This is a genomic window from Pseudomonas sp. 6D_7.1_Bac1, from assembly GCF_025465945.1.
Taxonomy (GTDB): Bacteria; Pseudomonadota; Gammaproteobacteria; order Pseudomonadales; family Pseudomonadaceae; genus Aquipseudomonas.
The window spans coordinates 113,619-160,159 of record NZ_JANLNW010000060.1; the positions used below are offsets into that span (position 1 = coordinate 113,619).

Consider the following 46,541-nt stretch of genomic DNA (forward strand, 5'->3'; position numbering starts at 1 on the left):
CTTCAACGATGCCGTGCTGCGCAGCCGGGAAATGTTCCCGCTGTCGTCGATCGGTATCGAGTCCATGCCCAACGGGCAGACCGTCTACAACATGTTCGGTGCACTCAGTTCCGAGTCCAGCCTGACCAACGTCGTGACCGAAATCAAAACCCTCGTCGACAACGTTCAGCGCGCCAGCGAAGCCTTCGAAGGCTTCTTCAACTAATTTCCGGGAGTACCGACGCATGCAAAACCAATCGATCTGGAGCAAGTTGTTCACCGCCCTGCGCGGCGGCGCCAACGAAGTCGGCGAAGCCATCGCCGACCAACAGGCCCTGCGCATCCTCGACCAGGAAATCCGCGACGCCGACAACGCCCTGGCAAACGCCAAACGCGAGCTGGTCACCATCATGGCCAAGCACAAACTCTCGACCGATCGCGTGGCGCAGTACAACGCCAAGATCAAGGACCTGGAATCCAAGGCGATGGCCGCGATCCAGGCCAACCGTGAAGACCTGGCACTGGAAGTGGCCGAAGCCATTTCGACCCTGACCAACGAACTCGACGCCGAACAGAAGCAAACCACCGAGTTCGGCGCCTACGCCGACAAAATGCGCAAGGACATCACCAAGGCCGAAAGCCGCATCAAGAGCCTGCGCCAGCAAGTGGACATGGCCAAGGCCCGTGAAAGCGTACAGAAAGCGCAGGTCAGCGCCTCTATTGCCAGCGGTGGCGCCAACGGCAAGCTGGAAACCGCGGTCAGTACCTTGAACCGTCTGCAAGCCAAGCAGGAACAACGGGCTGCCGAGCTGGAAGCGAGTGACGAGCTGGCGGACGCGTCCACCGGTAACGACCTGGAGCGCAAGCTGCGCGAAGCCGGTATTACCCCGGACCAGGGCAGCGCAAACGCGATTCTGGATCGTCTGAAAAAGCAATCGGCCGAGTAACCGGCTTACGCACGCACTCAAGAAGAAGGGCACCGGTGTGCCTAATGCCGATCAGTTAAGGCACAAACCTGTGGGAGCGAGCCTGCTCGCGATGACGGCATCACATTCAACATCAACGTTGACTGACCCACCGCTATCGCGAGCAGGCTCGCTCCCACATGGATTTCGCTTAACTGATCGGCATTACCGGCGTGCCCTTCTTTTTGCCGATTCGAGGACAAGGATGGACAGGGTAACCGGCTTCAAGATCATCGCAGGCCTGGCCATATTGATGATCGCGATACACCTGCTGAACATGTTGACCGGCTACAGCCTGACAATGTTCGGCCTGGTACCCCGAACCGCCCACGGCCTCGTCGGGATTGTGGCTTCACCGTTTCTGCACGTATCCACGGCACATCTGATCGCCAATCTAGTGCCGTTCCTGGTGCTGGGAACCCTAGTGATCGCCGAGGGCGTCAAGCGCTTTGCGGCGGTCAGCGCAATCATCATTCTGCTCGGCGGCTCGCTGGTCTGGCTGTTCGGTTTCAAGGGCGTTCATGTGGGCGCCAGCGCCTGGGTCTTTGGCCTCTGGGCGTACCTCCTGGGACGCGCCTGGTTCCACCGCAGCTGGAGCAACGTGCTGATCGCGGGCATTGTCGCCCTCCTCTATGGAGGTCTGATTTTCGGCTTCATTCCACGCCAGGGCGTTTCAGTTGAAGGGCACATTGGCGGCGCATTCGCCGGTTTTATTGCCGCCCGGCTACTTCGCTCTGCGCCACCCGCGTCCAGGGCGGCGAACTCTTCTAAATCGCCTCCAACCGCCTGAAGGAAATCGCCAATGGGATGGTTTAAACAGTTGATGGGCCTTGAGGCCCCGCCCCCCAAGGAAACTGCACCGGTTGCCGGCCCTCTCGGGCTCGGGCAGGGAAAAGCGCTGATGTTCGACGCCACCCTCAAGCTGTTGCTCGACGAAAAAACCAGCGTCGTCATTCCCGGCACCCAGCAGATCTGGAGCGTCGGCACCGTCGACCTCGGCCAGTCGACCTGGCTGTCGCGCTACTACATGGACGACGAAGACTACTGGCTACAGGTCCACACCACCGGCGCCATCGACGGTCAGGTCGAGTCCGTGATCCTGTTCAACTACCAAAGCTACATCACCCTCAACAGTGAAGCCGAACTGCGCAGGCTCGCGGGGCCGAACAGCCTGATCGGCCTGCCGACCTACACCCAGGACGGTGTCGAATACGCCCGAGAATGGGGTACCGAGGCCGGGCAGACCGAATTGGTGGCCTTCAGTGAGCAGGTCAGCAATCCGGATCAGTCCTACGTCGTCGAACATCGTTCGATGCTCTACGCCCGCGAGACCGGTCTGACCGACCGACGCGAATTCCTGCTGTTCTCGGTCGAAGAAGACGCCGAAGGCAGCATCAGCTTGAGCACTTCACTGGGCATCTCGCTGTACAGCACCGACCTGAATACGATCTGAAAAGGATAAACCCATGCTAGAAGCACTCTCCGTCTCGCTGAACAAAGCCGCCGTCCTGGGCTTTGTTTCGTACATCATCGGTGCCGCCCTGCTGTTCGCGATTTTTCAGTTCGTCTACACCCGCATCACACCGCACAAAGAGTTCGAACTGATCCGCAGCGGTAACATCGCTGCCGCCATTGCCCTGGCCGGCGCCATCATCGGTTTCGCGATCCCGGCGAGCAACGTGATTGCCTACTCGGTCAGCCTGCTGGATTTCGCAGTGTGGGCACTGATTGCCGCGGTGGTTCAACTGCTGGCGTTCCTGATGACCAGCCTGGTGCTCAAAGGCACCTCCGAACGTATCCGTAACGGTGAAATCGCTGCGGCCATTTATGTCGCTGCCGTCGCCATCAGCGTTGGCCTGCTCAATGCCGCGTGCATGACCCCTTCGCAAAACTGATCGCGCCACGGAGGCAATGATGAAACGAAGCAAGTACGTCCAACTGTCCCTGGCGGCGTCGGTCGCCATGGCGATATCCGGCTGCGGGCCGACAGAAAAAACCTACACACTGAATCAAAAGTTCAACTTTCAATCCGTGCAGCAGTGCGTAGATCAAAAGTTTCCGGTGAATGTCTGCTCCGAAGCCTACATGACCGCCATCGCCGAACACCGTCGCCTCGCGCCGCTGTACGACAGCCAGGCCGACTGCGACGCGGACTTTGTCGCCGACTGGTGCCAGCAGGACTCCACCGGCAAGTTCATTCCAAAGCTCGGCGGTTTCGAGCTGGCAGCCAATGGCCAGGTCACACAGACCCAACTGGACGCTGCCAATGCACAACTGCCCGCCTCCGCAGCGAACTCTGGCGGCTCAGGAGGAATGGTAAACGGTCTTCTGGCCGGCATGCTGATCAGCAATATGCTGAACAGCAACCGGGGCAGCTACTCCTCCGAACCGGTTTACCGCTACCGCGACTCACGCGGCGCGTTCTCATCCTCGACGCTCAGCCAGCGCATCGCCACGGGATCGAGCTTCACCAAATCGGACCAGGCGAAATACGGCAAGGGCTACAGCAGCTCCACGTTCAAGTCGAGCAGCAGCAAGCCCATCTCGGTGGCGTCTTCCACGTCCCGAGGCGGTTTTGGCAGCCAGGCCAGCGCACGCAGCGGCTGGGGTGGTTCAAGCAGTTTCGCTCGGTCGAGCAGCTAAGGAGCGAGCGCAATGAAGAAAATTCTCTGCAAGGAACGTCACGACTGGAAGCAGACAGCCGAAAACCTCGGCTTTATGTTTCACACCATCGACGACGAACCCTACTGGGACGAGCGCGCGTATTACCAATTCACGCTCAAGCAGATCGAAAATGATCTCGAAGACCCCACCACCGAGCTCCATGAGATGTGCATGGACCTGGTCGATCGGGTGGTGCAGAGCGAAGAACTGCTGGAACGCCTGAGCATTCCGGCGCCCTTCTACGACATGGTTCGTACTTCATGGCGCGAAGGCCATCCGCACCTTTACGGTCGCCTGGACTTCTCCTACAACGGCACCGGCCCCGCCAAATTGCTGGAACTCAACTACGACACGCCCACCAGCCTGTACGAGGCGGCGGCGTTTCAGTGGGGCTGGCTGGAACAATGTATCGAGCGCGGTTTGCTGCCCAGCCATGCCGACCAGTTCAACAGCATCGACACCAAGCTGCACCAGGCCTTTGCGCAACTGCAGATCAAACAACCTTTCTACTTCGCCTCGATGAGACAGTCGGTCGAAGACAAGGGCACCACCGACTACTTGCGCCTGATCGCGGAAAAAGTCGGGATCGAGTCACGCCACATCGATATCGAAGACATCGGCCTCAACAGTGAAGGACGGTTCGTCGATCTCGAAGAACGCTGGATTCCTCACCTGTTCAAACTGCACGCCTGGGAATTCATTTTCCACGAACCGTTTGGTGAAGCCATCGCCGCAAGTGACACGCAGTTTTTCGAGCCGGCCTGGAAATCGATCATCTCGAACAAAGGCATCCTTCCCCTGCTGTGGGAGTTCCACAAAGGGCACCCGAACCTGCTCGCCACCCACCTGGACACCGAGCCTGGCAAAGCGGTGCCTAAAGGCTGGGTGCGCAAGCCGTTCTTCTCCCGCGAAGGCGCCAACATCGAGCTGCATACCCCGGATGGTCTGGTCGTGAAGGAAGACGGGCCCTACACCGATGCGCCGTTCATCCTTCAGGAGTTCGCCCCGCTGCCGCAGTTCGGCGACAGCTACACGCTGATCGGCTCCTGGGTGATCGGCGATCAGGCCGCCGGCATCGGCGTGCGCGAGGACAACAGCTTGATCACCAAAAACTCAAGCCGCTTTCTGCCGCACCTGATACTCGACTGAACGACACCCGAAAAACGCCCAAAGAAAAAGGCCCGCAGCGTGAGCTACGGGCCTTTTGTCTATATCCGGCGGATCTGATGATCAGAACGGAATATCGTCATCAAAGCTGTCGAAATCCGGAGCCGGTTGCGGAGCGGCCTGCTGCTGTGGCGCTGGACGCGATTCACGCTGCGGCTGCTGCGAAGGCTGTGGGCGGGACTGCTGTGGACGCGGTGCCGAGTTGGACATGCCGCCCTGGCCTTGTTGGTCGCCCTGCGGACGGCCGCCCAGCAGTTGCATGGTGCCTTGCATGTCGACCACGATTTCAGTGGTGTAACGCTTGATACCGTCTTTTTCCCATTCGCGGGTCTGCAGCTTGCCTTCGATGTAGACCTGCGAACCTTTACGCAGGTATTCGCCGGCGATTTCCGCAACCTTGCCGAACATCGATACACGGTGCCATTCGGTCTTTTCGACTTTCTGACCGGTTTGCTTGTCGGTCCATTGTTCGCTGGTCGCCAGACTCAGGTTGGTCACGGCGTTACCGTTAGGCAAGTAGCGAACTTCGGGATCCTGGCCGCAAGTGCCGACCAATATGACTTTGTTAACCCCACGGGCCATAACGTTCTCCTAGGCTTCGCACGCTGTCGGGGCCGGGTTGTTGACCAGGCTCTCGAGGGTCGTGCGATCCAATAGTTCGGTGTCCAATTTGATGTAAATGGCCGCTTCATCAGCAACCACCACTGCATCTGTTACCCCAACGACGGCCAGCAGGCGCTCGACCAGACCAGCCTCGCGGATCGCTTCAGGCGATAACGGCAAGCGCAGGCTCGTCACATAGGGAGGTTCACGCATGGTAACAGCAAAGGCCAACCAGAGGGCAGCCAGCGCGGCACATCCGATGAACACCGCTGAGAGACCGCCGTGCTGGAACATCCAGCCACCCATGATCCCGCCCACTGCCGAACCAAGGAACTGACTGGTGGAGTAAACCCCCATCGCCGTGCCTTTGCCGCCTGCCGGTGAAACCTTGCTGATCAGCGACGGCAATGAAGCTTCCAGCAGATTGAACGCGGTGAAGAACACCACCGTACCTATCACCAGAGCCCGCAAGCTGTCGCCGAACTGCCAGAAGAATAGCTCAGTGAGCATCAGCGTACTGACCGCGCCGAGTAAAACTCGTTTCATTTTGCGTTTCTTCTCGCCGTAGATAATGAACGGGATCATGGCGAAGAAAGAAATCAGCAGCGCGGTCAGGTACACCCACCAGTGCTGCTCTTTGGGCAGCCCGGCTTTCTCGACCAGCGCCAGCGGCAAGGCGACGAAGCTCGACATCAGCATCGCGTGCAACACGAAAATGCCCAGGTCCAGGCGCAGCAGGTCCGGGTGCTTGAGCGTCGGAATCAGTGCCTGACGGGCAACGCCGGACTCGCGGTGCTGCAACGGCCCGGTGGAGCGCGGCACCATGAACATCACGATCACGATGCCAAACAGCGCCATGCCGCCAGTGGCGAGGAACAGCCCGGACAGACCGAAGACACGGGTCAGCAACGGCCCGACCACCATGGCCACGGCGAACGACAGACCGATGGTCATGCCGATCATCGCCATGGCTTTGGTGCGGTGCTGTTCGCGGGTCAGGTCCGACAGCAAAGCCATGACCGCCGCAGAAATCGCCCCAGCGCCTTGCAGGACTCGTCCGGCGATCACGCCCCAGATCGAATCAGCATTGGCCGCCAGCAGGCTACCGAGGGCGAAGACGATCAGCCCCAGGTAAATCACCGGGCGGCGACCGATGCGGTCGGAAATGATCCCGAACGGAATCTGAAAAACCGCCTGCGTCAGGCCATACGCGCCAATCGCCAGACCGATGAGGGCCGGGGTCGCTCCTGCGAGATCCATTCCATAGGTCGCCAATACCGGCAACACCATAAACATGCCAAGCATACGGAAGGCGAACACCAGGGCCAGGCCGCTTGCTGCGCGGGTCTCGCCACCACTCATGCGTTCGCTGTGGGGATCGTGCATGGAATTACCTCATGTGAACCGGCGGCGATTCTACCAGTCCCATCGGTTGACGGGGTATAGGGCGACGCTTTGTCGCGAGTCTGCTTCGCGCACTTGTCAGGTGCCGTTCAGCCAGCGTCATTTGATAGTGTGCATCCATCCAGTATTTGGCCGTATACTCCTACGTTTTCGACGCCCGCCAAGCGAGGCCACCTTGGACAAGATCCTGATTCGTGGGGCTCGAACCCACAACCTGAAGAACATCGACCTGACCCTGCCACGGGACAAACTGATCGTCATCACCGGTTTGTCCGGGTCCGGCAAGTCTTCCCTGGCATTCGACACGCTGTACGCCGAGGGTCAGCGACGTTATGTCGAGTCGCTGTCAGCCTACGCCCGGCAGTTCCTGTCGATGATGGAAAAGCCTGACGTCGACACCATCGAAGGCCTGTCGCCGGCCATCTCCATCGAACAGAAGTCGACCTCGCATAACCCGCGCTCGACGGTCGGCACCATCACCGAAATCTACGACTACTTGCGCCTGCTTTATGCTCGCGTGGGTATTCCGCGCTGCCCGGATCACGACATTCCGCTGGAAGCCCAGACTGTCAGCCAGATGGTCGACCTGGTCCTCGCGGAGCCTGAGGGCAGCAAGTTGATGCTGCTGGCACCGGTGATCCGCGAACGCAAGGGTGAACACCTTTCGGTTTTCGAAGAACTGCGCGCTCAGGGCTTTGTCCGGGCTCGGGTCAACGGCAGGCTCTGCGAGCTGGACGAGTTGCCGAAGCTGGATAAACAGAAGAAGCACTCGATTGATGTCGTGGTCGACCGCTTCAAGGTCCGCGCCGATCTGCAACAGCGCCTGGCCGAGTCGTTCGAGACCGCGCTGAAGTTGGCTGACGGCATTGCGCTGGTCGCGCCGATGGACGACGAGCCGGGGGAAGAAATGATCTTCTCCGCACGCTTCGCCTGTCCGATTTGCGGCCACGCGATCAGCGAGCTGGAGCCCAAGCTGTTTTCCTTCAACAATCCGGCCGGCGCCTGCCCGACCTGCGACGGCCTGGGGGTTAAACAGTTCTTCGACATAAAACGTCTGGTCAATGGCGAACTGACCCTGGCCGAGGGCGCGATTCGCGGCTGGGACAGGCGTAACGTCTACTACTTCCAGATGCTCGGCTCACTGGCCTCGCATTACGGCTTCAGCCTGGAAGTGCCGTTCAATCAACTGCCAGCTGATCAGCAGAAAGTCATCCTGCATGGCAGCGGAGCGCAGAACGTCGACTTCAAGTACCTGAACGACCGTGGCGACATCGTCAAACGCTCGCACCCGTTTGAAGGCATCGTACCGAACCTGGACCGTCGCTACCGCGAAACCGAGTCCGCCTCGGTGCGCGAAGAACTGGCCAAGTTCCTCAGCACCCAGCCTTGCCCGGATTGCCGCGGTACTCGCCTGCGCCGCGAGGCGCGGCATGTGTGGGTCGGCGAGAAGACGCTGCCAGCGGTGACCAACCTGCCCATTGGCGATGCGTCCGATTACTTCGGCACGCTGAAACTGACCGGTCGACGCGGCGAAATTGCCGACAAGATTCTCAAGGAAATCCGCGAGCGTTTGCAGTTCCTGGTCAACGTCGGCCTCGACTACCTGTCGCTGGACCGCAGTGCCGACACACTGTCTGGCGGTGAAGCGCAACGTATTCGTCTGGCCAGCCAGATCGGCGCCGGTCTGGTGGGGGTTCTGTACATCCTCGACGAACCGTCGATTGGTCTGCACCAGCGCGACAATGATCGACTGCTGGGGACACTCAAGCATCTGCGAGATATCGGTAATACGGTGATCGTGGTCGAGCACGACGAAGACGCGATTCGGCTGGCCGACTACGTGGTGGATATCGGCCCTGGCGCGGGCGTGCACGGCGGTCACATTGTTGCCGAAGGCACCCCGGCCGAAGTCATGGCGCACCCTGACTCGCTGACCGGTAAATACCTGTCCGGCCGCGTGAAGATCGAAGTCCCAGCCAAACGCACGCCGCGCAACAAGAAGCTCTCGCTGTCGCTCAAGGGCGCCCGGGGCAACAACTTGCGCGATGTCGACCTGGACATTCCGATTGGTCTGCTGACCTGCGTGACCGGCGTGTCCGGTTCGGGCAAGTCGACGCTGATCAACAACACCTTGTTCCCGCTCAGCGCCACCGCACTGAACGGCGCGACCACCCTGGAAGCTGCAGCCCACGACAACATCAAGGGCCTGGAGCATCTGGACAAAGTCGTCGACATCGACCAAAGCCCGATCGGCCGTACGCCGCGCTCCAACCCGGCAACCTACACCGGGCTGTTCACTCCGATTCGCGAGCTGTTTGCCGGTGTGCCAGAATCCCGTTCACGTGGCTACGGTCCCGGACGCTTCTCCTTCAACGTGAAGGGCGGACGCTGCGAGGCCTGCCAGGGCGACGGCCTGATCAAGGTGGAAATGCACTTCCTGCCGGACATCTATGTCCCGTGCGATGTCTGCAAGAGCAAGCGCTACAACCGCGAAACCCTGGAGATCAAGTACAAGGGCAAGAGCATCCACGAAACACTGGAAATGACCATTGAAGAAGCGCGAGTGTTCTTCGATGCGGTTCCGGCCCTGGCGCGCAAGCTTCAGACGTTGATGGATGTAGGCCTGTCGTACATCAAGCTGGGGCAATCGGCGACCACCCTGTCGGGCGGTGAAGCGCAACGGGTCAAGCTGTCCCGCGAACTGTCCAAGCGCGATACCGGCAAGACCTTGTACATCCTCGATGAGCCGACCACCGGTCTGCACTTCGCGGATATCCAGCAACTGCTTGATGTACTCCACCGTCTACGCGATCACGGCAACACCGTGGTGGTGATCGAGCACAACCTGGACGTGATCAAGACCGCTGACTGGCTGATAGACCTTGGGCCCGAGGGTGGTTCCAAGGGTGGGCAGATCATTGCCGTGGGCACGCCGGAGGAAGTCGCCGAGATGAAGCAGTCTTATACCGGCTACTACCTCAAGCCATTGCTGGAGCGTGACCGGGCTTAACCTCGGCGCATGAAAAAGCCCCGGTCACTTCATCAGTGACCGGGGCTTTTTGCTGTATTGAGCGTCTAAAGATCAGAACTGCGATTGCAGATAGTTTTCCAGACCCACCCGCTTGATCAGACCCAGCTGCTTCTCCAGCCAATAGGTGTGATCTTCTTCGGTATCGGCCAGTTGAACCCGCAGGATCTCGCGGCTGACATAGTCCTTGTGCAGCTCGCAGAGCTCGATGCCCTTGCAGAGCGCGGCACGGACCTTGTATTCCAGGCGCAAGTCGGCAGCGAACATTTCAGGCACTGTGGTGCCGATATCCAGATCATCTGGACGCATACGCGGTGTGCCTTCGAGCATGAGGATCCGCCGCATCAGTGCATCGGCGTGCTGGGCCTCTTCTTCCATCTCGTGATTGATGCGCTCGTAGAGCTCGGTAAAGCCCCAGTCCTCATACATCCGCGAATGGATGAAATATTGATCACGTGCTGCCAGTTCGCCCGTGAGCAACGTGTTGAGGTAATCGATTACGTCTGGGTGACCTTGCATCGCCCTACATCTCCCTGCTTGAAAGTTGCAGTTTGAACCAAGCCGACCGATTGGTCACCCGAATAGCGCGATAAAAGCGAAGATATTCTGAGAAAAGTGGTTTAAATAACGCAAAAACCGCCAAAATGAGGGCGGTTCTGCTTATCGTTTAGACTTAGTTCAGCTGTACGCCCAAGGCCTTTGCAACACCTTCTCCGTAAGCACTATCAGCCTTGTAGAAGTGTTGCAGCTGCCGCTGAACCACATCGCTGGAAACGCCCGCCATTGCACCGGCAATGTTGTTGATCAGCAGGGCTTTCTGCTCATCGCTCATCAAGCGGAACAGCGCACCGGCATGGCTGTAGTAGTCTGTGTCTTCACGGTGATTGTAACGATCGGCCGCGCCACTCAGAGCCAGCGCTGGCTCTGCGTACTGTGGAGCCTGTTTCGGCGCATCGGCGTAGCTGTTTGGCTCGTAGTTCGGTGTACCGCCACCGTTGCTGCCAAACGCCATCGAGCCGTCGCGCTGATAGCTGTTGACCGGGCTACGTGGTGCGTTCACCGGCAACTGCTGATGATTGGTGCCAACACGGTAGCGGTGCGCATCGGCGTAAGCGAACACACGACCTTGAAGCATGCGGTCCGGCGACAGACCCACACCAGGCACCATGTTGCTTGGACCAAACGCTGCCTGCTCGACCTCAGCGAAGTAGTTCTGCGGATTGCGATTGAGTTCAAGCTCGCCCACTTCGATCAGCGGGAACTCTTTCTGCGACCAGGTTTTGGTCACGTCGAACGGGTTCTCGTAATGCGCCGCAGCCTGAGCCTCAGTCATGATCTGGATGCACACGCGCCATTTCGGGAAGTCACCGCGCTCGATCGCACCGAACAGGTCACGCTGAGCGTAATCCGGATCAGTACCCGCCAGACGTGCAGCCTCTGCCGGCGCCAGGTTCTTGATGCCTTGCTTGGTTTTGTAGTGCCATTTCACCCAGTGACGCTCACCTTTGGCGCTGACCAGGCTATAGGTGTGGCTGCCGAAGCCGTGCATGTGACGGTAGCCGTCAGGGATGCCGCGATCCGAGAACAGAATGGTGACCTGGTGCAGCGCCTCAGGCGAATGCGACCAGAAGTCCCACATCATCTGCGCGCTTTTGAGGTTGCTTTGCGGCAGACGCTTTTGGGTGTGGATAAAGTCCGGAAACTTTAACGGGTCACGAATGAAGAACACTGGCGTGTTGTTGCCCACGATGTCCCAGTTACCTTCTTCGGTGTAGAACTTCAATGCAAAGCCACGCGGGTCGCGCTCGGTGTCTGCCGAACCGCGCTCTCCGCCAACGGTGGAAAAGCGCAGGAAGGTTGGGGTTTGCTTGCCAACGGATTCAAACAGCTTGGCGCTGGTGTACTGAGTAATGTCGCGAGTCACGGTGAACGTACCGTAAGCACCCGAGCCTTTGGCGTGTACACGGCGCTCCGGGATGTTCTCACGGTTGAAGTGGGCAAGCTTCTCGATCAGATGAAAGTCGTCGAGCAGCAGCGGGCCACGAGGGCCGGCGGAACGGGAATTCTGGTTGTCGGCGACTGGCGCGCCACTGGCGGTAGTCAGCGTTTTATTCTGGCTCATGCTCAATCTTCCTTTTCAGTCTTGGAAACTGCCGGCTAATCGGCTGGAAGGGAGTATTGACCACGAACATGACGCCATCAAATTCATTAAATTGTCGGCATCGATAGAAATAAACTAACGATCAGCCCTTGCAGAGAGTAAGGGTATCGACTTTGCACCCCAGCGTACTTTTCCTGCAGGCACAAAAAACCGGGCACTAGGCCCGGTTCTTCGTTTCAGACTGACGTCTTACTCAGCGGATACAGCTTCACCGCCGACAGGACGATCAACCAACTCGACGTACGCCATAGGCGCGTTGTCGCCAGTGCGGAAACCGCACTTGAGGATGCGCAAGTAGCCACCCTCACGGGTAGCGTAACGCTTGCCCAGGTCGTTGAAGAGCTTACCAACGATAGCTTTCGAACGAGTACGGTCGAAAGCCAGACGGCGGTTAGCCAGGCTATCTGTCTTGGCCAAAGTGATCAGCGGCTCAGCAACGCGACGCAGTTCTTTGGCTTTTGGCAGTGTAGTTTTGATCAGCTCGTGCTCGAACAGCGACACCGCCATGTTTTGAAACATGGCCTTGCGGTGCGAGCTGGTGCGGCTCAGGTGACGACCACTTTTACGATGACGCATGGTTCATTCCTTACCAAACACAACGTTCGGTGATTACGACGATCAGGCAGTCGCCTTGTCGTCCTTCTTAAGACTTGCAGGCGGCCAGTTGTCGAGGCGCATGCCGAGGGACAGACCGCGGGAGGCCAGAACGTCCTTGATTTCAGTCAAGGATTTCTTGCCAAGGTTCGGAGTCTTCAACAGTTCTACTTCGGTACGCTGAATCAGGTCGCCGATGTAGTAAATGTTTTCCGCCTTAAGGCAGTTAGCCGAACGTACAGTCAGTTCCAGATCGTCAACCGGGCGAAGCAGGATCGGATCGATCTCGTCTTCTTGCTCGATTACCACTGGTTCGCTGTCACCTTTGAGGTCGACGAACGCAGCCAACTGCTGTTGCAGAATGGTTGCAGCGCGGCGGATAGCCTCTTCAGGATCCAGAGTACCGTTGGTTTCCAGATCAATAACCAGCTTGTCCAGGTTAGTACGCTGCTCGACACGGGCGTTTTCCACCACGTATGCGATACGGCGAACCGGGCTGAACGAAGAGTCAAGCTGCAAGCGACCAATGCTGCGGCTTTCGTCTTCATCGCTCTGACGCGAGTCGGCCGGTTCATAACCACGACCACGAGCTACTACTAGCTTCATGTTCAGGGCGCCGTTAGACGCCAGGTTAGCGATTACGTGATCGGGATTAACGATCTCGACATCATGATCCAGCTGAATATCGGCAGCGGTAACCACCCCCGAACCCTTCTTCGACAAGGTCAGCGTAACTTCGTCACGGCCGTGCAGCTTGATAGCCAGACCTTTAAGGTTCAACAGGATTTCAATTACGTCTTCCTGTACACCTTCGATGGCGCTGTACTCGTGGAGCACACCGTCAATCTCGGCCTCGACTACTGCACAGCCGGGCATTGAGGACAACAGGATGCGGCGCAGCGCGTTGCCCAGGGTGTGGCCAAAACCACGCTCGAGAGGCTCGAGAGTGATCTTGGCGCGGGTTGGACTGACAACCTGCACATCAATATGGCGGGGTGTCAGGAACTCATTTACCGAAATCTGCATGGATGCACCTATTTTCTAGCCCTTACTTGGAGTAGAGCTCGACAATCAGGCTTTCGTTGATGTCGGCGGACAGATCACTGCGAGCTGGAACGTTCTTGAAAACGCCCGACTTCTTCTCAGTGTCTACTTCTACCCATTCTACGCGGCCACGTTGGGCACACAGATCGAGAGCTTGGACAATGCGAAGTTGGTTCTTTGCTTTCTCGCGAATCGCGACCACGTCACCAGCACGAACCTGGTAGGACGGAACGTTTACGGTCTGACCGTTAACGCTGACGGATTTGTGCGATACCAGCTGACGGGATTCGGCACGAGTCGAACCAAAGCCCATACGGTATACAACGTTGTCCAGACGGCATTCGAGCAGCTGCAACAGGTTTTCGCCAGTTGCGCCTTTCTTGCCAGCAGCTTCTTTGTAGTAGCCGCTGAATTGACGCTCGAGAACGCCGTAGATACGACGGACCTTCTGCTTTTCACGCAGTTGGGTGCCGTAATCGGACTGGCGACCGCGGCGTTGGCCGTGGATACCAGGTGCTGCTTCAATGTTGCACTTCGATTCGATCGCGCGCACGCCGCTCTTCAGAAAGAGATCGGTGCCTTCGCGACGAGCGAGTTTGCATTTTGGACCAATGTAACGAGCCATTCTTTACAATCTCCTGGATTACACGCGGCGCTTCTTCGGCGGACGGCACCCGTTGTGCGGGATTGGCGTCACGTCGGTGATGCTGGCGATCTTATAGCCACAGCCGTTCAAAGCACGGACAGCGGACTCACGACCTGGACCTGGACCCTTGACGTTAACGTCGAGGTTTTTCAGGCCATATTCCAGCGCAGCTTGACCAGCACGTTCAGCAGCTACTTGAGCAGCAAACGGGGTGGACTTGCGGGAACCGCGGAAACCCGAACCACCGGAGGTAGCCCAGGAAAGAGCGTTACCTTGACGGTCGGTGATGGTCACGATTGTGTTGTTAAAAGACGCGTGGATGTGGGCGATGCCATCAACCACTGTCTTTTTGACTTTTTTACGAGGACGAGCAGCAGGTTTTGCCATGATTAAATTCCTGTCGATTCGCTGGGGCGATTACTTGCGGATCGGCTTACGCGGACCTTTACGGGTACGCGCGTTGGTCTTGGTACGCTGACCGCGTACTGGCAGACCACGACGATGACGCAGACCGCGATAGCAACCGAGGTCCATCAAGCGCTTGATTTTCATGTTGATTTCGCGACGCAGGTCACCTTCAGTGGTGAACTTCGCCACTTCGCCACGCAGCTGTTCAATCTGCTCGTCGCTCAGATCCTTGATCTTTGCGGCTGGGTTTACCCCAGTCACTGCACAGATCTTCTGTGCAGTTGTGCGACCAACACCATAGATGTAGGTCAGCGAGATAACAGTATGCTTGTTATCTGGAATGTTGACGCCTGCAATACGGGCCATTCAGTGGGACTCCAATTGACAGCTACCTACGCCCCGGAAGCCAAGAAATAGGGCGCGAGATAATATCGCTGTAATAACAAATAATCAACCCAGCAGCGCACTAGCTGCTGGGCTTGAAGCACAATCACACTCAGCCTTGGCGCTGTTTGTGACGCGGTTCCGCGCTGCAAATTACTCGAACAACACCTTCGCGGCGAATAATCTTGCAGTTACGGCACAGCTTTTTCACCGATGCACGAACTTTCATCACCAACTCCTCGAACCTTATGGGTCAGCGCAGCATGCCGCTGCCGTAACCCTTCAGGTTGGCTTTCTTCATCAGGGATTCGTACTGGTGCGAAACGAGGTGCGATTGTACTTGGGACATGAAGTCCATCACAACCACGACCACGATCAGCAACGAGGTCCCGCCAAGGTAGAACGGAACGTTTGCTGCAACCACCAGGAACTGGGGCAACAAGCACACGGCCGTCATATAAAGAGCACCGAACATGGTCAAGCGAGTCAGAACGCCATCAATATAGCGCGCAGACTGCTCACCTGGACGGATACCCGGAATAAAGGCACCGGACTTCTTCAGGTTTTCCGCTACGTCTTTCGGATTGAACATCAACGCCGTATAGAAGAAGCAGAAGAAAATAATCCCTGCACTAAACAGCAGAATATTCAACGGCTGACCAGGAGCGATCGACTGCGAGATGTCCTGCAACCAGCCCATACCTTCAGACTGGCCGAACCAGGCACCCAACGAAGCCGGGAACAGCAAAATGCTGCTCGCGAAAATAGCCGGAATAACACCGGCCATGTTCACTTTCAGCGGCAAGTGGCTAGTCTGCGCAGCAAACACCTTGCGGCCCTGCTGACGCTTGGCGTAGTGAACAGCAATACGACGCTGACCACGCTCAATGAACACCACGAAACCGATAATCGCTACTGCCAGCAAACCGATGGCAACCAGGGCGAAGATGTTGATATCACCCTGACGCGCAGACTCGAAAGACTGCCCGATTGCTCTCGGAAGACCGGCGACGATACCCGAAAAAATCAACATCGAGATACCGTTGCCAACACCACGCTCAGTAATCTGCTCACCCAGCCACATCATGAACATCGCACCAGCCACAAACGTGGATACCGCGACGAAATGGAAGCCAAAGTCACCAGTGAACGCAACGCCCTGCCCCGCCAAGCCAATGGACATGCCAATAGCCTGAACGAGAGCGAGAACGACAGTGCCGTAGCGGGTGTACTGGCTGATCTTGCGACGGCCAGCTTCACCTTCCTTCTTCAACTGCTCCAGCTGCGGGCTGACGGCTGTCATCAGTTGCATGATGATCGATGCCGAAATGTACGGCATGATCCCCAGCGCAAAGATGCTCATCCGCTCCAGCGCGCCGCCGGAAAACATGTTGAACAAGCTAAGAATGGTCCCCTCATTCTGTCGAAACAGGTCCGCGAGTCGGTCCGGGTTGATACCTGGAACCGGGATGTGTGCGCCTATTCGGTAGACGATAATCGCCAGGAACAGAAAACGCAGACGAGCCCAGAGTTCAGACATACCGCCTTTGCCGAGCGCAGAGAGAGCACCTTGCTTAGCCATTTATTCCTCGAACTTGCCGCCAGCTGCTTCGATAGCCGCACGCGCACCTTTGGTGGCGCCGATTCCCTTTCCGATGGTGACAGCGCGAGTAACTTCGCCGGACAGCATGATTTTCACACGCTGTACGTTGACGTTGATCACGTTGGCATCTTTCAGGGACTGCACGGTGACGATGTCGCCTTCCACTTTAGCCAGCTCGGACAGACGCACTTCTGCGCGGTCCATGGCCTTCAGGGAAACGAAACCGAATTTCGGCAGACGACGATGCAGCGGCTGTTGACCGCCTTCAAAGCCTGGAGCAATGGTGCCACCGGAGCGGGAGGACTGACCTTTGTGACCACGGCCACCAGTCTTACCCAAACCACTACCGATACCACGGCCCGGACGATGCTTTTCGCGACGGGAACCCGGCGCTGGACTCAGATCATTGAGTTTCATCGATTAACCCTCGACACGCAGCATGTAGTAAGCCTTGTTGATCATCCCGCGATTCTCGGGAGTATCCAGCACTTCTACAGTGTGACCGATGCGACGCAGACCCAGACCCTTAACGCACAGTTTGTGGTTAGGGATGCGGCCGGTCATGCTTTTGATCAGCGTTACTTTAACGGTAGCCATGATCAGAAGATCTCCTTGACGCTTTTGCCACGCTTGGCGGCAATGGATTCAGGAGACTGCATTGCTTTCAAACCCTTGAAAGTGGCGTGAACCACGTTTACCGGGTTAGTCGAGCCGTAGCACTTGGCCAGAACGTTCTGAACGCCAGCAACTTCGAGGACAGCACGCATAGCGCCGCCAGCGATGATACCGGTACCTTCAGAAGCAGGCTGCATGTACACCTTCGAAGCGCCATGGGCGGACTTCATTGCGTACTGCAGAGTGGTGCCGTTCAGATCAACTTGGATCATGTTGCGGCGAGCAGCTTCCATTGCCTTCTGGATCGCAGCAGGCACTTCACGCGACTTGCCACGGCCGAAGCCAACGCGCCCTTTACCATCACCCACCACGGTCAACGCGGTGAAAGTGAAGATACGGCCGCCTTTAACGGTTTTGGCTACGCGGTTAACTTGAACCAGCTTCTCGATGTAGCCTTCGTCGCGCTTTTGGTCGTTATTTGACATAACTTAGAACTCCAGCCCAGCTTCACGAGCAGCATCAGCCAGCGCCTTGACGCGGCCATGGTACTTGAAGCCAGAGCGGTCGAAAGCCACCTGCGAGACGCCAGCGGCTTTAGCACGCGTAGCGACCAGCTGGCCAACCTTAGTGGCCGCGTCGATGTTGCCAGTGGCGCCATCACGCAGTTCTTTATCCAAAGTCGAGGCACTTGCCAGGACTTTGTTGCCGTCGGCCGAAATGACCTGGGCGTAGATGTGCTGCGACGAACGGAACACGCAGAGACGCACGACTTCGAGTTCGTGCATTTTCAGGCGTGCTTTGCGAGCGCGACGCAGTCGAGTAACTTTTTTGTCGGTCATTTGCTATGCCCTACTTCTTCTTGGCTTCTTTACGACGGACGACTTCGTCCGCGTAGCGCACACCTTTGCCTTTGTACGGCTCTGGTGGACGGAAGTCGCGGATCTCGGCGGCCACTTGACCTACCAGCTGCTTATCGATGCCCTTGATCAGGATATCGGTCTGGCTAGGAGTCTCAGCGGTGATGCCTTCCGGCAGTTCGTAATCCACTGGGTGCGAGAAGCCAAGAGCCAGGTTCAGCACTGTGCCTTTTGCTTGCGCTTTGTAACCAACACCGACCAGCTGGAGCTTGCGCTCGAAGCCTTGGCTTACGCCTTGGACCATGTTGTTTACCAACGCACGAGTGGTACCGGCCATTGCGCGAGTTTGTTGATCGCCATTGCGAGCAGCGAAACGCAGCTCACCAGCTTCTTCAACGATCTCAACGGACGAATGGATGTTCAGTTCAAGAGTGCCCTTGGCACCCTTCACCGAAAGCTGTTGGCCTGCGAATTTAACTTCGACACCGGCTGGCAGCTTAACGGGGTTCTTAGCGACGCGAGACATGCTTATCCCCCCTTAGAACACAGTGCAAAGAACTTCGCCGCCGACACCGGCAGCGCGCGCAGCACGATCCGTCATCACACCTTTGTTGGTGGAGACGATAGACACACCGAGACCGCCACGAACTTTTGGCAGATCATCGACGGACTTGTACTGACGCAGGCCTGGACGGCTAACGCGCTTCACTTCCTCGATGACCGGACGGCCTTCGAAGTACTTCAGCTCGATGGACAGCAGTGGTTTGATTTCGCTGCTGATCTGATAACCCGCGATGTAACCTTCGTCCTTCAGGACTTTAGCTACAGCCACCTTCAACGTGGAAGACGGCATGCTTACGACGGACTTTTCAGCCATCTGGGCATTACGGATTCGAGTTAGCATGTCCGCTAACGGGTCCTGCATACTCATGGGCTAGACGCTCCTAATACAAAAAAATAAGCCTTGCGGCTACTACCTTCGCCGAGAAACTCCGCACGAAAAAAGCACGGGCTCAGGCGAGCCGGGTATTCTAGACACACCCCACAAATGAATCAAGCCCCAATAGGGGCTTGATTCAAGTTCAAGGTCACCGATGGTCAGGATCTTTCGATCCCGAGCACCGAGACTTTGATAGTGCTTACCAGCTGGCTTTAACCAGACCAGGTACGTCACCACGCATTGCCGCTTCACGCAGTTTGTTACGGCCGAGGCCGAACTTGCGGTAAACGCCGTGTGGACGACCGGTCAGGCGGCAGCGGTTACGCATGCGCGAGGCGCTTGCGTCACGTGGCTGCTTCTGCAGAGCTACTGTAGCTTCCCAACGCGCTTCTGGACTTGCGTTCAGATCTACGATGATAGCTTTCAGTGCTGCACGCTTTTTGGCGTACTTGGCAACCGTGAGCTGACGCTTCAGCTCGCGGTTTTTCATGCTCATCTTGGCCATTTTCCTACTCCAATCAGTTGCGGAACGGGAATTTGAAAGCACGCAGCAATGCGCGACCTTCATCATCGTTCTTGGCAGTGGTGGTCAGGGTAATGTCCAGACCGCGGAGAGCATCGATCTTGTCGTAATCGATTTCCGGGAAAATGATCTGCTCTTTTACGCCCATGCTGTAGTTACCACGACCATCGAAGGACTTGGCATTCAGGCCGCGGAAGTCGCGAACCCGAGGCAGGGAGATCGACAGCAGACGATCCAGGAACTCGTACATACGCTCACGGCGCAGAGTCACTTTGACGCCGATCGGCCAACCTTCACGGACTTTAAAGCCAGCGATGGATTTCCGAGCGTAGGTCACAACGACTTTCTGGCCGGTGATCTTTTCCAGGTCAGCAACAGCGTGCTCGATGACTTTTTTGTCGCCGATCGCTTCGCCCAGACCCATGTTCAGGGTGATTTTGGTAACGCGCGGAACTTCCATCACGTTCGAAAGCTTAAGTTCTTCCTTAAGTTTCGGTGCGATTTCCTTCCGGTAAATCTCTTTTAGTCGTGCCATGGTCTTCTACCTAGCAGTGTTCAAGCATCAACCGCTTTTTGGGTCGACTTGAAGACACGAATTTTCTTGCCGTCTTCTACTTTGAAACCAACGCGGTCAGCCTTGTTGGTTTCGCCGTTGAAAATGGCGACGTTGGAAGCGTGCAGTGGCGCTTCTTTTTCGACGATACCGCCTTGTACGCCCGACATCGGGTTAGGCTTGGTATGACGCTTAACCAGGTTCAGACCACCAACAACCAGACGGTCGTCAGCGAGAACCTTAAGCACCTTACCGCGCTTACCTTTGTCTTTGCCGGCGATCACGATGATCTCGTCGTCACGACGAATCTTTTGCATGTCGGATCTCCTTACAGCACTTCTGGGGCGAGCGAGACGATCTTCATGAACTTCTCAGTACGAAGTTCACGGGTCACTGGCCCAAAGATACGGGTGCCGATCGGCTCTTGCTTGTTGTTCAGAAGAACAGCAGCGTTGCCATCAAAGCGGATAATGGAGCCATCAGCACGACGAACGCCGTGACGAGTGCGGACTACAACAGCAGTCATCACTTGGCCTTTTTTCACTTTACCGCGAGGAATTGCTTCCTTGACGGTAACTTTGATGATGTCACCGATACCAGCGTAACGACGATGGGAGCCACCCAGCACCTTGATGCACATAACGCGGCGAGCGCCGCTGTTATCGGCCACATCGAGCATGGATTGAGTCTGAATCATATAATTTCTCCGACCCCTAGTCCTTAGACTTCCACAGCGCGTTCGAGAACTTCAACCAGCGCCCAAGACTTGGTCTTGGCCAAAGGACGAGTTTCACGAATAGTGACTTTGTCGCCGATGTGGCACTGATTGGTTTCGTCGTGCGCGTGCAGCTTAGTCGAACGCTTAACGTATTTACCGTAGATCGGGTGCTTTACGCGACGCTCGATCAGAACGGTGATGGTCTTGTCCATTTTGTCGCTGACAACACGGCCAGTCAGCGTACGGACGGTTTTTTCGGCTTCAGCCATGATTACTTACCTGCCTGCTGTTTGAGCACAGTCTTCACGCGAGCGATGTCACGCTTAACTTGCCGGAGCAGGTGAGACTGCCCCAACTGGCCAGTTGCTTTCTGCATGCGCAGATTGAACTGGTCGCGCAGCAGGCCGAGCAGTTGCTCGTTTAGCTGCGGCGCGTCTTTTTCACGAAGTTCATTCGCTTTCATCACATCACCGTCCGTTTAACAAAGGAGGTGGCGAGCGGCAGCTTTGCAGCAGCCAGGGCGAAAGCCTCACGCGCCAGCTCTTCAGAAACGCCCTCGATTTCATACAGGACTTTGCCTGGCTGAATCTGGGCAACCCAGTATTCCACGTTACCCTTACCTTTACCCATCCGAACTTCGAGTGGCTTTTTGGTTACAGGCTTGTCCGGGAACACACGGATCCAGATCTTGCCGCCACGTTTTACGTGACGGGTCAGAGCACGACGCGCTGACTCGATCTGACGAGCGGTGAGACGACCACGAGCAACAGACTTCAGCGCGAACTCGCCGAAGCTGACTTTGCTACCGCGCAATGCCAGACCACGGTTGTGGCCAGTCATCTGCTTGCGGAACTTCGTACGCTTTGGTTGCAACATTTGGCGTACCCCTTACTTAGCAGCTTTTTTACGAGGCGCTGGTGCTTGTGGTTTCAGCTCTTCTTGGCGACCACCAATTACTTCGCCTTTGAAGATCCAAACCTTTACACCGATCACACCGTAGGTGGTGTGAGCTTCGTAGTTGGCATAGTCGATGTCGGCACGCAGGGTGTGCAGTGGCACACGACCTTCGCGATACCATTCAGTACGTGCGATTTCAGCACCGCCGAGACGACCGCTCACTTGGATTTTGATGCCTTTGGCACCAATGCGCATGGCGTTTTGTACAGCGCGCTTCATAGCGCGACGGAACATAACGCGACGCTCCAGCTGCTGAGCTACGCTCTGCGCAACCAGCATACCGTCGAGCTCCGGCTTGCGGATCTCTTCGATATTGATGTGCACAGGCACACCCATTTGCTTGGTCAGGTCCTGACGCAGTTTCTCAACATCTTCACCTTTCTTCCCGATAACGATACCTGGACGAGCGGTGTGGATGGTGATACGTGCAGTTTGGGCCGGACGATGGATATCGATACGGCTTACGGACGCGCTTTTTAGTTTGTCTTGGAGATACTCACGCACCTTCAGATCAGCGAACAAATAGTCCGCATAAGTCCGACCGTCTGCGTACCAGACGGAGGTGTGCTCCTTGACGATTCCCAGGCGAATGCCAATGGGATGTACTTTCTGACCCATCTCTTCGACTCCGTTACTTGTCAGCAACCTTGACAGTGATATGGCAAGACCGCTTGACGATGCGATCAGCACGGCCTTTGGCACGTGGCATGATGCGCTTCAGCGAACGCCCTTCGTTGACGAAAACGGTGCTGACTTTAAGGTCATCAACGTCTGCGCCTTCGTTATGCTCGGCGTTGGCTACGGCCGACTCCAGCACTTTCTTCATGATCTCGGCGGCTTTCTTACTGCTGAAAGCCAACAGGTTGAGCGCTTCGCCCACCTTCTTCCCGCGGATCTGGTCGGCGACCAAGCGGGCTTTCTGGGCGGAGATTCGAGCGCCCGACAACTTAGCGGCTACTTCCATTTCCTAACCCCTTAACGCTTGGCTTTCTTGTCAGCCACGTGCCCACGATATGTGCGGGTACCGGCGAACTCGCCCAGTTTGTGGCCGACCATGTCTTCGTTAACGAGAACTGGGACGTGTTGACGACCGTTGTGTACTGCGATGGTCAAACCGACCATTTGTGGCAGGATCATGGAACGGCGCGACCAGGTCTTAACTGGTTTGCGATCGTTCTTTTCCGCCGCCACTTCGATCTTCTTCAGTAGGTGAAGATCGATAAAAGGACCTTTTTTCAGAGAACGTGGCACTGTCGTATCCCTCTATTTACTTGCGACGACGGACGATCATTTTGTCGGTACGCTTATTACCACGAGTCTTCGCGCCCTTAGTCGGGAAGCCCCATGGCGATACCGGATGACGACCACCAGAGGTACGACCTTCACCACCACCATGTGGGTGGTCAACCGGGTTCATGGCAACACCACGAACGGTTGGGCGAACGCCACGCCAGCGTTTGGCACCAGCTTTACCCAGCGAACGCAGGCTGTGCTCGGAGTTCGAGACTTCACCCAAGGTCGCGCGGCATTCAGCCAGCACTTTACGCATCTCACCAGAACGCAGACGCAGGGTCACGTAGACACCTTCACGAGCGATCAGCTGAGCCGAAGCACCAGCGGAACGAGCGATTTGCGCGCCTTTACCTGGCTTCAATTCGATGCCGTGTACGGTGCTACCAACTGGAATGTTACGCAGTTGCAGAGCGTTGCCCGGCTTGATCGGTGCCAAAGCACCTGCGATCAGCTGGTCGCCAGCACTCACGCCTTTAGGGGCGATGATGTAGCGACGCTCGCCATCTGCGTACAGCAGCAGAGCGATGTGAGCAGTACGGTTTGGATCGTATTCGATACGCTCGACAGTGGCAGCGATGCCATCTTTGTCGTTACGACGGAAGTCGACCAGACGATAATGCTGCTTATGACCACCACCGATGTGACGAGTGGTAATACGGCCATTGTTGTTACGACCACCAGACTTCGATTTTTTCTCGAGCAGCGGTGCGTGAGGAGCGCCTTTATGCAGCTCCTGGTTGACCACCTTGACCACAAAACGGCGGCCAGGGGAAGTCGGTTTGCATTTAACGATTGCCATGATGCACCCCTTCCTTACTCAGCACTGCTGCTGAAATCGAGATCTTGGCCTGGCTGAAGGGAGATAACTGCCTTCTTCCAGTCATTACGCTTGCCCAGACCGCGAGCAGTGCGCTTGCTCTTACCCAGAACATTCAGGGTAGTAACACGCTCTACTTTCACGCTGAACAGGCTTTCGACGGCCTTCTTGATTTCCAGCTTGGTTGCGTCAGTTGCAACCTTGAAAACGAACTGGCCTTTCTTGTCAGCCAGAACCGTAGCCTTCTCGGAAACGTGCGGGCCAAGCAGAACTTTAAATACGCGTTCCTGGTTCATCCCAGCAGCTCCTCGAATTTCTTCACGGCCGACACGGTGATCAACACCTTGTCGTATGCGATCAGACTAACTGGATCGGAACCTTGCACGTCACGTACATCAACGTGTGGCAGGTTGCGAGCAGCCAGGTACAGGTTCTGATCAATCACTTCAGACACGATCAAGACGTCAGTCAGGCCCATGCCAGTCAGCTTGTTCAGCAGATCTTTGGTCTTCGGTGCATCAACAGCGAAGTCCTGAACCACGACCAGACGATCAGTACGCACCAGCTCAGCAAGGATGGAACGCATTGCTGCGCGATACATCTTCTTGTTCAGCTTCTGGGTGTGATCCTGAGGACGAGCTGCGAAAGTGGTACCGCCGCCACGCCAGATTGGGCTACGGATAGTACCGGCACGAGCACGGCCAGTACCTTTCTGACGCCATGGGCGCTTACCGCCACCACGAACGTCGGAACGGGTCTTTTGCTGCTTGCTACCTTGACGGCCGCCGGCCATGTAGGCCACGACTGCTTGGTGAACCAGCGTCTCGTTGAACTCGCCGCCAAATGTCAGTTCGGAAACTTCGATCGCTTGAGCGTCATTTACATTTAATTGCATGTCAGCTTCCCCTTAACCGCGAGCCTTGGCTGCTGGACGTACAACCAGGTTGCCGCCAGTAGCGCCAGGAACAGCGCCCTTGACCAACAACAGATTGCGTTCAGCGTCCACGCGCACTACTTCCAGGGACTGCACGGTCACGCGCTCAGCGCCCATATGACCGGACATTTTTTTGCCCTTGAATACACGACCAGGAGTCTGGCACTGGCCGATAGAGCCCGGGACGCGGTGGGATACGGAGTTACCGTGGGTGTTATCTTGCCCGCGGAAATTCCAACGCTTGATCGTACCCTGGAAGCCTTTACCCTTGGACTGACCGGTTACATCAACCAGTTGACCAGCAGCGAAGATTTCAGCGTTGATCAGATCGCCGGCCTGGTACTCGCCTTCTTCAAGACGGAATTCCATTACGGTACGACCAGCGGCAACGTTCGCTTTAGCGAAGTGGCCAGCTTGAGCAGCTGTTACACGCGAAGCACGACGCTCGCCGACAGTGACTTGCACTGCACGATAGCCATCGGTCTCTTCAGTTTTGAACTGGGTGACGCGATTCGGCTCGATCTCAATGACCGTGACCGGAATGGAGACACCTTCTTCGGTGAAAATACGGGTCATACCGCATTTACGACCGACTACACCAATAGTCATGTTGTAAACCTCATGAGTGTACGGGGCTTTCACCCGCTATGGCCGCCCATTTCAGAGCGTTACACGACTAAGACCGAGTCTTAGCCGAGGCTGATCTGCACTTCCACACCGGCCGCAAGATCAAGCTTCATAAGAGCATCAACGGTTTTATCCGTTGGCTGGACGATGTCCAGAACGCGCTTATGAGTACGGATCTCGTACTGGTCACGCGCGTCTTTGTTGACGTGCGGGGAGACCAGAACGGTGAACCGCTCTTTACGGGTAGGCAGTGGAATTGGACCACGCACTTGAGCACCAGTACGTTTCGCGGTTTCCACGATTTCCTGGGTGGATTGGTCGATCAGGCGATGGTCAAAAGCCTTCAACCTGATACGGATTTGCTGATTTTGCATTGGATTTCAGACTCCGGCTGCTATTCCCACCGGGCGCACTGCGCCCGTTAAAAGGAGGCGCAATTCTATAGACGGGCCGACATAGTGTCAACTCAATAAAAAAGCCCCCGCAAGCGGAGGCTTTTTATCAAATCAACGATTACTCGATGATTTTGGCTACGACGCCGGCGCCGACGGTACGACCGCCTTCACGGATAGCGAAACGCAGACCGTCTTCCATTGCGATGGTCTTGATCAGGGTGACAACCATTTTGATGTTGTCGCCTGGCATTACCATTTCAACGCCTTCCGGCAGTTCGCAGTTACCGGTCACGTCAGTGGTCCGGAAGTAGAACTGTGGACGGTAGCCTTTGAAGAACGGAGTGTGACGACCGCCTTCTTCTTTGCTCAGAACGTACACTTCAGCTTCGAACTTGGTGTGCGGCTTGACCGAACCTGGCTTAACCAGAACCTGGCCACGCTCAACGTCGTCACGCTTGGTACCACGCAGCAGAACGCCGCAGTTCTCGCCAGCACGACCTTCGTCGAGCAGCTTACGGAACATTTCAACACCGGTGCAGGTGGTGACGGTAGTGTCACGCAGACCAACGATTTCCAGTGGATCCTGAACCTTGACGATACCGCGCTCGATACGGCCAGTTACAACAGTACCGCGACCAGAGATCGAGAATACGTCTTCGATTGGCATCAGGAACGGCTTGTCGATAACACGAACCGGCTCTGGGATGTAGCTGTCCAGAGTTTCTACCAGACGCTTAACAGCGGTGGTACCCATTTCGTTGTCGTCTTGGCCGTTCAGAGCCATCAGAGCCGAACCGATGATGATCGGAGTGTCGTCACCTGGGAAGTCGTAAGTGCTCAGCAGATCGCGCACTTCCATCTCAACCAGTTCCAGCAGCTCAGCGTCGTCAACCATGTCAGCCTTGTTCAGGAAGACAACGATGTACGGAACGCCAACCTGACGGGACAGCAGGATGTGCTCGCGGGTTTGCGGCATCGGACCATCAGCGGCCGAGCAAACCAGGATAGCGCCGTCCATCTGGGCAGCACCGGTGATCATGTTCTTCACATAGTCAGCGTGACCTGGGCAGTCAACGTGAGCGTAGTGACGGATCGCCGAGTTGTATTCAACGTGCGCGGTGTTGATGGTGATACCACGAGCCTTTTCTTCCGGAGCGCTGTCGATTTTGTCGAAAGCAACAACGGCCGAACCGAAAACTTCGGAGCAGACGCGAGTCAGAGCAGCAGTCAGAGTGGTTTTACCGTGGTCAACGTGACCGATGGTGCCAACGTTGACGTGCGGTAGGGAACGATCAAATTTTTCTTTAGCCACGACAATTAACTCCTAGCCTAAAGGGGCTGAATCAGCCTTGTTTTTTGGTAACAGTTTCGACGATATGCGACGGAGCTGTATTGTATTTTTTGAATTCCATAGAGTAGCTTGCGCGACCTTGGGACATGGAACGAACGTCGGTCGCATAACCGAACATCTCACCCAACGGAACCTCGGCGCGAATCACTTTGCCGGAAACCGTGTCTTCCATACCCAGGATCATGCCGCGACGACGGTTAAGGTCGCCCATCACGTCACCCATATAGTCTTCAGGCGTAACAACCTCTACCGCCATGATCGGCTCAAGCAACTCACCTCCACCCTTCTGGGCCAGTTGCTTGGTTGCCATGGAAGCAGCCACCTTAAACGCCATCTCGTTGGAGTCGACGTCGTGGTAGGAACCATCAAACACGGTAGCCTTCAGGCCGATCAGAGGATAGCCGGCGACAACGCCGTTCTTCATCTGCTCTTCGATACCTTTCTGGATAGCCGGGATGTATTCCTTAGGAACCACACCACCCACCACTTCGTTCAGGAATTGCAGACCTTCCTGACCTTCGTCAGCAGGAGCAAAACGAATCCAGCAATGACCGAACTGGCCACGACCGCCGGACTGACGAACGAACTTGCCTTCAATTTCGCAGCTTTTCGTGATGCGCTCACGGTACGAAACTTGAGGCTTACCGATGTTGGCTTCGACGTTGAACTCACGGCGCATCCGATCAACCAGGATGTCCAGGTGCAACTCGCCCATGCCGGAGATGATCGTTTGACCAGTCTCTTCATCAGTCTTGACGCGGAAAGATGGATCTTCCTGAGCAAGTTTGCCCAGAGCGATACCCATTTTTTCCTGGTCGTCCTTGGTCTTAGGCTCTACGGCAACCGAAATAACCGGCTCCGGGAAGTCCATGCGAACCAGGATGATTGGCTTGTCAGCGTTGCACAAAGTTTCACCAGTGGTGACGTCCTTCATGCCGATCAAGGCCGCGATGTCGCCAGCGCGCACTTCCTTGATTTCTTCACGGGCGTTTGCGTGCATTTGCACCATACGACCCACGCGCTCTTTCTTGCCTTTAACCGAGTTGATCACGCCGTCGCCGGAGGCCAACACGCCCGAGTAAACTCGAACGAAGGTCAAGGTACCCACGAATGGGTCGGTAGCGATCTTGAACGCCAGAGCCGAGAACGGCTCGCTGTCGTCTGCGTGACGCTCCATTTCCTTGGTCTCGTCATCCGGGTCAGTACCCTTGATGGCAGGAATGTCGGTAGGAGCAGGCAGGTAGTCGATAACGGCGTCGAGAACCAGGGGAACACCCTTGTTCTTGAAGGAAGAACCGCAAACAGCCAGAACGATCTCACCAGCGATAGTACGCTGACGCAGAGCGGCCTTGATTTCCGCGTTGGTGAGTTCTTCACCTTCGAGGTACTTGTTCATCAGCTCTTCGCTGGCTTCAGCCGCAGCTTCAATCATGTTGCCGCGCCACTCGTTGGCCAATTCCTGCAATTCAGCAGGGATAGGCTCGCGACGAGGAACCATGCCTTTGTCAGCGTCATTCCAGTAAACAGCTTCCATGGACATCAGATCAATCTGACCCTGGAAGTTGTCTTCGGAACCGATAGCCAACTGGATTGGCACCGGGGTATGACCCAGACGCTGCTTGATCTGACCGATCACGCGCAGGAAGTTTGCACCAGCACGGTCCATCTTGTTTACGTAAACAAGACGTGGAACGCCGTACTTGTTGGCTTGACGCCATACGGTTTCCGACTGAGGCTCAACACCCGAGGTACCGCAGAACACAACGACCGCGCCGTCGAGAACACGCAGGGAACGCTCAACTTCAATGGTGAAGTCTACGTGGCCCGGGGTGTCGATGACGTTGAAACGGTATTGATCTTTGTGCTGCTTCTCGGAACCCTGCCAGAAAGCGGTAATAGCAGCAGAAGTAATGGTAATACCACGCTCCTGCTCCTGCACCATCCAGTCTGTGGTCGCGGCGCCGTCATGCACCTCGCCCATTTTGTGACTTTTGCCAGTGTAAAAAAGGACGCGCTCGGTGGTGGTGGTTTTACCAGCATCCACGTGAGCAACGATACCAATGTTACGGTAGCGGTTAATCGGTGTTGTACGAGCCATAAAGCCCTCGCAAAATTAGTGACGCTAAAATTAGAAGCGGTAGTGCGAGAAAGCCTTGTTGGCTTCAGCCATACGGTGCACGTCTTCACGCTTCTTAACTGCAGCACCTTTACCTTCGGCAGCGTCCAACAGTTCGCCAGCCAAACGCAGAGCCATAGACTTCTCGCCGCGCTTACGGGCGAAGTCTACCAACCAGCGCATTGCCAGAGCGTTACGACGGGACGGACGAACTTCAACCGGAACCTGGTAAGTAGCACCGCCTACACGGCGCGACTTCACTTCGACCAGCGGAGCGATGGCGTCGAGAGCTTTCTCGAAGATTTCCAGGGGGTCGCTGTTCTTGCGTTCTTTAACCTTTTCCAGCGCGCCATAAACGATACGCTCGGCAACGGCTTTCTTGCCGCTTTCCATCACGTGGTTCATGAACTTGGCCAGAATTTGGCTTCCGTATTTTGGATCGTCAAGCACTTCGCGCTTGGCTGCTACGCGTCTTCTTGGCATGGATAAGCCCTCAAACGGTCTTCAGGTTCGCTCGGAATCGGTGCCCTTTCGGGACGCCTCCGACCTTACTCTTATCGACTCAGAAAAATAGATAATTCAGTTTTTACAAAAAGCCGCTACTACTTAGGCTTCTTGGTACCGTACTTCGAACGACCCTGGTTACGACCTTTAACGCCGGAGGTATCCAAAGAACCGCGTACGGTGTGGTAACGAACACCTGGCAAGTCTTTTACACGGCCGCCGCGGATCAGTACCACGCTGTGCTCTTGCAGGTTGTGGCCTTCACCGCCGATGTACGAGGAAACCTCGAAACCGTTGGTCAGACGCACACGGCATACTTTACGCAGTGCCGAGTTAGGTTTTTTCGGCGTGGTGGTATACACACGGGTGCATACGCCACGACGTTGCGGGCAGTTCTGCAGCGCAGGTACGTCGGATTTCTCGACGATACGCTTACGCGGCTGACGTACCAGCTGGTTGATAGTTGCCATCTACTAGCTCCACTGTTGTCTTGCGACGCTATTGTCTTGCAAGAAAAGCAAAATGGCAGGAACGAATTCCCGCCAAATTTAGGGGTACAAGAGTCTAAAGAGGATCTTGTCCCCAGTCAAGGCAAGGCCCCGACCTCCCCGCTCATCCAACCTCGACAAAATGTCTCGATTCGATGAACGGGGCCGCCAGGGCCCCACACTTATTTATCGCAGAACTCAGTTACCGCTCAAGTTCAGCGCTTCGGTCAGTGCAGCTTCCACTTCACTGGCGCTTACGCGCAACGGTTTGTCAGCATCACGGCGACGCTTGCGCTCGCTGTGATAAGCCAGACCGGTACCTGCCGGGATCAAACGACCCACGACCACGTTTTCTTTCAGGCCGCGCAGGTAATCGCGCTTGCCGGTTACCGCCGCTTCGGTCAGTACGCGAGTGGTCTCTTGGAAAGAGGCCGCCGAGATGAACGATTCGGTAGACAACGACGCCTTGGTGATACCCAGCAGAACGCGAGTGAACTTGGAAACGAACTTGTCGTCGCCAGCCAAACGCTCGTTCTCTACCAGTACGTGAGTCAATTCCATCTGGTCGCCCTTGATGAAAGTGGAATCGCCGGATTCAGCGATTTCAACTTTACGCAGCATCTGACGCAGGATGGTCTCGATGTGCTTGTCGTTGATCTTCACGCCTTGCAGACGGTAAACGTCCTGGATCTCGTTAACAATGTACTTGGCCAGCGCACTCACACCCAGCAGACGCAGGATGTCGTGTGGATCGCTCGGGCCGTCGGAGATAACTTCGCCGCGGTTTACCTGTTCGCCTTCGAACACGTTCAGGTGACGCCACTTCGGAATCAGCTCTTCGTACGGATCGCTACCGTCGTTCGGGGTAATGACCAGACGGCGTTTGCCTTTGGTCTCTTTACCGAACGCGATGGTGCCGCTGACTTCAGCCAGAATCGAGGCTTCTTTCGGACGACGGGCTTCGAACAAGTCGGCAACACGCGGCAGACCACCGGTGATGTCACGGGTTTTCGAAGTCTCTTGCGGAATACGAGCGATAACATCACCGATCGCGATTTTCGCACCGTCCGCCACACCGACCAGGGCGTTGGCAGGCAGGAAGTACTGAGCAATTACGTCGGTACCCGGCAGCAATAGATCCTTGCCGTTGTCATCAACCATCTTCACAGCAGGACGGATATCTTTACCGGCAGCTGGACGATCTTTGGCGTCGAGTACTTCAATGTTGGTCATACCGGTCAATTCGTCAGTCTGACGCTTGATCGTGATGCCTTCTTCCATGCCCACGTAGGTCACGGTACCTTTCATTTCGGTAACGATTGGGTGAGTGTGCGGATCCCACTTGGCCACGATTGCGCCAGCGTCGACCTTGTCACCTTCTTTAACCGAAATCACAGCACCATACGGCAGCTTGTAGCGCTCGCGCTCACGACCGTAGTCATCAGCGATTGCCAGCTCACCGGAACGGGACACAGCTACCAGGCAACCATCCACTCGCTCAACGTGCTTCAGGTTGTGCAGACGGACGGTACCGCCATTCTTCACCTGAACACTGTCGGCTGCGGAGGTCCGGCTTGCCGCACCACCGATGTGGAACGTACGCATCGTCAGCTGGGTACCCGGCTCACCGATCGACTGAGCAGCGATAACGCCGACAGCTTCACCGATGTTCACCTGGTGACCACGAGCCAGGTCACGGCCGTAGCACTTGGCGCAAATGCCATAGCGGGTTTCGCAGCTGATCGGCGAACGCACGATCACTTCGTCGATGCTGTTCAGCTCGATGAATTCAACCCACTTCTCGTCTACCAGGGTGCCGGCAGGAACGATAACTTCCTCGGTACCTGGCTTGAATACGTCACGGGCGATAACACGACCCAATACGCGCTCACCCAACGGCTCTACAACGTCACCGCCTTCAATGTGCGGAGTCATCAGCAGACCGTGTTCGGTGCCGCAATCGATCTCGGTTACTACCAGATCCTGCGCCACGTCTACCAGACGACGAGTCAGGTAACCGGAGTTCGCCGTTTTCAACGCGGTATCCGCCAGACCTTTACGAGCACCGTGAGTGGAGATGAAGTACTGAAGTACGCTCAAACCTTCACGGAAGTTCGCAGTAATCGGCGTTTCGATGATGGAACCGTCCGGCTTGGCCATCAGGCCACGCATACCGGCGAGCTGACGGATCTGCGCAGCAGAACCCCGTGCGCCCGAGTCGGCCATCATGTACATCGAGTTGAACGACTCTTGATCGACTTCGACGCCATGACGGTCGATGACTTTCTCTTTCGAGAGGTTGGCCATCATCGCCTTGGAAACTTCGTCGTTCGCCTTGGACCAAAGGTCGATCACTTTGTTGTACTTCTCGCCCTGGGTTACCAGGCCGGAGGCGTACTGACTTTCGATCTCCTTCACTTCATCGGTGGCAGCACTGATGATGCGGGCTTTTTCATCCGGGATAACGAAGTCGTTAACACCGATGGAAACGCCGGAAATGGTCGAATAGGCAAAACCGGTGTACATCAACTGGTCAGCGAAGATCACGGTCTCTTTCAAACCAACCACGCGGTAGCACTGGTTGATCAGCTTGGAGATCGCCTTTTTCTTCATCGGCAGGTTGACGACATCGTACGACAGACCTTTTGGCACAACCTGGAACAACAGCGCACGGCCGACAGTGGTGTCGACGATACGGGTGTTGCTCACGCTGCCGCCATCACGGTCATTGACGGTTTCGTTGATCCGCACTTTAACCTTGGCGTGCAGTGCGGCTTCGCCGGCACGGAACACACGGTCAACTTCCTGCAGATCCGCGAACACACGACCTTCGCCCTTGGCGTTGATCGCTTCACGAGTCATGTAGTACAGACCCAATACAACGTCCTGCGACGGAACGATGATTGGCTCACCGTTGGCTGGCGACAGAATGTTGTTGGTCGACATCATCAACGCGCGCGCTTCCAACTGGGCTTCCAGTGTCAGCGGTACGTGCACGGCCATTTGGTCGCCGTCGAAGTCGGCGTTGTACGCGGCGCAGACCAGCGGGTGCAGCTGGATAGCCTTACCTTCGATCAGAACCGGTTCAAATGCCTGGATACCCAAACGGTGAAGGGTCGGTGCACGGTTGAGAAGCACTGGGTGTTCGCGGATAACTTCAGCGAGAACGTCCCAAACTTCCGGCAGCTCGCGCTCGACCATCTTCTTGGCAGCTTTGATGGTGGTCGCGAGACCACGCATTTCCAGCTTGCCGAAAATGAACGGTTTGAACAGCTCGAGAGCCATTTTCTTCGGCAGACCGCACTGGTGCAGACGCAGGGTCGGACCTACGGTAATTACCGAACGACCGGAGTAGTCAACACGCTTACCGAGCAAGTTCTGACGGAAACGACCTTGCTTACCCTTGATCATGTCAGCCAGGGATTTCAGAGGACGCTTGTTGGAACCGGTGATAGCGCGGCCACGACGACCGTTGTCGAGCAAGGCGTCGACGGCTTCCTGCAACATACGCTTCTCGTTGCGCACGATGATGTCCGGAGCGGACAGATCAAGCAGGCGCTTCAAGCGGTTGTTACGGTTGATCACTCGACGATACAGATCGTTGAGGTCGGAAGTCGCGAAACGACCGCCATCCAATGGGACCAGTGGACGCAGATCTGGCGGCAGAACCGGCAGAACGGTCAGCACCATCCACTCTGGCAAGTTGCCGGAACCCTGGAAGGCTTCCATCAACTTCAGACGCTTGGACAGCTTCTTGATTTTGGTTTCGGAGTTGGTTTGCGGAATTTCTTCACGCAGACGGCCAATCTCGTGTTCCAGGTCGATAGCGTGCAGCAGTTCACGGACAGCTTCGGCACCCATGCGGGCATCGAAATCGTCGCCGAACTCTTCCAGCGCTTCGAAGTACTGCTCGTCGTTGAGCAACTGACCTTTTTCAAGGGTGGTCATGCCTGGATCGATAACGACATAGCTCTCGAAGTAGAGAACGCGTTCGATATCACGCAGGGTCATGTCCATCAGCAAGCCGATACGGGACGGCAGCGATTTCAGGAACCAGATGTGGGCAACCGGCGAGGCCAGTTCGATGTGCGCCATGCGCTCACGACGAACTTTTGCCAGCGCGACTTCAACTCCGCACTTCTCACAGATCACACCACGGTGCTTCAAGCGCTTGTACTTACCGCACAGGCACTCGTAATCCTTTACCGGGCCAAAGATCTTGGCGCAGAACAGGCCGTCACGCTCAGGTTTGAACGTACGGTAGTTGATGGTTTCCGGCTTTTTAACTTCACCGAACGACCACGAACGGATCATCTCAGGCGATGCCAATCCGATACGGATGGCGTCGAACTCTTCGACTTGACCCTGGTTTTTCAGCAAATTCAGTAGGTCTTTCAAGGCCTTTCCTCCTGGCGGAGCAGAGAGCGGGCAATCCTGCCCCGCTCTCATTCGCGTCACGTGTTATTCGGTTTCCAGATCGATATCGATGCCGAGGGAACGAATTTCCTTGATCAACACGTTGAAGGACTCGGGCATGCCCGGCTCCATACGGTGATCGCCGTCCACGATGTTTTTGTACATCTTGGTCCGACCGTTCACATCGTCCGACTTCACTGTGAGCATTTCTTGCAGAGTGTATGCAGCACCGTATGCTTCCAGTGCCCAGACCTCCATCTCCCCGAAACGCTGACCACCGAACTGCGCCTTACCACCCAGCGGCTGCTGGGTAACCAGGCTGTACGAACCGGTAGAACGAGCGTGCATCTTGTCGTCTACCAAGTGGTTCAGCTTCAGCATGTACATGTAGCCAACGGTAACCGGGCGCTCGAACTTGTTGCCGGTGCGGCCGTCGGTCAGCTGCATCTGGCCGCTTTCTGGCAGGTCTGCCAGTTTCAGCATGGCCTTGATTTCGCTTTCCTTGGCACCGTCGAATACCGGAGTAGCCATCGGAACGCCGCCACGCAGGTTCTTCGCCAGGTCCAGGATTTCCTGGTCGGAGAAGTCATCGAGGCTTTCCTGACGACCGCCGATCTCGTTGTAGATCTCGTGCAGGAACTTGCGCAATTCGGCAACTTTACGCTGCTCTTCGATCATCCGGTTGATCTTCTCGCCCAGACCCTTGGCCGCGAGGCCCAGGTGGGTTTCAAGGATCTGACCAACGTTCATACGCGAAGGTACGCCCAACGGGTTGAGAACGACGTCGACCGGGGTGCCATTGGCATCGTGCGGCATGTCTTCAACCGGCATGATCACGGAGACCACACCTTTGTTACCGTGACGACCGGCCATCTTGTCGCCCGGCTGGATGCGGCGACGGATTGCCAGGTAAACCTTGACGATTTTCAGCACGCCTGGAGCCAGGTCATCGCCCTGCTGCAGTTTGCGCTTCTTGTCTTCGAACTTGTCGTCCAGCAGGCGGCGGCGATCAACGATGTAGGCCTGAGCCTTCTCGAGCTGCTCGTTCAGAGCATCTTCAGCCATGCGCAGTTTGAACCACTGGCCGTGCTCAAGACCGTCGAGAACTTCGTCGGTGATTTCCTGACCCTTCTTCAGACCGGCGCCGCCTTCGGCTTTGTGGCCGACCAGAGCGGAACGCAGACGTTCGAAAGTAGCACCTTCAACGATACGGAACTCTTCGTTCAGGTCCTTGCGGATCTCGTCGAGCTGAGTCTTCTCGATCGACAGAGCACGAGCATCACGCTCAACGCCGTCACGAGTGAAGACCTGTACGTCGATAACCGTACCCTTGGTACCGGTAGGTACACGCAGGGAAGTGTCTTTAACGTCGCTGGCTTTTTCACCGAAGATCGCACGCAACAACTTCTCTTCTGGAGTCAGCTGGGTCTCGCCTTTCGGAGTGACCTTACCCACCAGAATGTCGCCTGCGCCAACTTCAGCACCTACGTAAACGATACCGGCTTCGTCCAGTTTGTTCAGTGCAGCTTCACCCACGTTCGGGATGTCTGCAGTGATTTCCTCTGGCCCAAGCTTGGTGTCACGTGCCACACAGGTCAGTTCCTGAATGTGGATCGTGGTGAAACGGTCTTCTTGAACAACTCGCTCCGACAGGCAGATGGAGTCTTCGAAGTTGTAACCGTTCCAGGCCATGAACGCGATGCGCATGTTCTGACCCAGCGCCAGCTCACCCATGTCGGTGGACGGACCGTCGGCCATGATGTCGCTGCGCTGAACCCGATCACCCTTGCGAACCAGCGGACGCTGGTTGATGCAGGTGTTCTGGTTGGAGCGGGTGTATTTGGTCAGGTTGTAGATGTCGACACCAGCTTCACCGGTTTCAACTTCATCATCAGCAACACGAACCACGATACGGCTGGCATCAACGGAGTCGATCACGCCGCCACGACGAGCCACGACGCAAACGCCGGAGTCGCGAGCCACGTTACGCTCCATACCGGTACCGACCAGCGGCTTGTCAGCGCGCAGGGTTGGTACAGCTTGACGCTGCATGTTCGAACCCATCAACGCACGGTTGGCGTCATCGTGCTCGAGGAACGGGATCAGCGACGCTGCAACCGAAACTACCTGCTTCGGCGATACGTCCATCAAGGTGACGTCTTCCGGCGCCTTGACAGTGAACTCGTTTAGGTGACGAACAGCTACCAGTTCGTCGATCAGCATTTTCTTGTCGTTCATCGTGGCCGAAGCCTGAGCGATCACGTGATCAGCTTCTTCGATGGCAGACAGGAATACGATCTCGTCGGTGACCAGAGCGTCTTTCACCACACGGTACGGGCTCTCGAGGAAACCGTACTGGTTGGTGCGCGCATAGGCGGCCAGGGAGTTGATCAGACCGATGTTCGGACCTTCCGGCGTTTCAATCGGGCATACACGACCGTAGTGAGTCGGGTGTACGTCACGAACTTCAAAGCCAGCACGCTCACGCGTCAGACCGCCAGGGCCGAGTGCAGAGACACGACGCTTGTGAGTGATCTCGGACAGCGGGTTGTTCTGGTCCATGAACTGGGACAGCTGGCTGGAACCGAAGAACTCTTTCACCGCCGCAGCCACTGGCTTGGCGTTGATCAGGTCTTGCGGCATCAGGCCTTCGCTTTCAGCCATCGACAGACGCTCTTTGACCGCACGCTCAACACGTACCAGGCCAACGCGGAACTGGTTCTCGGCCATTTCGCCTACGCAGCGAACACGACGGTTACCCAGGTGGTCGATGTCATCGACGATGCCTTTGCCGTTACGGATGTCGACCAGAGTCTTCAGTACCGCGACGATGTCTTCCTTGCACAACACACCCGAACCTTCGATCTCGGTACGACCGATACGACGGTTGAACTTCATCCGGCCGACCGCAGACAGGTCATAGCGCTCAGGGCTGAAGAACAGGTTGTTGAACAGAGTCTCGGCGGCGTCTTTGGTTGGCGGCTCGCCAGGACGCATCATGCGATAGATCTCGACCAGCGCTTCCAACTGGTTGCTGGTGGAGTCGATCTTCAGTGTGTCGGAGACGAACGGACCGCAGTCGATATCGTTGGTGTAAAGAGTTTCGATGCGAACAACCTGAGACTTGGCGATTTTTGCCAGAATCTCGGTGTTCAGCTCGGTGTTGCACTCTGCCAGGATTTCGCCGGTTGCCGGGTGCACGATGACCTTGGCGGTAGTGCGACCCAGGACGTAGTCCAGAGGCACTTCCAGAGCCTTGATACCGGCTTTTTCGATCTGGTTGATGTGGCGCGCGGTAATACGGCGGCCTTGCTCAACGATGACCTTGCCCTTCTCGTCCTGGATATCCAGTACGGCAATCTCACCACGCAGGCGCTGAGGCACCAGTTCCAGGCTGAGGTTTTCACCTTGCACGTGGAAGACGTTGGTGGTGTAGAACGCGTCGAGCACTTCTTCAGTGGTGTAACCGAGCGCGCGCAGCAATACCGATGCAGGCAGCTTGCGGCGACGGTCGATACGCACGAATACGCAGTCTTTCGGGTCGAACTCGAAGTCCAGCCACGAACCGCGGTAAGGAATGATCCGCGCGGAGTACAGCAGTTTGCCGGAGCTGTGCGTCTTGCCACGGTCGTGGTCGAAGAACACGCCCGGGGAACGGTGCAGCTGGGAAACGATTACACGCTCGGTACCGTTGATTACGAAGGTACCGTTCTCAGTCATCAGGGGGATTTCACCCATGTAGACTTCTTGCTCTTTAATGTCCTTGATCGCTTTGTTCGACGATTCTTTGTCGAAAATGATCAGGCGCACTTTTACCCGCAAAGGTACGGCGTAAGTTACACCGCGCAATACGCATTCTTTGACATCAAATGCCGGTTCGCCCAGGCGATAACCGACGTACTCCAGCGCAGCATTGCCGGAGTAGCTGATGATCGGGAAAACGGATTTGAAGGCCGCATGCAGGCCCACGTCGCGGAACTGATCTTTAGTCGCTCCCGCTTGCAAGAATTCACGATACGAATCCAGCTGGATGGCCAGGAGATACGGCACATCCATGACGTCCGGCAACTTGCTAAAGTCCTTGCGGATACGTTTTTTCTCAGTATATGAGTAAGCCATCAGCGTTCCCCAGCTTGGTCACCTGCTTGTTTGGCCCCTCCCGACGGGAGCAGCCAGAAAATCGTGCAAACCCCATGGTTTGCGCCACCGCATCGGGTGGTTACAGCTCGTTATCGGAACCGACCCAGTCGGCTGCCAATAACGGAAAAAGGCCGGTGGCAAGAGCCACCAGCCATCAGCCTTTCGCTTTACGCTCGGGCTGGAGGAGCAAAGTCGATGCTTACTTCAGCTCGACTTTAGCGCCTGCTTCTTCCAGAGTTGCTTTGGCTTTGTCAGCTGCGTCTTTGGCAACAGCTTCCAGAACCATGGCAGGAGCGCCGTCAACTACAGCCTTGGCTTCTTTCAGGCCCAGACCGGTCAGTTCACGTACTGCCTTGATCACGTTAACTTTCTTCTCGCCAGCTTCCAGCAGCATGACGTTGAATTCGGTTTGCTCTTCAGCAACGGCAGCTACAGCAGCTGGACCAGCCGAAGCAGCAGCAGCGGTAACGCCGAATTTTTCTTCGAAAGCTTTGATCAGCTCAACAACCTGAATAACGGACATTTCAGCTACGGCGTTGAGGATATCGTCTTGAGAGATAGACATGACTCTAATTCCTGATTTGGGGACGGCCTACGCGACCATCGAAATAAACAAAAAAGCGCGAAAGGAAGTGCTCAGCCTTAGGCTGCAACGGCTTCTTTTTGGTCGCGAATAGCCGCCAGAGTACGAGCCAATTTGCTGGTAGCGCCTTGAATCACGCTCATCAGCTGGGAAATTGCTTCGTCACGGGTCGGCAGAGTTGCCAGTACGTCGATCTGATTAGCTGCGAGGAACTTGCCCTCGAACGCAGCTGCCTTGATCTCGAACTTATCCTGACCTTTGGCGAATTCCTTGAACAAACGGGCAGCAGCGCCTGGATGTTGGTTGGAGAACGCGATCAAGGTCGGGCCGGTGAACACGTCGTTGAGAACACTGTATTCAGTGTCAGCAACAGCGCGCTTGAGCAGGGTGTTACGTACAACACGTACGTAAACGCCAGCCTCACGAGCCTCTTTACGGAGTCCGGTCATCGCGCCTACTGTTACGCCACGGGCATCAGCCACGACAGCGGACAGAGCGACTTTGGCAGCCTCGTTGACTTCAGCGACGATGGCCTTCTTGTCTTCGAGTTTAATTGCCACGGGTTTAACTCCTGCTTGTTACCGTTTCATCCAGCCGAGGCCGGATGTCGTTTTGGTGTCTGATTCGGTAAGGAACCGGGAGCACCATCTGCGTAGGCTTGAGGTTTAAGACTTGCGTCGCCTACGGTCTTGGATAGCCCCCGCCAGGCAGGGACCCCAATCTTTCAATTGGCGCAATCACTTGCGCCAACCTGTGTCTTACGCGTCGAGCGAACCCTGGTCGATGACCAGACCTGGGCCCATAGTGGTGCTCAGGGTAACGCGCTTGACGTAAATACCTTTCGAGGAAGCTGGCTTGATACGCTTCAGATCAGCGATCAGGGCTTCAACGTTTTCCTTCAGCTTGACGGCATCGAAGCCGACTTTGCCAACGGAGGTGTGGATAATGCCGTTTTTGTCGGTGCGATAACGAACCTGACCAGCTTTTGCGTTTTTAACCGCGGTTGCTACGTCTGGAGTTACGGTGCCGACTTTAGGGTTAGGCATCAGGCCACGTGGACCGAGGATCTGACCCAACTGACCTACAACGCGCATTGCATCCGGGGAAGCAATAACTACGTCATAGTTCAGGTCGCCGCCTTTCATTTCGGCAGCCAGGTCATCCATACCTACGCGATCAGCGCCGGCAGCCAGAGCAGCTTCAGCTGCTGGGCCTTGGGTGAACACAGCAACGCGAACGGTCTTGCCAGTGCCGTGTGGCAGCACAGTAGCGCTACGAACAACCTGGTCAGATTTACGCGGGTCAACACCCAGGTTCACAGCAACGTCGAACGACTCGCTGAACTTGACAGTCGACAGCTCAGCCAGCAGAGCAGCGGCGTCTACAAAGTTGTAGGCCTTGCCCGCTTCGATTTTGCCAGCGATAGCCTTTTGGCGCTTGGTCAGCTTAGCCATTACACACCCTCCACGTTAAGGCCCATGCTACGAGCAGAACCGGCGATAGTACGCACGGCTGCTTCCATATCAGCTGCAGTCAGATCCGCGTTTTTGGTTTTCGCGATTTCTTCCAGCTGAGCACGAGTTACAGTGCCAACCTTAACGGTGTTTGGACGAGCGGAACCGCTAGTCAAACCAGCAGCCTTCTTCAGCAGAACCGAAGCCGGGGTGCTTTTAGTTTCGAAAGTGAAGCTACGGTCGCTGTAGACAGTGATGATCACTGGAGTCGGCAGACCTGGCTCAATACCCTGAGTACGGGCGTTGAAAGCCTTGCAGAATTCCATGATGTTCACGCCATGCTGACCCAGAGCAGGACCAACAGGTGGGCTTGGGTTAGCCTGAGCGGCCTTCACTTGCAGCTTGATGTAAGCGGTAATCTTCTTGGCCATGAGGCACTCCAATTACGGGTTCGAACGCCTCGAGAGGCTCCCCGGTTACTTGCGCGTTTATCCCAGTGACGACAAAACCCCACAGCCTAGGGCTGCGGGGTTGGGATGCTTGTTCGGCTAGACCTTTTCGACCTGGCTGAACTCTAGCTCTACCGGAGTAGAGCGACCGAAAATGAGCACAGCGACCTGGATCCGGCTCTTTTCGTAGTTAACTTCTTCGACCGTGCCGTTGAAATCAGCAAACGGACCGTCGGTGACACGAACCACTTCACCCGGCTCGAACAGTGTCTTCGGCTTCGGCTTGTCGCTACCATCAGCAACACGACGCAGAATTGCTTCTGCCTCTTTATCAGTGATCGGTGCAGGCTTATCAGCAGTACCGCCGATAAAACCCATCACCCGAGGAGTATCCTTGACCAAGTGCCAAGTACCCTCGTTCATGTCCATCTGGACCAGCACATAACCAGGGAAGAACTTACGTTCGCTTTTGCGTTTCTGGCCATTACGCATTTCAACCACTTCTTCAGTGGGAACCAGAATTTCGCCGAAGCCATCTTCCATGCCAGCCAGCTTTACGCGCTCTACCAACGAGCGCATGACATGCTTCTCGTAACCCGAGTAAGCATGCACAACGTACCAACGCTTAGCCACGGGACACCCTTAGCCAACAATCAAGGAAACAAGCCAGCCGAGCAGGGAATCAAGCCCCCACAACAGCAACGCCATAACCAGAACAACAGCCACCACAATCAGGGTGGTCTGCGTGGTTTCTTGGCGAGTTGGCCACACGACTTTACGAATCTCGGTGCGAGCTTCCTTAACCAGTACAAAGAAAGACTTGCCCTTGACGGTCTGCAGGCCTACAAAGGCAGCTACAGCGGCAATAACAAGCAAAGCGAGTACGCGGTACAGGATCGGCAAAGCATGGTAATACTGATTGCCGACAACGCCAACAACCACCAAGGCGACTACTACAAGCCACTTGAGCAGATCGAAGCGAGAGCCTTGAGCTTCAGCTTTAGGAGTCATCTATGAAGATCCTGTGAAAAGAAAGCCAGACACACCGAGTGAATCTGGCAGGTCAGGAGGGAATCGAACCCCCAACCTACGGTTTTGGAGACCGTCGCTCTGCCAATTGAGCTACTGACCTAAAACAAAATTAGGCCGACCATTATGCCGGCCTAAAAAAGACATTACAACAACTTACTCGATGACTTTGGCTACGACACCAGCGCCGACGGTACGACCGCCTTCACGGATAGCGAAACGCAGGCCATCTTCCATCGCGATGGTCTTGATCAGAGTGACAGTCATCTGGACGTTGTCACCTGGCATCACCATCTCAACGCCTTCCGGCAGCTCGCAGTTACCGGTCACGTCAGTGGTCCGGAAGTAGAACTGTGGACGGTAGCCTTTGAAGAACGGAGTATGACGACCGCCCTCCTCTTTGCTCAGAACGTAAACTTCTGCAGTGAACTTGGTGTGCGGCTTGACGGTACCCGGCTTAACGAGAACCTGACCACGTTCAACGTCGTCACGCTTAGTGCCTCGCAGCAGCACCCCACAGTTCTCGCCAGCACGACCTTCGTCGAGCAGCTTACGGAACATTTCAACACCAGTACAGGTAGTTTTGACAGTGTCACGAAGACCAACAATCTCAACTTCTTCCTGAATGCGGACAATGCCACGCTCAACACGACCAGTCACTACAGTACCGCGACCCGAGATCGAAAATACGTCTTCGATCGGCATCAGGAACGGCTTGTCGATAGCACGCTCTGGCTGCGGAATGTAACTATCCAGCGTCTCAACCAACTTCTTGACGGCAGTGGTGCCCATCTCGTTGTCGTCTTGACCATTCAGAGCCATCAGAGCCGAACCGATGATGATCGGAGTGTCGTCACCAGGGAAGTCGTAAGTGCTCAGCAGATCGCGCACTTCCATCTCAACCAGTTCCAGCAGCTCAGCGTCGTCAACCATGTCAGCCTTGTTCAGGAAGACAACGATGTACGGAACGCCAACCTGACGAGACAACAGGATGTGCTCACGAGTTTGCGGCATCGGACCATCAGCGGCCGAGCAAACCAGAATAGCGCCATCCATCTGAGCAGCACCGGTAATCATGTTTTTTACGTAGTCGGCGTGACCTGGGCAGTCAACGTGTGCGTAGTGACGCACGGCCGAATCGTATTCAACGTGAGCGGTGTTAATGGTGATACCACGAGCTTTTTCTTCTGGGGCGCTATCGATCTTGTCGAAGTCAACCTTTGCCGAACCGAAAACTTCGGAGCAGACGCGAGTCAGAGCAGCAGTCAGAGTGGTTTTACCGTGGTCGACATGACCAATGGTACCTACGTTGACGTGCGGCTTATTACGTTCGAACTTTTCCTTAGCCATCGAAATCACCCCTAGGAGAAGAATTAAGCAAGTCAAACAAGCCATTAAAACAAAGGCAGATATTTTCATATCTGCCTTGTTATATGGAGCTCTTGAGCGGATTTGAACCGCTGACCTCACCCTTACCAAGGGTGTGCTCTACCAACTGAGCTACAAGAGCGAAACGCCGTGCACAACCTGCAAACTTGGAGCGGGTAGCGGGAATCGAACCCGCATCATCAGCTTGGAAGGCTGAGGTTCTACCACTAAACTATACCCGCGTAAGCTTGCAGCTCACGCTAAAAATGGTGGAGGGGGAAGGATTCGAACCTTCGAAGTCGTAGACGTCAGATTTACAGTCTGATCCCTTTGGCCGCTCGGGAACCCCTCCTAAGCGAGCCGGCATTCTACATCACGCCGGCCTTCTGTCAAGCATTTTCTCATTAAAAACCTGAGGTTAGCTGCGTTGACCTCGCTTCACACCGCTAACCGTTAAAGGTCTTCACTGCGAAGCGGGCGCCATTCTATGCAACCTATTCAGCAGTTGCAACCCCCTCGCACGGCATTATTTTATGTTTTAACTCATTGAATTCTTTAGCAAGGTTCTGCAACACGGAATCATCAGCCAAACGCCGGCTCTCTGGCGCTACACGCACCCAATAACCAACAGAATCAGGAAGAGAAGCAGATAGCTGCTGAACCTTGATGTCGAGACCAGACAACCGCTGCTCGAACGTCTTCGCCGTTTCCTGACGAGCAAAGCCACCCAGATAAAGGCAGCTATTATCCGCCTGCGCGGATTTACCCTTGTCACGTGCAGCTGCCGCTTCGGGAGTCTCACTCAACAGGCGGATGTCCTGCTGCGAACCCCGATACAAACTCAACGGAGTGACGTCCTTCGCACGCAAGGGCGCCTCCTGTTGATGCCAGACGTAATAGAACACATTGAGGACCAGCAACAGCAGAAACAACCAACGCATAAAAACCTCAGGACAATGGGCACGCCATAGCCAAACCTATGAATACGAGATCCGGTACCACCCGCGCCTCTGGCACGACTCCCGAAACCAGGCCTGCATCGCCACCAGTGAGGAACACCGAGAACTCATGCCCCCAATAACTGCGCGCCAGCTCCAGCTGCGTCAGGACAAACCCTCTCAGCATCAACGAACACCCGCGCTCGACGGCCTCCACCGTATTTCGCCCAGGCTCAAAGCTCTCGAGCGCTCTCGATGCCGCGAGATCGTCATAGCGAATCCGCCGGGTATGGGTGCGCAACTGGTTACGCATCAAGGGCATTCCGGGACAAATGAACCCCCCCAGGTGCTTGCCATCCGCCGCAATAAAGTCCGCAGTAAGCGCCGTACCAAAATCGAGAACCAGACAAGCCCCCGAGGCAAGATGAAATGCCCCAAGCATTGCAAGCCAGCGATCAAGCCCCAATCGCTGATAATCCTCGTAACCGTTGTGGACTCCAGACATTTCACGAGCCGGCGCCGCGCAGGACACCGTTACACCGAACGCATCCACCAACAAGGAAACAAGCGCAGCGGTCTCTTCATTGGTTCTTACACTCACCAGGCGACAGTACTTGAGATTCAGCGCATCACGGCCACGCAAACTTTCCAACAAGGCCTGATCCGAGTCGACAACCCCCTCGGCAATCAAGCGTGCCGCATCTGCCTGCAGCACACGCCATTTAATAAAGCTGTTCCCGCAGTCGAGCTCAAGAATCATCGCGCAACCTCAGACTTAGCTCACCACCACTAAACACTTTTTCTACGCCGCCCACTTTCAAACGCAATGCGCCTTGCCCATCAATTCCTATCACCTCACCGTCAATCCGGTTCACACCGGCAATCAGTGAAACTGTGCGCCCTTGCCATAGGTGCCCTTGCTCCCATTCTGCCTGAAGCGCTGAAAACCCTCCCGACTGGTGACGACTCAAGTACTCCTGGAGAACAATCCCCAAACGCGCCACAAGAAGATTGCGATCAAACGCTTTACCTGCCTCGAGACGCATAGAGGTCCATTGCTGGTCTACCTCATCAGCTATCTGCATATTGACATTGATTCCCACGCCCAGAACGACGTGACACACATCAGCAGGATCCCCAACCAACTCCAACAATATGCCGGCGATTTTTTTCTCACCAACCAGGACATCGTTAGGCCACTTCAAACCCGCACCGGCAATACCCAGATCACGCAGCGCTTGCATTACAGCAAGACCGACAACCAGGCTAAGCCCCTCAAGCTGTCGCATACCACCATCAATACGCAGCACAAGGCTGTAGTAGATATTTTCAGCAAACGGACTCACCCACCTGCGGCCGCGCCGACCACGACCAGCAGTTTGCCGCTCCGCAAGCACAAGAAACGGCGCAGCCATTCCACGCTCTATAGAACGCAAAGCCTCAGCGTTGGTGGAATCAATCGAATCAAAGACAAGTACGGGCCAGTCGCAAGCAGGCGAATACTCACCGATCTCCACGGAATTGAGCAGAGTCAGCGGCGCACTCAACTGATAACCACGACCACGCACCTTGTGAATGGAGAGGCCCAATTCCGCCTCGAGGTGCTGGAGCTGCTTCCATACAGCGCTACGACTAATACCTAGAGCAGCGCCCAGCGCTTGGCCGGAATGGAAACGACCGTCCTTCAGGAGCTTTAACAACGTCAGCATGCAAGTATCGCCTCACAATGAGGTCCGCATGATAGCCATGCCCCGAGCCGTTGCATAGAAATCGTAAGAATCAACTTACTCGCAGGCAAAACAAAACCCCTACCTGCATACGCAGAT

56 protein-coding genes and 4 tRNA genes (1 of these 60 only partly in view) are annotated in these 46,541 nt (G+C 55.9%); 8 read left to right on the forward strand and 52 right to left on the reverse strand.

The features are described 5' to 3' along the window. The 7 genes from NTD87_RS16740 to NTD87_RS16770 form a co-directional block, all read left to right on the forward strand. On the forward strand, nt 1–205 hold the 3' end of the coding sequence (locus NTD87_RS16740) for a YjfI family protein (protein WP_262115139.1). 473 nt of this gene lie to the left of the window's left edge; 205 of the gene's 678 nt are visible here — the last part of the coding sequence; the start codon falls outside the window, past its left edge; its stop codon occupies nt 203–205. A 19-nt stretch (nt 206–224) separates the two neighbouring features. Beyond that, nucleotides 225–926: a PspA/IM30 family protein gene (locus NTD87_RS16745; RefSeq protein ID WP_262115140.1), complete on the forward strand. Its 702-nt coding sequence runs from the start codon at nt 225–227 to the stop codon at nt 924–926. Nucleotides 927–1,149: 223 nt separating this feature from the next. After that, complete coding sequence (locus tag NTD87_RS16750; RefSeq protein WP_262115141.1) at nt 1,150–1,734, forward strand: rhomboid family intramembrane serine protease; 585 nt, start codon at nt 1,150–1,152, stop codon at nt 1,732–1,734. A 12-nt stretch (nt 1,735–1,746) separates the two neighbouring features. After that, a complete protein-coding gene (locus NTD87_RS16755) occupies nt 1,747–2,397 on the forward strand; it encodes a YjfK family protein (protein ID WP_262115143.1) in 651 nt (216 codons plus the stop codon). 13 nt (nt 2,398–2,410) lie between these two features. Then, nucleotides 2,411–2,839: a DUF350 domain-containing protein gene (locus NTD87_RS16760; protein ID WP_262115145.1), complete on the forward strand. Its 429-nt coding sequence runs from the start codon at nt 2,411–2,413 to the stop codon at nt 2,837–2,839. Between the two features lie 19 nt (nt 2,840–2,858). Beyond that, nucleotides 2,859–3,587: a DUF1190 domain-containing protein gene (locus tag NTD87_RS16765; protein ID WP_262115147.1), complete on the forward strand. Its 729-nt coding sequence runs from the start codon at nt 2,859–2,861 to the stop codon at nt 3,585–3,587. Nucleotides 3,588–3,599: 12 nt separating this feature from the next. Then, nucleotides 3,600–4,757 carry a glutathionylspermidine synthase family protein gene (locus NTD87_RS16770; protein ID WP_262115148.1) on the forward strand — a complete coding sequence of 386 codons (1,158 nt, stop codon included), beginning with the start codon at nt 3,600–3,602 and terminating at the stop codon, nt 4,755–4,757. A gap of 81 nt (nt 4,758–4,838) precedes the next feature. Here NTD87_RS16770 and NTD87_RS16775 read toward each other — a convergent pair whose 3' ends face one another. Together NTD87_RS16775 and NTD87_RS16780 are read right to left on the reverse strand one after the other, a co-directional pair. Next, complete coding sequence (locus NTD87_RS16775) at nt 4,839–5,357, reverse strand: single-stranded DNA-binding protein (RefSeq protein WP_071553156.1); 519 nt, start codon at nt 5,355–5,357, stop codon at nt 4,839–4,841. Between the two features lie 9 nt (nt 5,358–5,366). Beyond that, entirely contained in the window at nt 5,367–6,764 is a 1,398-nt protein-coding gene (locus NTD87_RS16780; protein ID WP_262115151.1) for an MFS transporter, read from the reverse strand. Between the two features lie 193 nt (nt 6,765–6,957). On the opposite strand from NTD87_RS16780, the gene uvrA reads away from it, so the two are divergent. After that, complete coding sequence (gene uvrA / locus NTD87_RS16785; RefSeq protein ID WP_262115152.1) at nt 6,958–9,792, forward strand: excinuclease ABC subunit UvrA; 2,835 nt, start codon at nt 6,958–6,960, stop codon at nt 9,790–9,792. 72 nt (nt 9,793–9,864) lie between these two features. Here uvrA and bfr read toward each other — a convergent pair whose 3' ends face one another. The 50 genes from bfr to birA all read right to left on the reverse strand — a co-directional run bounded on the left by bfr (nt 9,865) and on the right by birA (nt 46,424). Continuing rightward, a complete protein-coding gene (bfr, locus tag NTD87_RS16790) occupies nt 9,865–10,329 on the reverse strand; it encodes a bacterioferritin (RefSeq protein WP_262115154.1) in 465 nt (154 codons plus the stop codon). A gap of 154 nt (nt 10,330–10,483) precedes the next feature. Continuing rightward, nucleotides 10,484–11,932, reverse strand: coding sequence for a catalase (locus NTD87_RS16795; protein WP_262115155.1), 1,449 nt, complete (start codon nt 11,930–11,932; stop codon nt 10,484–10,486). A gap of 228 nt (nt 11,933–12,160) precedes the next feature. Next, complete coding sequence (rplQ, locus tag NTD87_RS16800) at nt 12,161–12,547, reverse strand: 50S ribosomal protein L17 (RefSeq protein ID WP_007896790.1); 387 nt, start codon at nt 12,545–12,547, stop codon at nt 12,161–12,163. Between the two features lie 42 nt (nt 12,548–12,589). Then, nucleotides 12,590–13,591 carry a DNA-directed RNA polymerase subunit alpha gene (locus NTD87_RS16805; RefSeq protein ID WP_007924176.1) on the reverse strand — a complete coding sequence of 334 codons (1,002 nt, stop codon included), beginning with the start codon at nt 13,589–13,591 and terminating at the stop codon, nt 12,590–12,592. A gap of 22 nt (nt 13,592–13,613) precedes the next feature. Further along, nucleotides 13,614–14,234, reverse strand: coding sequence for a 30S ribosomal protein S4 (gene rpsD, locus NTD87_RS16810; RefSeq protein ID WP_003210056.1), 621 nt, complete (start codon nt 14,232–14,234; stop codon nt 13,614–13,616). An 18-nt stretch (nt 14,235–14,252) separates the two neighbouring features. Next, on the reverse strand, nt 14,253–14,642 hold the full coding sequence (gene rpsK, locus NTD87_RS16815) for a 30S ribosomal protein S11 (RefSeq protein ID WP_002555466.1): 390 nt from the start codon (nt 14,640–14,642) through the stop codon (nt 14,253–14,255). Between the two features lie 30 nt (nt 14,643–14,672). Then, nucleotides 14,673–15,029 (reverse strand): 30S ribosomal protein S13, encoded by a 357-nt coding sequence (gene rpsM / locus NTD87_RS16820; RefSeq protein WP_003186020.1) that lies wholly within the window; start codon nt 15,027–15,029, stop codon nt 14,673–14,675. Nucleotides 15,030–15,159: 130 nt separating this feature from the next. After that, the gene (gene rpmJ, locus NTD87_RS16825) at nt 15,160–15,276 is read right to left on the reverse strand and encodes a 50S ribosomal protein L36 (protein WP_002555468.1); all 117 of its coding nucleotides are present in this window, start codon (nt 15,274–15,276) and stop codon (nt 15,160–15,162) included. A gap of 24 nt (nt 15,277–15,300) precedes the next feature. Continuing rightward, on the reverse strand, nt 15,301–16,629 hold the full coding sequence (gene secY, locus NTD87_RS16830; RefSeq protein ID WP_003228718.1) for a preprotein translocase subunit SecY: 1,329 nt from the start codon (nt 16,627–16,629) through the stop codon (nt 15,301–15,303). Next, on the reverse strand, nt 16,630–17,067 hold the full coding sequence (rplO, locus tag NTD87_RS16835) for a 50S ribosomal protein L15 (protein ID WP_007896782.1): 438 nt from the start codon (nt 17,065–17,067) through the stop codon (nt 16,630–16,632). It abuts the gene before it with no gap. Nucleotides 17,068–17,070: 3 nt separating this feature from the next. After that, on the reverse strand, nt 17,071–17,247 hold the full coding sequence (rpmD, locus tag NTD87_RS16840) for a 50S ribosomal protein L30 (protein WP_003186033.1): 177 nt from the start codon (nt 17,245–17,247) through the stop codon (nt 17,071–17,073). A 2-nt stretch (nt 17,248–17,249) separates the two neighbouring features. Next, nucleotides 17,250–17,750, reverse strand: coding sequence for a 30S ribosomal protein S5 (gene rpsE / locus NTD87_RS16845; RefSeq protein WP_003186035.1), 501 nt, complete (start codon nt 17,748–17,750; stop codon nt 17,250–17,252). Nucleotides 17,751–17,753: 3 nt separating this feature from the next. Further along, complete coding sequence (gene rplR / locus NTD87_RS16850; RefSeq protein ID WP_003186037.1) at nt 17,754–18,104, reverse strand: 50S ribosomal protein L18; 351 nt, start codon at nt 18,102–18,104, stop codon at nt 17,754–17,756. Between the two features lie 10 nt (nt 18,105–18,114). Further along, a complete protein-coding gene (gene rplF / locus NTD87_RS16855) occupies nt 18,115–18,648 on the reverse strand; it encodes a 50S ribosomal protein L6 (RefSeq protein ID WP_003176412.1) in 534 nt (177 codons plus the stop codon). 12 nt (nt 18,649–18,660) lie between these two features. Beyond that, nucleotides 18,661–19,053, reverse strand: a complete 393-nt coding sequence (rpsH, locus tag NTD87_RS16860) for a 30S ribosomal protein S8 (RefSeq protein ID WP_003186040.1) — start codon at nt 19,051–19,053, stop codon at nt 18,661–18,663. A gap of 208 nt (nt 19,054–19,261) precedes the next feature. Further along, a complete protein-coding gene (gene rpsN / locus NTD87_RS16865; protein WP_003176414.1) occupies nt 19,262–19,567 on the reverse strand; it encodes a 30S ribosomal protein S14 in 306 nt (101 codons plus the stop codon). Nucleotides 19,568–19,580: 13 nt separating this feature from the next. Then, nucleotides 19,581–20,120, reverse strand: coding sequence for a 50S ribosomal protein L5 (rplE, locus tag NTD87_RS16870; RefSeq protein WP_003210069.1), 540 nt, complete (start codon nt 20,118–20,120; stop codon nt 19,581–19,583). Nucleotides 20,121–20,140: 20 nt separating this feature from the next. After that, nucleotides 20,141–20,455, reverse strand: a complete 315-nt coding sequence (gene rplX, locus NTD87_RS16875; protein WP_007896770.1) for a 50S ribosomal protein L24 — start codon at nt 20,453–20,455, stop codon at nt 20,141–20,143. 11 nt (nt 20,456–20,466) lie between these two features. Beyond that, a complete protein-coding gene (gene rplN, locus NTD87_RS16880) occupies nt 20,467–20,835 on the reverse strand; it encodes a 50S ribosomal protein L14 (RefSeq protein WP_002555479.1) in 369 nt (122 codons plus the stop codon). Between the two features lie 23 nt (nt 20,836–20,858). Further along, on the reverse strand, nt 20,859–21,125 hold the full coding sequence (gene rpsQ, locus NTD87_RS16885) for a 30S ribosomal protein S17 (RefSeq protein ID WP_096514759.1): 267 nt from the start codon (nt 21,123–21,125) through the stop codon (nt 20,859–20,861). 2 nt (nt 21,126–21,127) lie between these two features. Further along, nucleotides 21,128–21,319, reverse strand: coding sequence for a 50S ribosomal protein L29 (gene rpmC / locus NTD87_RS16890; RefSeq protein ID WP_008030901.1), 192 nt, complete (start codon nt 21,317–21,319; stop codon nt 21,128–21,130). Then, complete coding sequence (rplP, locus tag NTD87_RS16895) at nt 21,319–21,732, reverse strand: 50S ribosomal protein L16 (RefSeq protein ID WP_003186052.1); 414 nt, start codon at nt 21,730–21,732, stop codon at nt 21,319–21,321. Before rplP ends, rpmC begins: the two co-directional genes overlap by 1 nt. Before the next feature lie 12 nt (nt 21,733–21,744). Continuing rightward, nucleotides 21,745–22,431 (reverse strand): 30S ribosomal protein S3, encoded by a 687-nt coding sequence (gene rpsC / locus NTD87_RS16900; protein ID WP_003176422.1) that lies wholly within the window; start codon nt 22,429–22,431, stop codon nt 21,745–21,747. Nucleotides 22,432–22,444: 13 nt separating this feature from the next. After that, nucleotides 22,445–22,777 carry a 50S ribosomal protein L22 gene (gene rplV / locus NTD87_RS16905; protein ID WP_003103908.1) on the reverse strand — a complete coding sequence of 111 codons (333 nt, stop codon included), beginning with the start codon at nt 22,775–22,777 and terminating at the stop codon, nt 22,445–22,447. Nucleotides 22,778–22,788: 11 nt separating this feature from the next. Continuing rightward, a complete protein-coding gene (rpsS, locus tag NTD87_RS16910) occupies nt 22,789–23,064 on the reverse strand; it encodes a 30S ribosomal protein S19 (RefSeq protein ID WP_002555486.1) in 276 nt (91 codons plus the stop codon). A 16-nt stretch (nt 23,065–23,080) separates the two neighbouring features. Continuing rightward, nucleotides 23,081–23,905 carry a 50S ribosomal protein L2 gene (gene rplB, locus NTD87_RS16915; RefSeq protein WP_003186055.1) on the reverse strand — a complete coding sequence of 275 codons (825 nt, stop codon included), beginning with the start codon at nt 23,903–23,905 and terminating at the stop codon, nt 23,081–23,083. Between the two features lie 14 nt (nt 23,906–23,919). Beyond that, nucleotides 23,920–24,219 (reverse strand): 50S ribosomal protein L23, encoded by a 300-nt coding sequence (rplW, locus tag NTD87_RS16920; protein ID WP_002555488.1) that lies wholly within the window; start codon nt 24,217–24,219, stop codon nt 23,920–23,922. After that, on the reverse strand, nt 24,216–24,818 hold the full coding sequence (rplD, locus tag NTD87_RS16925; RefSeq protein WP_262115159.1) for a 50S ribosomal protein L4: 603 nt from the start codon (nt 24,816–24,818) through the stop codon (nt 24,216–24,218). Before rplD ends, rplW begins: the two co-directional genes overlap by 4 nt. Nucleotides 24,819–24,830: 12 nt before the next feature. Next, complete coding sequence (gene rplC, locus NTD87_RS16930) at nt 24,831–25,466, reverse strand: 50S ribosomal protein L3 (RefSeq protein WP_003186059.1); 636 nt, start codon at nt 25,464–25,466, stop codon at nt 24,831–24,833. An 80-nt stretch (nt 25,467–25,546) separates the two neighbouring features. Next, nucleotides 25,547–25,858 carry a 30S ribosomal protein S10 gene (gene rpsJ / locus NTD87_RS16935; RefSeq protein WP_003186070.1) on the reverse strand — a complete coding sequence of 104 codons (312 nt, stop codon included), beginning with the start codon at nt 25,856–25,858 and terminating at the stop codon, nt 25,547–25,549. A gap of 139 nt (nt 25,859–25,997) precedes the next feature. Further along, on the reverse strand, nt 25,998–27,191 hold the full coding sequence (tuf, locus tag NTD87_RS16940) for an elongation factor Tu (RefSeq protein ID WP_123423430.1): 1,194 nt from the start codon (nt 27,189–27,191) through the stop codon (nt 25,998–26,000). Nucleotides 27,192–27,222: 31 nt separating this feature from the next. After that, nucleotides 27,223–29,328: an elongation factor G gene (fusA, locus tag NTD87_RS16945; RefSeq protein ID WP_262115160.1), complete on the reverse strand. Its 2,106-nt coding sequence runs from the start codon at nt 29,326–29,328 to the stop codon at nt 27,223–27,225. A gap of 30 nt (nt 29,329–29,358) precedes the next feature. Continuing rightward, the gene (rpsG, locus tag NTD87_RS16950) at nt 29,359–29,829 is read right to left on the reverse strand and encodes a 30S ribosomal protein S7 (protein WP_002555493.1); all 471 of its coding nucleotides are present in this window, start codon (nt 29,827–29,829) and stop codon (nt 29,359–29,361) included. Between the two features lie 119 nt (nt 29,830–29,948). Next, nucleotides 29,949–30,320, reverse strand: a complete 372-nt coding sequence (rpsL, locus tag NTD87_RS16955) for a 30S ribosomal protein S12 (protein WP_002555494.1) — start codon at nt 30,318–30,320, stop codon at nt 29,949–29,951. 216 nt (nt 30,321–30,536) lie between these two features. Continuing rightward, nucleotides 30,537–34,736, reverse strand: coding sequence for a DNA-directed RNA polymerase subunit beta' (gene rpoC / locus NTD87_RS16960; protein ID WP_262115161.1), 4,200 nt, complete (start codon nt 34,734–34,736; stop codon nt 30,537–30,539). Between the two features lie 63 nt (nt 34,737–34,799). Beyond that, complete coding sequence (rpoB, locus tag NTD87_RS16965; protein WP_262115162.1) at nt 34,800–38,873, reverse strand: DNA-directed RNA polymerase subunit beta; 4,074 nt, start codon at nt 38,871–38,873, stop codon at nt 34,800–34,802. 220 nt (nt 38,874–39,093) lie between these two features. Further along, entirely contained in the window at nt 39,094–39,459 is a 366-nt protein-coding gene (rplL, locus tag NTD87_RS16970) for a 50S ribosomal protein L7/L12 (RefSeq protein ID WP_262115163.1), read from the reverse strand. A 77-nt stretch (nt 39,460–39,536) separates the two neighbouring features. After that, nucleotides 39,537–40,037, reverse strand: a complete 501-nt coding sequence (gene rplJ / locus NTD87_RS16975; protein WP_095147408.1) for a 50S ribosomal protein L10 — start codon at nt 40,035–40,037, stop codon at nt 39,537–39,539. Nucleotides 40,038–40,235: 198 nt separating this feature from the next. Further along, nucleotides 40,236–40,931, reverse strand: a complete 696-nt coding sequence (gene rplA, locus NTD87_RS16980) for a 50S ribosomal protein L1 (protein WP_019693883.1) — start codon at nt 40,929–40,931, stop codon at nt 40,236–40,238. Further along, nucleotides 40,931–41,362 carry a 50S ribosomal protein L11 gene (gene rplK, locus NTD87_RS16985; RefSeq protein WP_008008888.1) on the reverse strand — a complete coding sequence of 144 codons (432 nt, stop codon included), beginning with the start codon at nt 41,360–41,362 and terminating at the stop codon, nt 40,931–40,933. Before rplK ends, rplA begins: the two co-directional genes overlap by 1 nt. Nucleotides 41,363–41,479: 117 nt before the next feature. Then, nucleotides 41,480–42,013: a transcription termination/antitermination protein NusG gene (gene nusG / locus NTD87_RS16990; protein WP_003186097.1), complete on the reverse strand. Its 534-nt coding sequence runs from the start codon at nt 42,011–42,013 to the stop codon at nt 41,480–41,482. Between the two features lie 9 nt (nt 42,014–42,022). Further along, nucleotides 42,023–42,391, reverse strand: a complete 369-nt coding sequence (gene secE, locus NTD87_RS16995; RefSeq protein ID WP_262115165.1) for a preprotein translocase subunit SecE — start codon at nt 42,389–42,391, stop codon at nt 42,023–42,025. Between the two features lie 45 nt (nt 42,392–42,436). Then, nucleotides 42,437–42,512, reverse strand: a tRNA-Trp gene (locus tag NTD87_RS17000). A 53-nt stretch (nt 42,513–42,565) separates the two neighbouring features. Continuing rightward, nucleotides 42,566–43,759, reverse strand: coding sequence for an elongation factor Tu (gene tuf, locus NTD87_RS17005; RefSeq protein ID WP_007896619.1), 1,194 nt, complete (start codon nt 43,757–43,759; stop codon nt 42,566–42,568). Between the two features lie 84 nt (nt 43,760–43,843). After that, nucleotides 43,844–43,919, reverse strand: a tRNA-Thr gene (locus NTD87_RS17010). A gap of 26 nt (nt 43,920–43,945) precedes the next feature. Then, a tRNA-Gly gene (locus tag NTD87_RS17015) sits at nt 43,946–44,019 on the reverse strand. 25 nt (nt 44,020–44,044) lie between these two features. Further along, a tRNA-Tyr gene (locus tag NTD87_RS17020) sits at nt 44,045–44,129 on the reverse strand. A gap of 142 nt (nt 44,130–44,271) precedes the next feature. Beyond that, nucleotides 44,272–44,718 (reverse strand): hypothetical protein, encoded by a 447-nt coding sequence (locus NTD87_RS17025; protein ID WP_262115166.1) that lies wholly within the window; start codon nt 44,716–44,718, stop codon nt 44,272–44,274. A gap of 7 nt (nt 44,719–44,725) precedes the next feature. Then, entirely contained in the window at nt 44,726–45,475 is a 750-nt protein-coding gene (locus tag NTD87_RS17030) for a pantothenate kinase (RefSeq protein ID WP_262115167.1), read from the reverse strand. After that, a complete protein-coding gene (gene birA / locus NTD87_RS17035) occupies nt 45,465–46,424 on the reverse strand; it encodes a bifunctional biotin--[acetyl-CoA-carboxylase] ligase/biotin operon repressor BirA (protein WP_262115168.1) in 960 nt (319 codons plus the stop codon). Before birA ends, NTD87_RS17030 begins: the two co-directional genes overlap by 11 nt. Nucleotides 46,425–46,541 lie beyond the last annotated feature (117 nt).

What these genes read in the sequence shown, in the direction of transcription:
- rpsL (WP_002555494.1), bottom strand. Translation starts at nt 30,320, where the DNA reads ATGGCAACTATCAACCAGCTGGTACGTCAGCCGCGTAAGCGTATCGTC.
- secE (WP_262115165.1), bottom strand. Translation starts at nt 42,391, where the DNA reads ATGACTCCTAAAGCTGAAGCTCAAGGCTCTCGCTTCGATCTGCTCAAG.
- NTD87_RS16760 (WP_262115145.1), top strand. Translation starts at nt 2,411, where the DNA reads ATGCTAGAAGCACTCTCCGTCTCGCTGAACAAAGCCGCCGTCCTGGGC.
- NTD87_RS16780 (WP_262115151.1), bottom strand. Translation starts at nt 6,764, where the DNA reads ATGCACGATCCCCACAGCGAACGCATGAGTGGTGGCGAGACCCGCGCA.
- rplE (WP_003210069.1), bottom strand. Translation starts at nt 20,120, where the DNA reads ATGGCACGACTAAAAGAGATTTACCGGAAGGAAATCGCACCGAAACTT.
- rpsE (WP_003186035.1), bottom strand. Translation starts at nt 17,750, where the DNA reads ATGTCAAATAACGACCAAAAGCGCGACGAAGGCTACATCGAGAAGCTG.
- rpoB (WP_262115162.1), bottom strand. Translation starts at nt 38,873, where the DNA reads ATGGCTTACTCATATACTGAGAAAAAACGTATCCGCAAGGACTTTAGC.
- rpsD (WP_003210056.1), bottom strand. Translation starts at nt 14,234, where the DNA reads ATGGCTCGTTACATTGGTCCAAAATGCAAACTCGCTCGTCGCGAAGGC.
- rpsG (WP_002555493.1), bottom strand. Translation starts at nt 29,829, where the DNA reads ATGCCAAGAAGACGCGTAGCAGCCAAGCGCGAAGTGCTTGACGATCCA.
- birA (WP_262115168.1), bottom strand. Translation starts at nt 46,424, where the DNA reads ATGCTGACGTTGTTAAAGCTCCTGAAGGACGGTCGTTTCCATTCCGGC.
- NTD87_RS16755 (WP_262115143.1), top strand. Translation starts at nt 1,747, where the DNA reads ATGGGATGGTTTAAACAGTTGATGGGCCTTGAGGCCCCGCCCCCCAAG.
- rpsC (WP_003176422.1), bottom strand. Translation starts at nt 22,431, where the DNA reads ATGGGTCAGAAAGTACATCCCATTGGCATTCGCCTGGGAATCGTCAAG.
- bfr (WP_262115154.1), bottom strand. Translation starts at nt 10,329, where the DNA reads ATGCAAGGTCACCCAGACGTAATCGATTACCTCAACACGTTGCTCACG.
- rplN (WP_002555479.1), bottom strand. Translation starts at nt 20,835, where the DNA reads ATGATTCAGACTCAATCCATGCTCGATGTGGCCGATAACAGCGGCGCT.
- rpsH (WP_003186040.1), bottom strand. Translation starts at nt 19,053, where the DNA reads ATGAGTATGCAGGACCCGTTAGCGGACATGCTAACTCGAATCCGTAAT.
- rpsN (WP_003176414.1), bottom strand. Translation starts at nt 19,567, where the DNA reads ATGGCCAAGATGAGCATGAAAAACCGCGAGCTGAAGCGTCAGCTCACG.
- NTD87_RS16795 (WP_262115155.1), bottom strand. Translation starts at nt 11,932, where the DNA reads ATGAGCCAGAATAAAACGCTGACTACCGCCAGTGGCGCGCCAGTCGCC.
- NTD87_RS16765 (WP_262115147.1), top strand. Translation starts at nt 2,859, where the DNA reads ATGAAACGAAGCAAGTACGTCCAACTGTCCCTGGCGGCGTCGGTCGCC.
- rplV (WP_003103908.1), bottom strand. Translation starts at nt 22,777, where the DNA reads ATGGAAGTAGCCGCTAAGTTGTCGGGCGCTCGAATCTCCGCCCAGAAA.
- rplR (WP_003186037.1), bottom strand. Translation starts at nt 18,104, where the DNA reads ATGACCGACAAAAAAGTTACTCGACTGCGTCGCGCTCGCAAAGCACGC.
- rpsQ (WP_096514759.1), bottom strand. Translation starts at nt 21,125, where the DNA reads ATGGCTGAAGCCGAAAAAACCGTCCGTACGCTGACTGGCCGTGTTGTC.
- NTD87_RS17025 (WP_262115166.1), bottom strand. Translation starts at nt 44,718, where the DNA reads ATGCGTTGGTTGTTTCTGCTGTTGCTGGTCCTCAATGTGTTCTATTAC.
- rplB (WP_003186055.1), bottom strand. Translation starts at nt 23,905, where the DNA reads ATGGCAATCGTTAAATGCAAACCGACTTCCCCTGGCCGCCGTTTTGTG.
- NTD87_RS16775 (WP_071553156.1), bottom strand. Translation starts at nt 5,357, where the DNA reads ATGGCCCGTGGGGTTAACAAAGTCATATTGGTCGGCACTTGCGGCCAG.
- NTD87_RS16805 (WP_007924176.1), bottom strand. Translation starts at nt 13,591, where the DNA reads ATGCAGATTTCGGTAAATGAGTTCCTGACACCCCGCCATATTGATGTG.
- rplA (WP_019693883.1), bottom strand. Translation starts at nt 40,931, where the DNA reads ATGGCTAAGCTGACCAAGCGCCAAAAGGCTATCGCTGGCAAAATCGAA.
- rplL (WP_262115163.1), bottom strand. Translation starts at nt 39,459, where the DNA reads ATGTCTATCTCTCAAGACGATATCCTCAACGCCGTAGCTGAAATGTCC.
- rplQ (WP_007896790.1), bottom strand. Translation starts at nt 12,547, where the DNA reads ATGCGTCATCGTAAAAGTGGTCGTCACCTGAGCCGCACCAGCTCGCAC.
- rpmC (WP_008030901.1), bottom strand. Translation starts at nt 21,319, where the DNA reads ATGAAAGCGAATGAACTTCGTGAAAAAGACGCGCCGCAGCTAAACGAG.
- rplK (WP_008008888.1), bottom strand. Translation starts at nt 41,362, where the DNA reads ATGGCCAAGAAGATTACCGCTTACATCAAGCTGCAAGTGAAGGCCGCT.
- NTD87_RS16750 (WP_262115141.1), top strand. Translation starts at nt 1,150, where the DNA reads ATGGACAGGGTAACCGGCTTCAAGATCATCGCAGGCCTGGCCATATTG.
- tuf (WP_007896619.1), bottom strand. Translation starts at nt 43,759, where the DNA reads ATGGCTAAGGAAAAGTTCGAACGTAATAAGCCGCACGTCAACGTAGGT.
- rplX (WP_007896770.1), bottom strand. Translation starts at nt 20,455, where the DNA reads ATGCAAAAGATTCGTCGTGACGACGAGATCATCGTGATCGCCGGCAAA.
- rpsK (WP_002555466.1), bottom strand. Translation starts at nt 14,642, where the DNA reads ATGGCAAAACCTGCTGCTCGTCCTCGTAAAAAAGTCAAAAAGACAGTG.
- rplC (WP_003186059.1), bottom strand. Translation starts at nt 25,466, where the DNA reads ATGACTATTGGTGTAGTCGGTCGTAAATGCGGTATGACCCGTATTTTC.
- rpmJ (WP_002555468.1), bottom strand. Translation starts at nt 15,276, where the DNA reads ATGAAAGTTCGTGCATCGGTGAAAAAGCTGTGCCGTAACTGCAAGATT.
- rpsJ (WP_003186070.1), bottom strand. Translation starts at nt 25,858, where the DNA reads ATGCAAAATCAGCAAATCCGTATCAGGTTGAAGGCTTTTGACCATCGC.
- NTD87_RS16770 (WP_262115148.1), top strand. Translation starts at nt 3,600, where the DNA reads ATGAAGAAAATTCTCTGCAAGGAACGTCACGACTGGAAGCAGACAGCC.
- rplW (WP_002555488.1), bottom strand. Translation starts at nt 24,219, where the DNA reads ATGAACCAGGAACGCGTATTTAAAGTTCTGCTTGGCCCGCACGTTTCC.
- fusA (WP_262115160.1), bottom strand. Translation starts at nt 29,328, where the DNA reads ATGGCTCGTACAACACCGATTAACCGCTACCGTAACATTGGTATCGTT.
- NTD87_RS16745 (WP_262115140.1), top strand. Translation starts at nt 225, where the DNA reads ATGCAAAACCAATCGATCTGGAGCAAGTTGTTCACCGCCCTGCGCGGC.
- rpsM (WP_003186020.1), bottom strand. Translation starts at nt 15,029, where the DNA reads ATGGCCCGTATTGCAGGCGTCAACATTCCAGATAACAAGCATACTGTT.
- rplD (WP_262115159.1), bottom strand. Translation starts at nt 24,818, where the DNA reads ATGCAATTAAATGTAAATGACGCTCAAGCGATCGAAGTTTCCGAACTG.
- rplF (WP_003176412.1), bottom strand. Translation starts at nt 18,648, where the DNA reads ATGTCTCGCGTCGCTAAGAACCCCGTTAAGCTGCCAGCCGGTGTCGAA.
- rplP (WP_003186052.1), bottom strand. Translation starts at nt 21,732, where the DNA reads ATGTTGCAACCAAAGCGTACGAAGTTCCGCAAGCAGATGACTGGCCAC.
- secY (WP_003228718.1), bottom strand. Translation starts at nt 16,629, where the DNA reads ATGGCTAAGCAAGGTGCTCTCTCTGCGCTCGGCAAAGGCGGTATGTCT.
- rpmD (WP_003186033.1), bottom strand. Translation starts at nt 17,247, where the DNA reads ATGGCTACCGTTAAAGTAACGCTGATCAAAAGCATGACCGGCCGCATC.
- NTD87_RS17030 (WP_262115167.1), bottom strand. Translation starts at nt 45,475, where the DNA reads ATGATTCTTGAGCTCGACTGCGGGAACAGCTTTATTAAATGGCGTGTG.
- rplO (WP_007896782.1), bottom strand. Translation starts at nt 17,067, where the DNA reads ATGAAACTCAATGATCTGAGTCCAGCGCCGGGTTCCCGTCGCGAAAAG.